Here is a 47,556-nt window from a genome sequence, read left to right on the forward strand (position 1 = left end):
CACTCGAAATGCTCCAGATCACACTCGACATCTTCCTCGCAAGAAAACGCCTCGCGAGTCCAACATGAACACTCCCCTCAAGGGGGGAGATCGGCTTGCGGCGCGGGCATCGCTCAATCTGCAACGGTAGCGAGAGGCTGGACGCGGCCACCATTTAATCTCCCCCTTGTGGGGGAGATGCCCGGCAGGGCAGAGGGGGGGTGAGCCACAGGCCTCAGACCTTACCTTTACCGCCGCAAACTGCCCAAAATCCCGCGCACCAGCGCCCTCCCGAGCGACGACGCCACGGTGCGGGCGACCGACTTCATCGCCGCCTCCGCCACCGTCTCGCGCTGGTAGCCGGTGCGGCCCTTCGGCTGCTTCGGGGCGGATTGTGCCGCCGGTTCCTCGTCGCCGAAGCCGGGCAATGTCCAGCGGCTGCCGCCGGCGGGTTTTTCCTCGGGCTGGGCGTCCGCCTGTTCCTGGGCTGCGGCCGAATCGGCGGCCTTCTTGGCGCGGGCCATCAGGATTTCGTAGGCCGACTCGCGGTCGAAATCCTCGTCATAGAGGCCGGCGACGGGGCTGACCTTCATGATGTCCTGCCGCTCGGCTTCCGTCACCGGGCCAAGGCGCGAGGCCGGCGGGCGGATGAGCGTGCGCTCGACCATCGAGGGCGCCCCCTTGCCTTCGAGCGTCGAGACCAGCGCCTCGCCGGTGCCGAGATTGGTGATGACTTCGGCGCAGTTGAAATCCGGATTGGGGCGGAAGGTATCGGCGGCCGTCTTCACCGCCTTCTGCTCGCGCGGCGTATAGGCGCGCAGCGCATGCTGCACGCGGTTGCCAAGCTGGGCGAGCACGGTTTCCGGCACATCGAGCGGGTTCTGCGTGACGAAATAGACGCCCACGCCCTTGGAACGGATCAGGCGCACGACCTGCTCGACACGCTCGGTCAGCACCTTCGGCGCATCGTTGAACAGCAGGTGCGCCTCGTCGAAGAAGAAGACGAGCTTCGGCTTGTCCGGATCGCCCACTTCCGGCAGCACCTCGAAGAGTTCCGACAGCATCCAGAGCAGGAAAGTGCCGTAGAGGCGCGGGTTCATCATCAGCTTGTCGGCGGCCAGCACCGAGATCGCGCCGCGCCCGTCATTGGTGGTGCGCATGATGTCGGAAATCTTCAACGCCGGCTCGCCGAAGAACTGTTCGGCGCCCTGCTGTTCGAGGATCAGCAATTCGCGCTGGATCGAGCCGACGGAGGCCTTGGAGATGAAGCCGAACTGGTTGGAGAGCGTCGAGGCATTCTCGCCCATATAGTTGAGAAGCGCCTGGAAATCCTTGAGATCGAGCAGCGGCAGGCCGCCCTGGTCGGCGATCTTGAAGGCGATGTTGATCACACCTTCCTGCGCATCCGTGGCGTTCATCAGGCGCGACAGCAGCAGCGGCCCCATCTCGGAGATGGTGGTGCGCACCCGGTGGCCCTTCTCGCCATAGAGATCCCAGAAGATCACCGGGAACTCCTGGAATTCGTAGGGCGTGAGGCCGATCTGGTCGGCGCGCTTCTGGAGAAAATCCTTCGGCTCGCCGATCGCGCCGATGCCGGAAAGGTCGCCCTTCACGTCGGCGCAGAACACCGGCACGCCGGCATTGGAAAAGCCTTCCGCGAGGATCTGCAAGGTCACCGTCTTGCCGGTGCCGGTCGCGCCCGTCACGAGGCCGTGGCGGTTGCCGAACTTCAGGTCGAGATATTCCGGCTTGTTGTTCGTATCGTCCGGCTTGCGGCTGGTGCCGATATAGAGCTTTCCGTCCTGAAGAATCGATTCCGTCACGTTGAAACTCCCTGAAGCCGTTCGACCCGGATGGGGGCGGATTACCGCGCCATCCCAAGTTTTCATTGAATCGTCTCAGGCAGGTTATAAGGATAGTCCGGCACGGGAACAACACGCTTTCAAAGGGCTCCCCGCCCTGCCGTTGAAGGCCCGCGCGCCCGGCTTGAGTTTGCCGGAGAATTCATTTACCTTGACGTCAACGTCAATTTCCCTCGGAGGGTTTTCCATGAACGAACTCGTCACCCGCGTTGCCGATGCCGTCGGCATCGATGCGGCTCTCGCTGAAAAGGCCATCGGCATGATGCTCGGCTTCCTGCAGCGCGAAGCGGCCGACGGCCCGGTCGCCCGCATGATCGAAAGCATTCCCGGCGCCTCCGAGCTGGTTGCGCAGTATAATGGCGAAGGCACGGGCGGCGGTGGCCTGCTCGGCGGCCTGATGAGCGCGATCGGCGGCGGCGGCGTCATGGGCCTCGGCCAGCAGCTGATGAGCGAAGGCCTCGGCATGGGCGAAATCACCGGCCTCGCCAAGGAAACCATGGCCGTCGCCCGCGAGCACGCCGGCGCCGACGTGGTCGACGAAGTCGTCGCCTCCGTGCCGGGCCTCAGCCAGTTCGTCTAAAAAGTTTCTAGAGCGAACGCCGCCGCGCGAACATCAGCGCGGCGGTGAACACCACGAGGATGAGGCCGACCGAGAGCGGTCCGGCCTTCGGGCCGCCGGCCTCCATGATCGCGCCGGTCATGCTCGATCCCGCACCGCTGCCGGTTGCATAGGCCAGCGCAAAGGCCGCACTTCCCGCCACCAGCATCGCGCCGTTGTAGCGCTCGCCGAGCATGGTGAGCGCGCAGGTATAGAGCGAGAAGGCCGCCGTTCCCATCAGCGCGAAGACCGACAGGATGGCGAGTTCCGATTCCATTGACGGCAGGATGAGATAGCTCCCCGCCGCCACGCTGACGGCGACCATGGCGACACGCTCGCGCGGCAGGCGATCGAGCAGCATGCCGATAAAGGGCTGGGCGATCGCCGTCGGCAGCGCCAGCACGGTCACGCTGATCGCGGCAAAGGCCTCCGTATGCCCCATCTTCACGAAATAGACCGGCATGGCGGAGATCGCCGCGATATCGGCAAAGCCGAAGACGAAGACCATGCCGACGAGCAGCGGTGCCGCCCTGAAGAAGCGGAAGACGTCGCCGGTCGATGATGGTTCCGGCACCGTGCGGGTGGAGAACATCAGCATGGCGGTGGCGAAGGCGACGATCGCCAGATAAACGGCCGTCAGCGCGAAGCCGAAGCCGCCCTCGCTGCCGAGCAGCGGAATGGCGAGCGGCCCCGCGGCAAAACCGGCGCACATGCCGGCACCATAGATGCCGGAGACGCGGCCGCGCAGCCGGTCCGGGCAGGCGGCGTTCAGCCACGCCTCGCCGAGCATGAAGATGAGGCTCGCGAAGAAGCCGAGCAGGAAACGCGCGACGAACCAGACGGCAAAGGAATCGAAGGCCGCGAAGGTGGCGAGGCAGAACGAGCAGCCGATGAGGCTTGCGACGATCAGCCGGTCGGCCCGCCAGCGCGCCGTCAGGCTGCCGAGCAGCAGAGTCGATGCGGCGAGGCCGCCGGCAAAGGCCAGCGCATTGACGCCGATCAGCGCCGGCGAGAATCCGCGCGCCTCCAGCGTCAGCGAGATCAGCGGATAGGTGAGCCCCTGCGCCACGGAAAAGGCGGTGACGCCGAGAATGACGGCGGCAATGGCCGGCCAGTCCGGCGCGAAGACGGTGGGGGACGAGGACGACATGGAGGGCTCCCTGCGCCGCATTTCGGCGCGCACCCTCCATATCGGATCGGACCCCTGATTGGGAAGGGGCCGCTCAGCCGATCACGCGCAGCAGCGCGCGCAGGATTTCGCCCATGCGGGCATGGGTGATGCCGTTGCGCACATCGGCCGCGCGGTGCACCACCACGAGATTGAGCACCTCGACGACGATGATATATTGCCCGCCGGCACCGCTGGCATAGGTGATCGGGACGTCGATGCTGAGGCTGTCACCCGGCGCATTCGCCTCCGCCGTCCACCAGAGATAGCCGTAGCCGCGCCCGCCGCCGAGGTCGCTCCACGCCGTGGTGCTGTCCCGGACCCATCGTTCGGGCACGATCCGGCGCTGTTCCCAGAGGCCGCGCTTGAGGAAGAGATGGCCGACGCGGGCGAGGTCGCGGCCGGACAAGCGCATCTTGTAGACCGGATGAAGCGATTCCGGGCCGGGAACATCGAAAATGTCCTCCACCGTAAAATCCTGCATCTCCAGCGGTTCCGCGACGAATTTTTGGAAGGCCTCGGCAAGCGTGCGGCCGGTCTCCTGCCGGTAGATCGTGCCGAGCACGTTGAAATCCCAGTTGTTGTAGTACCAGAACGTGCCGGGCGGGTGGCTGCCGCGCGCGGGTCTTCCCGGCTCCATGCCGTAGACACAGGGGTGGTAGATGCCGGAGCGGGATTTCAGCAGGTCGGCGATGCTCGCCTGTTTCTCTTCCCGCGTTAGCGGGGAGAGATCGTCGATGCCGAGGTCTTCGAGCGTTGCATCGAGGTCGATTTCACCGGCTTCGATGGCGATGCCGTAGAGCACGCCGATCAGCGACTTGCGCACCGAGGCGACGCTGGAGCGGTGAGCATGACGGCCGCGCTCGAAGACCACGCGGCCATCACGCACCGCCAGCAATGCGGTCGAGCCGCCTGCGGCGAGCAGGGTATCGAGATCGTCCAACAGGGCCTCCTCGCGGGGGGAGAATCGGAGGCCAAGTCTGGCATTTCCGGACATGAAAATCTCCCGCGGCCTGAACCGCGGGAGAGGGTTTGGGCAATCAGGCCGCCTGGTCCCAGGCGGGTGCAAGGCCATCCGGGCTGACGATGCGGCCGTCCGGGCGGGCGAGCCCGTGGATGCGCGCCATCTCGTCGGGCGTCAGCGCGAAGTCGAAGATCGCAAGGTTCTCGGCAAGCCGGCTTTCCGTCGCGGTCTTGGTCAGCGCCACGACATCCGGCTGCTGGATCAGCCAGCGCAGCACGACCTGGGCGGCCGATTTGCCATGCGCCGCACCGATCTCCTTCAGCGCCGCCTCCATCGGCACCTTGCCGTCGGCCATGGCGTAATAGGCGGTCAGCGCCATGTGGTGGGTCGCGGCGGTCTCCAGCACCTTCGTCTGGTCGAGATAGGGATGGTACTCGACCTGGTTGGTGGCGAGCGGTGCGGCGCTAAGGCGTACCGCATCTGCCATCAGCGCGCTGTTGAAGTTGCTGACGCCGATATGTTTCGCCAGGCCACGTTCGCGCACGGCATTCAGTTCGCCGATCTGGTCGGCGAGCGACACCGCGTCGTTCGGCCAGTGCAGCAGCAGGAGATCGACATGGTCGGTCCTGAGCTTGGCGAGGCTTTCCTCGACCGAAGCGGCGAACGTATCCTTGCCGTAGTTCGCCACCCAGACCTTGGTGGTGAGGAAGATTTCGGAGCGGGCGACGCCGGATGTCTGGATGGCCTCGCCGACGGCCGCCTCGTTTTCATAGATCTGCGCGGTATCGACATGGCGGAAGCCGGTGGCGAGCGCCTTCGGCAGGATGGAGAGGACTTCGGCTTCCGGCATGCGGAAGGTTCCGAAGCCGAGCTGGGGAATGTTTGCGCCATTGGCGTTGACGGTTTTCATGGAGATTTCCTTTCGAGTGGATGAAAAATTCAGGCCGGCTGGCAGGCGGCGTCCGGCTGGCTACGTTCGCGCCGGTCGAGCGCGCCGCTGGCGAGCGTCAGGCCGAGGGCGGCGGCGACCAGGATGGCGCCGACCCAGGGCGTGGCGCCGAGGCCGAGCGAGGAGGCGACGACGAGCCCGCCGATCCAGGCACCGGCGGCGATGCCGAGATTGAAGGCCGCGATGTTGAGCGCCGAGGCGACATCGACGGCGGCCGGGCGGTGACGCTTGGCGATATCGACCACATAGAGCTGGAGGCCCGGCACGGTGGCGAAGGACAGGAAGCCGAGGGCGGCGAGTGTGACCAGCGCCAGCACCGGCGAGGGCGCGGTGAAGGTGAGCGCCACCAGCACGGCGGCCTGGAGGGCGAAGAGCACAGCGAGCGCCTTCACGGGATCGCGGTCCGCCACCTTGCCGCCGACGATGTTGCCGAAGGCGATGGCTGCGCCATAGAGCACGAGCACGAGGCTGACCGTGTTGGCGCTGAAGCCGGTGATTTCCTGCAAGAGCGGCGAGAGGAAGGTGAAGGTGACGAAGGTGCCGCCATAACCGAGCGCCGTCATGGCGAAGACGATGAGCAGACGGCCGGAGCCGAGCACGCGCACCTGTTCCAGAAGGCCCGCCGGCTTTTCCCGGCGAAGGTTCGACGGCAGCAGGAGGGCTATGGCGGCAAAGGCGACGACGCCCAGCGCTGCGACGGCCCAGAAGGTGGCGCGCCAGCCAAAGGTCTGGCCGATGAAGGTGCCGAGCGGCACGCCGGTGACGATGGCGACCGTCAGGCCCATGAACATCATGGCGATGGCGGAGGCCCGGCGGTCCGGTGCGACGAGATCGGCGGCAATGGTGGCGCCGACGGAGAAGAACACGCCGTGCGCGAAGGCGGAGAGCACGCGGCCGGCCAGCAGCATGCCGTAGCTCGGCGCGAGCGCCGCCAGCACATTGCCGGCGATAAAGAGGGCCATGAGGCCGATGAGCAGCGGCTTGCGGCCGAGCTTGCCGGTGAGTGCCGTTAGGATAGGCGCGCCAAAAGTGACGCCGAGCGCGTAGACGGAGACGATGAGGCCGGCGAGCGGCAGGGTGATGTCGAGGTCGGTCGCGACCGTCGGCAGGAGGCCGACGATGACGAATTCGGTGGTGCCGATCGCGTAGGCCGCGACGGTCAGGGCAAAGAGGGCGAGTGGCATGGCGGTTCCCTGCGCGCGGTCTTGGGTCCGCGCGGCTTGGCTGGGTTGCGATGTTGGTTCGGGGAGGAATATGGGGCAAAGCCACTTGCTCGTTAATGAGGCATAGTGGATAAGCATATGTGAATTGGATTCAAAGGCGGGGCATGGACAATCGGGCCGGCGAAATGGAGGTTTTCGTGTTGGCGGCGGAGCTGAAGAGCTTTTCCGCCGCCGGGCGAAAGCTGCGCCTGTCGCCCTCGGCGATCAGCAAACTCGTCACCCGCATCGAGGACCGGCTCGGCGCGCGCCTCATCGTGCGCACGACGCGGCGGCTGGAGCTGACGCCGGAGGGCGAGGTCTATCTCGGTCGCGCACGCGCCATCCTCGCGGAGATCGCCGAGACGGAGCGCATCGTTGCGGAAGGTGCCCGCGTCGTGCCGCGCGGCGCGCTTCGCGTAAACGCCTCGGTCGGTTTCGGCGAGCGCTACATCCTGCCGCTGGTGCCGGATTTCCTGGCGCTCTATCCGGAAATCGAGCTCGACCTGACGCTGACCGACGGCGTCATCGACGTGATCGGCGAACGCACCGACGTCGCCATCCGCTCCGGCCCGTTACGCGATTCCTCCCTGAAGGCACGAAAACTGCTCGAAAGCGGCAAGGCAATCATCGCCGCGCCGGCATATCTCGAAAGGCACGGCACGCCGCAGCACCCCGCCGATCTCGCGTCCCACAATTGCCTGCGCTTCAACTTCCGCCGCAGCATGGACGACTGGCCTTTCCTGTCGGAGGACGGCCAGACCGTCGAGGCCTACGACATTACCGGCAACATGCTGGTCTCCAGCGGCGCCATCCAGCGCCAGCTCTGCCTCGACGGCGTCGGCCTCGCCCGCATCGGCCGTTTTCATATCGAACCGGATATCGTGTCCGGCCGCCTGGTGCCGGTGCTCGAAGCCTTCAACCCCGGCGACATCGAAGTCGTCCACGCCGTCTTCGCCGGCCACGAGCACCTCGCGGCCCGCATCAGGGCGTTCATCGATTTTCTGGTCGAAAAGATCTGAGGGGCGTTGCGGTTCGGACCCCCCTCTGCCCTGCCGGGCATCTCCCCCTCAAGGGGGGAGATTGGATGGGCGCGAGGGCATTGCCCCATCCGCAACGTTCGCGTTGGGCGGGGCGTTTCCGCGAGTCGATCTCCCCCCTTGAGGGGGAGATGCCCGGCAGGGCAGAGGGGGGGTATTTCTGGCGCAGACGCCGGTCGGCTACTTCTTCACCGCCACAATAAAAAGCCGCGGAAACCGTAACAGCCGCCGCCCGTCCGCCATCTGCGCATAGGCTTTGGCGATGCGGCCCTCGTAGTCGGCGAGGAAGCCATCGCGTTCCTCCGCGGGGATGCAGTCGAGATAGGGGCGCAGGCCCGTGCTTTTGACCCATTCGACGATCGCGCCCGCATCCGCCATCTGACGGTTGTAGGCGGTGTGCCAGACGTCGACGCGGGCCGCCTTCGGGCCGAGCGCATCCATATAGGCGGCGGGGGCGGGGAGCGGCTTTCGCCGTGGCGTGCCGCCGGAAAAATGGCTGCGCCAGGGGCCGGCGAAGGCGCTTTCCTCCATCAGCATATGCGACGGTTCGGAAAGATTGTCCGGCATCTGCACGGCGAGCACGCCGCCGGGGCGCAGGCCGTCCATCAGGGTCGTCAGGACCGCAACATGATCGGGCAACCACTGGAACACGGCATTGGCAAAGAGCAGGGCGGCCGGTTCGGGCGGCCGCCATTTCGCGAGGTCGCATTCAACGAAATCGACGCCCGGCAATCGCTCGCGCGCCGCCCGCAGCATGTCCGCCGCATTGTCGACGCCGCGCACGCCGCGGCCGGGAAAGCGCTCCACCAGCAGTTCCGTCGAATTGCCGGGGCCGCAGCCGAGGTCGTAGACCGTGCCGGCCACGAGATCGGCGGGCACCTGGGCCAGGAGGTCGCGGGCGGGCCGCGTGCGTTCGTCTTCGAATTTCAGGTATTGTGCCGCGGACCAGGCCATTCAGAGACTTTCGAGCGAGCGCAGGATCAGCGCCGGGCCAAGGTCGAAATACTCGTCCGGCATGTCGTTGCGGTTGATCCAGACGGTGCGGAAGCCGAATTTCGTGGCACCCGCAATGTCCCAGCGGTTGGACGACTGGAAGGAGACGGCATCCGGATAGAGCCGGTAATTCGTCGTCACGAGATCGTAGACGGCGGGCGCCGTCTTGTAGGTCTTCAGCGCGTCGACGGAAAAGATGTCGTCGATGACGGTGTCGAGCGCGGCGTTCTTCACCGCGGAGGCGAGCATGGCGGGGGAACCGTTGGAGAGGATGGCGATATGCGCGCCGCGGCTTTTGAGCGCCTTCAACACGGCCGGCACTTCCGGGTAGCAGTCGAGCTTCCAATAGGCATCGAGCAGCTTCTGGCGCAACGCCGGATCGACGCCGCCGATGCGCTTGAAGGTGAAGTCCAGCGCCTGTTCGGTGAGCTGCCAGAAATCGGCATAGGACCCCATCAGCGCCCGCGTCCAGGAATATTCGAGCTGCTTTGCGCGCCAGACCTCGGAAAAGCTCTGGTAGTTCGGCCCCACATCGCCCGCATGGCGGCGCACCGCCGCATGCACGTCGAACAACGTGCCATAGGCGTCGAAGACATAGGCGGCATGGGCCATTGGCGGCGATTCCTTATCAGCATTCTCACCAGCGATTGGGTGTCATCCGCTGGTGAATGTCAATTGTGTGGGGCGTGTGTGGTTCCCCCCCTCTGGCCTGCCGGCCATCTCCCCCTCAAGGGCGAGATCGGCGAGGGGCGAGCACATTGCTCAAGTATAACGTCTATGTCGGGCAAAACATTGCCCCATCCAATCTCCCCCCTTGAGGGGGAGATGCCCGGCAGGGCAGAGGGGGGTGAGCCCAACTCAAAACCGCGTAATCACGCTGATCCCCAGATCCGTCGCCTTGTCCATCGCCATCAGCGCCGGCACCGCCTCATCGAGGCTGATATGGCGGCCGATGAGTTTTTGCGGGGCGAGCTTGCCGCCGGCGATCATCGCCAGCATGGCATCGTAGCGCCAGGCCTGCATGCCGTGGCTGCCGTAGATCTCCAGCTCGTGGCCGATGACCTGCGCCATCGGGATCTGCGGCGTCGCATGGTCGGCGAGCATCAGGCCGACCTGCACGTGCCGCCCGCGCCGGCGCAGGTTCTTGATCGAGTTGAAGCAGGTGACGGGCGAGCCCAGCGCATCGACCGAGGCGTGCGCGCCACCGCCGGTGATCTCGCGCACCGCCTCCGCCACATCGGCGACGTCACGGGCATTGACGGTCGCGACGGCCCCCATCTGCCTGGCGAAGGCCAGTTTCTCGTCGGAAATGTCGATGGCGATCGGGTTGGCGCCGAGGGCGGCGGCGATCATGATCGCCGAGAGCCCCACGCCGCCGCAGCCATGCACTGCCACCCATTCGCCGCCCGTCACCCGCGCCTGGTCGACGATGGCGCGAAACGAGGTGGCGAAGCGGCAGCCGAGGCTTGCGGCCGTCGCATAGTCGATCGCGTCGGGCAGGTGCACGAGATTGTGGTCGGCATAGTCGATCGCGACATATTCGGCAAAGGAACCCCAATGGGTGAAGCCGGGCTGGAACTGTTCCTCGCAGATCTGCTGGTTGCCCGAGCGGCACTCGCCGCAATGGCCGCAGCCGGACACGAAGGGCACGGTGACCCGCTCGCCCACGCGAAAGCGGCTGACCGCGCTCCCCGTCGCCACGACTCGGCCGGCAAGCTCGTGGCCCGGCACATGCGGCAGGCGGATATCCGGATCGTGCCCCATCCAGCCATGCCAGTCGCTGCGGCAAAGCCCGGTCGCCTCCACCTGGATCACCACGCCGCCCGGTGTCGGCGTCGGATCCGGCAGGGTGCGGATCTCCGGTGTCGCCTCGAAGGCCTCGTAATACATCGCGCGCATGTCTGTTCTCCCTTTATGCTTGTATGGCATGCGCCCACCGGGCTCTCAACCAGCTGACCCATGACAAGCCCTGATACATCCATTCAACATCTTGAATGGACAAGTGCCGCGCGCTGTCGGAAGGCATTTGCGACTTGACCGGCCCGCCCGGTCGGGCCTTGATGGGCGAAAAGGAGTAGAAAAATGCCAGTCGATACCGCACCCCGCTCGACGACCTGGACCTTCGTGGATGGCGAATGGATTTCGGGCAACCCGCCGCTCATCGGCCCCACCTCGCATGCCATGTGGCTCGGCTCGACCGTCTTCGACGGCGCGCGCTGGTTCGACGGCATCGCGCCGGATCTCGATCTCCATTGCCAGCGCGTCAACCGCTCCGCCGAAGCGCTCGGCCTCAGGGCGGCTGTCGGCGCCGATGAGATCGAGGCGCTCGCCTGGGAGGGCGTGCAAAAATTCGACGGCAAGACGGCGATCTACATCAAGCCGATGTACTGGGCCGAGCACGGCTCCCCGACCAGCGTCGTGGCGCCGGACCCGGATTCGACACGCTTCGCGCTCTGCCTGTTCGAGGCCTCGATGGGCGACCCGAAGGCGGCGTCCTCGCTCACGCTCTCGCCCTTCCGCCGCCCGACGGTCGAATGCATGCCGACGGATGCCAAGGCCGGCTGCCTCTATCCCAACAATGCCCGCATGCTGGTGGAGGCCCGCAAGCGCGGCTTCGACAATGCGCTGGTGCGCGACATGCTGGGCAATGTCGCCGAGACCGCCTCGTCCAACATCTTCATGGTGAAGGACGGCGTCGTCTTCACGCCGGCCGCCAACCGCACCTTCCTCGCCGGCATCACACGCAGCCGCGTCATCGGCCTCCTGAAGGACGCAGGCTTCGAGGTGGTGGAAACCACGCTGACGCTCGCGGACTTCGAGACGGCCGACGAGATCTTCACCTCCGGCAACTATTCCAAGGTGGTGCCGGTAACGCGGCTCGACGACCGCAATCTCCAGCCCGGCCCGATCACCGCAAAGGCCCGCGACCTCTATTTCGACTGGGCCCATTCGAACGGCGACGCCTGAGACAAGAGAGCCGGCCGAAAGGCCGGCTTTTGCGCATGCACCCGTCTCGGATATATGCGAGCGCACTACCTCTCCTCCGTCATCCTCGGGCTTGACCCGAGGATCCATGCCACATGGACAGCGCGTGCCGTGGAGGTGGGTCCTCGGGTCAAGCCCGAGGATGACGGAGGAGAGGTGGCGTGGCGGATTTAGAGCACGGGCGCGTGGTAAAGCGTGGGGTTTTATTTATTCCTGGCCCGTCTCGTCCACGGTCTTGTTGTCGCCCGTCGCCGCGCGTTCTGCCGCGGCGGCCTCGCGCTCGCTTTCGCGCACCACATGCAGGAACTCGGCGGCGATGGCGGGTGTCACCTGCACCGTCTTCTTCTGCTTGTCGTAGACGCAGACATAGGTGACCTGGCTCTTCGATTCCGGGGAAAGGCCCTCGATCGCGGCGATGCCGAAGGATTCGGTGCCCGTCGGCTCGACGAAGACCGTCGGCGTGCCGAGCGCTTCCGGCAGGCTCGCCACGCAGCTCTTCTCCACGTCGGCGCGGAATTCCTCCCAGGCATCCGGGGACGAGGCGTGGGCGACGGACGCGGCGAGCGAGAGGACGAGGGCGGTAAGCGGAAGGACGCGCATGGGATGCTCCGGATTGGTGGACGTCGGACAAAATGTCCCGAATCGGTTTTCGTTCCGCTTCGTCATTGATCTGACACGGAAAACCGGAAGGATTTTGTCCGATGTCAGGAAAATTTGGAACTTGGGCGGTTGCCTCTGCCGATTGCCGCTCCTATGTTCCGCTCACGGATTTCATTGAAAAAAATTCCGTCGCCAAGAGGAGACACCACGATGGCTTTCGAACTTCCGCCGCTTCCCTATGATTACGATGCGCTTGCGCCCTTCATGTCGCGCGAAACGCTCGAATATCACCACGACAAGCACCACAAGGCCTATGTCGACAACGGCAACAAGCTGGCGGAGGAAGCGGGCCTCGCGGACCTCTCCCTCGAAGAGATCGTCAAGAAGTCCTACGGCACCAACCAGGGCCTCTTCAACAATGCCGGCCAGCACTACAACCACGTCCATTTCTGGAAGTGGCTGAAGAAGGGCGGCGGCGGCAAGAGCCTGCCGGGCGCGCTCCAGACCGCGATCGACAGCGATCTCGGCGGCTACGACAAGTTCAAGGCCGATTTCATCGCCGCCGGCACCACGCAGTTCGGCTCCGGCTGGGCCTGGCTCTCCGTCAAGGACGGCAAGCTCGCCATCTCCAAGACCCCGAACGGCGAAAACCCGCTCGTTCACGGCGCAGAGCCGATCCTCGGCGTCGACGTCTGGGAACACTCCTATTACATCGACTACCGCAACGCCCGCCCGAAATACCTCGAAGCCTTCGTCGACAGCCTGATCAACTGGGACTACGTCCTGGAGCGCTACGAAGCCGCGACGAAGTAAGCCGCTTCGGTTTTTTCGAATTTGTGGAAACCCCGGCTGGCAACGGCCGGGGTTTTTCATTGGTCGACAAACCGCCTCCATGATGGCATAAATGCCAACATGGATGCCGTGCTGCTCGAACGGTCGAAAACGGTGCTGCCGGATGGGGCGATCGTCGAGATCGTGCTCTGGCGGGTTACCGAACCTGTTGCGGGAAGCACCCATCTCTACAAGTACCGCCTGTTCTACGGGCGGGACGGCCGGCGTATCGTAGGCTTCGACAATGAACGCGGCAAGGGCGATCATTGCCATCTCGACGGAAAGGAGCGGCCCTACGCCTTCTCCACCGTCGCTGCGCTGCTCGAAGAGTTTCGGGCGGAGATTGCGAAAAGGAGACCTTGAATGAAGCGCGCCCAGATCCAGATCCGCAGCGATGCCGAAGCGCTGCTTTCGGAAAGCCTTGCGCGGGCGGCAGAAGCGGCCCGTACGGGCGTGCCGTCCGACCCGGTTGCGACCTTCACCTTCAGTTCGCCGGCGCAGCTTTTCTCCGTCATCAGCCCGAAGCGGTGGGCATTGATCGAGCATTTGCAGAAGATCGGCCCGAGCAGCATCCGGGCGCTAGCGCGCTCGCTGGAACGGGATGTGAAGCGGGTGCACGAGGATGTGGTCGCGCTCGCCGACTGGGGCATTATCGAACGCACCGATGACGGGAAGGTCGAAGTGCCCTTCGATGTCATCCACGCCGATTTCGATTTGCGCGCGGTCGCCTAGCGTCCGGCTTACCCCACACTCCGTTGGTTCTCCGCCCAGCCTGAAATCCACGCCTGCCTCAGCCTGTCGCCCTCGCCGGGGAAATGCGCGCCCGTTGCCTCGCAGGCTTCCACGCGGTCGGCGCGGAAGTTGCGGATGGCTTTGCGCAATTCGCACCAGGCGACGATGTTGGCCGTCTCGGAATAGTAGATGAGGGCGATGGGGCGGATCGTGCGCTCGGTGGCGCGGGCATATTCGTCGCGGTAGTCGATCACCAGCTTTTCCTCGTCGCGGATCGCGCGGCGCACGGTGGCGAGGTCGATGCCCTCCGGCTGGGGCCGCGTTGTGCCCCAGGCGTGCAGCGCGCGGGCCGAAAGCGTCTGGCGCAGCGGCGGCGGCACGGCCCCGGCGATCTTGTCGCCGACGCGGCGGGCGGCGGCGCGCAGCTCCGTATCGCCGGTACGCTCCAGCAATGCCAGCGCCAGCACCACCGCTTCCGTCTCCTCGATGGAGAACATCAGCGGCGGCAGGTCGAAGCCGGGGCGCAGGATATAGCCGATGCCGCGCTCGCCCTCGACCGGCACGCGCATCGCCTGAAGGGCTGCGATATCGCGGTAGATTGAGCGCACCGTCACCTCCAGCCGCTCGGCGATTTCGGCTCCGGTAACGGGCTTGCGGGCAAGCCGCAGGATCTGGATGATCTCGAAGAGCCGCGAGGCCTTGCGCATGGTCGTCTCCATTACAACTGACACATCCCTGTCAGTTGGCCTTCGGTATAGCACGCTTCAAGCGCTTGAAACAAAAGGAAGCATGGGTCTTCCGAGCGGTTTATGGTAACGGACAACTGACATGACCTACAGCGAAAACCTCTGGCTCTTCTTCCTGCTCGTCTCCGGCATCATCATCGTGCCGGGCATGGACATGGTCTTCGTGCTCGCAAGTTCGCTCTCCGGCGGGCGCAAGGCCGGCTTGTCGGCGACCTTCGGCATCATGGCGGGCGGGCTCGTGCACACGCTCTATGCGGCGCTCGGCGTCGGCATGCTGCTGCATTTCGCGCCGAACCTGTTCAATATCCTGCTCGTGCTGGGCGCCGCCTATGTCGCCTGGATCGGCTGGCAGCTCTTCCGCTCGTCGATCACCATCGATGCCGTCGACAGCCTCGACCGGCGAGGCATGCTGACGCGCTTCCGCCAGGGCGCGCTGACGAGCCTGATGAACCCGAAGGCCTATCTCTTCATGCTCGCCGTCTTCCCGCAGTTCCTGCGCCCGGAATTCGGCCCGCTGTGGCGGCAGGCGACGGTCATGCTGCTGATGATCTGGGTGACGCAGCTTGCGGTCTATGGCGGGCTGGCGCTCGCCGCCGCCCGCAGCCGCGATGCGCTGATCGGCAGCCCCGCGGCCACCCGCTTCATCGGCCGTGCGGCCGGCGTGCTGCTGGTGGCGATCGCGGCATTTACATTGTGGCGGGGCTGGGGCGCCTTGTGAGACGCGGCAGCACGCCGTCACGGCCGAGAAGGCCGAGCCAGGTGGCGAGGATGACGATGGGCGCGACCGGCCAGCCGAGGAGGCTCAACAGGGGCATGACCAGGGGCACGCAGGCGAGGCAGACCAGGGAGAAGCGCAAGGCGAGGGACGACGGCCTGCGGTCGATCCAGAGCACGGCGGATGCGACGAGCGCCACGAGATCGTAGCTCGCCAGATAGGGCATAACCATCGCCGTGGCAAAAACCGTGCTCGCCGAACGCGCTTCCGGCTGGTCGAGACGCAGAAGGCTGACGCTGAAGAGGACGAGCGCCAGCACCGCGAAGGGCAGGTGGACCGCAAACGCCGTCGGCGCGCCAAAATCCAGGCTGCGGATCGCGCCGAAGACGGTGGGCATCATATGGAGGAACAGGCCCGTCAGTTCCTTCATGACATGCACCTGGTAGGGCGTGACATAGTGAAAGAACCCCGCCCAGGCCTCGATGCCGAACAGGGCGACGGAGAGCAGGAAGAGGGCCAGCGCCGTCACGACGGCGCTGGCGATGGCTGGCCACCGGCGCTCCCACAGCAAGAGCAGGGGAAGCAGCACGCCGAGTTGCGGCTTCACCGTCAAAAGCCCGAAGCAGATGCCCGCCAGCACCGGCCGGCTGTCGCGAAGCGCAAGCCCGGCGATCAGCAGCGCGCCGAGCAGGAAGCCGTTCTGCACCACGAAGGCGTTTGTAAGCGCTACCGGCAGCAGAAGGAGAAGCTGCCATCCCTTCATCTGCCGGGCGGCGAGGTGCAGCGCGCCGCACAGCAGGAGAAATGTGGTGATGAGGAAGAGGACGAGGGCCGTCTTGTAGGCGAAAAGCCCGAGCGGCAGCATCAGCAGCAGGTAATGCGGCGGGTAACTCCAGGCGCGCCAGGGATAATCGGCGCCGAACAGCGACCGGAGATGCGCGAGATAGCTCTCATGCGGGCCGAAGACGTCGAGCGTGCGGCCTTCCAGCGCCAGCCGCGCCGCCATCCAGTAATTGGCGAAATCCTTGTCCGTCCAGTGCAATGTCAGCGTGCCGGGGTCGATTGCGAGCATCACGACGAAGACCGCGCCGACGATCGTGGCGAGAAGGGCGACGGAGAACAGGGGGGAGGCGGCTTTTCGCATGCGGGACAGAGACCCCTCGGGGCGACACTTGCGAAAAACCTGCCATGCCGAGGTTAAGGAACGCTTCATGTAGCACCGGCAGCCGGGCGCTTTCGCGACAGGTTCCATCAAAAAGATTTTACTGTCTGGAATCGTTCAAAATGCAATCATGCTCATGCATCGTTAAACCGGCGGCGCGGAAACAACCGGCCGCCAGCAATCGGGAGAACTTGATGAAGTTCAGGACATTGGCGGCCGCGGCCGTGCTTGCGGCCATCGGCGCCGGCGCGGTCATCGCGGCGGACGAACCGCAGGTCGTGCGCCAGGGCATGATGAAGAGTGTGGGCGGTGCCATGGGCGCGCTCGCCGGCATTGCCAAGGGCGAAAAGCCCTATGACGCGGAGATCGTCAAGGCATCGCTGACCACGATCAGCGAAGTCGGCAAGGCTTTCCCGGACCAGTTCCCGGCCGGCTCCGAGACGGGCCATGAAACCGAAGCGAGCCCGAAGATCTGGGAAGCGATGGACGACTTCAAGGCCAAGGCGGCGAAGCTCGGCGCGGATGCCGACACGGTGCTCGCCAGCATGCCCGCCGACCAGGCTGGCGTGGGTGCCGCCCTCGGCACGCTCGGCCCGAATTGCGGCGGCTGTCATGAGGTCTACCGCCTGAAGAACTAGGCGCGGTAGGCCGGCTCCACCCCAGAAAAACAAGCACTGTCCCGGCCTCCGTCCGGGGCGGTGTATTGACGTTTCGATCCGCAAGGACAGGATCGCGCAGGCGGCGAGAGGGAATGGCTCATGGCACTGAAAAAACTCCTCGGCGGGATCGTCGTGCTGGGCGCGCTCGGCGCGGGCGCCTTTGTCTTCCTCACGGCGCCCGAGCGGCTGCCGGCGGAGACCTGGGCTGCGGCGGGCGAACCGGATCTCGCGAACGGTGAGCGCATCTTCCATGCCGGCGGCTGTTCGAGCTGTCATGCGGCACCGGGGGCGGCGGACGACCAGAAGCTGGTGCTGGCCGGCGGACTGGCGCTGAAGAGCCCCTTCGGCACCTTCCACGCGCCGAACATTTCACCGGACGAGACGGCAGGCATCGGGGCGTGGACGCTCTCGGAATTCGGCGACGCCATGAAGCGCGGCACCGGCCGCGACGGCGAACATCTCTACCCGTCCTTCCCCTACGCCTCCTATGCGCGCATGACGGTAAAGGACATCAACGACCTCTACGGCTACCTCAAGACCCTGCCGAAGAGCACGAATGTCGCGCCCGGGCATGAGCTGCCGTTCCCGTTCAACATCCGCCTGGCGCTCGGCGGCTGGAAGTTCCTCTACCTGAACGAAGCGCCGCGCGTCGAACTGGCAAATGCCGATGAGACGGTCAAGCGCGGCCAGTATCTCGTCGAAGGCCCCGGCCATTGCGGCGAATGCCACACGCCGCGCGACATGCTCGGCGGTCTGAAGACCGACCAGTGGCTGGCCGGGGGGCCGAACCCGGAAGGCGAGGGGCGCGTGCCCAACATCACGCCGGCCGAGGGCGGCTTCGGCAGCTGGAGCGCCGGCGACATCGCCAACTACCTCGAAACCGGCTTCACCCCCGACTTCGACAGCGTCGGCGGCGCCATGGTTTCGGTGCAGAAGAACATGGCGCAACTCCCCAAGGAAGACCGCGACGCCATCGCGGCTTATTTGAAGGCTATCCCCGCGCGGTGAGGGCAGAGGGGGGAGCGGCGAGGTTCGTCGGATCAGGCCGGTGCCTTTTTATGTTCATCGCCGTACATGCCGAGATAGCCAAACAGTTCGTCCGAGCCGAGGCCGATGGCGTCGAGGATTTCGCGGGCAAAGCTGACGGGTGCGGCGCCCGAGGCGGTGATGACGCCGCGGTCGCGCATGGCCTGCGGCTGGTTGCGGTAGAGCGCTTCGCCGCGATAGGCGGGGCCGACCTGTTTCATCTGCCCGGCGAAATTGCCGGTATGGGCACGATCGTCGAGCAGGCCCAGGCGGGCGAGTTCCAGCGTGGCGTCGCAGATCCCGGCGACGGGCTTGCCGGCGGCCACGAAACGCCCGACCGGAGCCGAAAGGTCGGGCGCGGCATCCGATTGCCAGACCGTGCCGCCGCAGAGCACCAGAACGTCGAAACCGTCGGGCGAAACCGCTTCCACCGCCCCTGCCGACGTGATGGAGACGCCGCCGAGCGAGGTGACCCCGGCGCCGCCGGGCGTCAGCACCACGGTCTCCGCCCCGCAGTCGCCGCGCGCCGTCGCCATCAGCAGCCCGCATTCCCAGTCGGCGTAACCCTCCGTCAGCACGATTGCCAATCGCTTCGCCATGATGGCCTCCTCTTGTCGTGGCGCTTCAGCCCAGCGCCTGTACGTAGCGCATGCCGGTGACCGGGCCGGCGCGGAAATTCATCTGCTCGTAGAAGCGGTGCGCGCCGAAATTGCCGGTCGCGGCACTCACGGACAGGTAGCCGCAGCCGGCAATGCGGGCGTGCTCGCGGGCGCGGGAAACGAGGTGGCGGCCGATGCCGTGGCCGCGATTGTCCTTGCGCACGAAGATCTGGTGCAGCTCCATGCCGCGCAGGCCTTCGAGCGCGCGGTAGAGCGGCACGAGCAGCGCGTAGCCGATCAGCCGTCCGCCAGCTTCCGCCACAAGGGCCGTAACCCAGGGATTGTTGCCGAACAGGTCGCGGTCGAGATCGGCGGCGGAGATCCTGGCGGTGTCGCCGTGGCATTCGGCATGCAGCGCGATCATGTCGAGGATCTGCTGCAGGTCGCCCGGGCGCGCGGCGCGGATGGTCAGCATCGGCGGGCGTTCGAGGGCATTCGGTTCAAGCTTGATGACGGTATTGTGCATTTCGGGCTCCTTCGGTTTTCTGCCATCAGGTGCCTTAGAAACAACAAAGCCGCCTGACGGCGGCTTGTTGACATGATCAATCAGCCGCTCCTTATCGGAACAGCCAAAAATACGTTGCGGCGATGTGCGTGCTCTTGATCATGGACGCGATATTCTCCGTTTCGCGCCATTTGTCAATTGGTCCACTGCAAGAAACATGCGGGACAAAATGGGGATGAAAGCGGAGACTGGTCAGGCCTCCGCTTCCTCCGTGCCGGCGGCGGCTTGCCCGGCCGCCGTGCCTGCCTGCGGGTTCTCGTCGATGCCGAGCTGTTGCTTCATGGCGCGGCGGATCTCTTCCTCGATCGCGTCGCGCGCTTCCGGCGGAAGGGCCGCGAGGCTCTCCTCCGTCAGGCCCATCTCCTCCAGCATTTCCTTGCGCAGGCGCTCGGCCGGCGTCATCTTGGAAAGCTCCATGAATTCCGCGACGAGGCTGTCGCTGCCGTCCTCGGCCTTGTCGAGCTTGGCCTGTGTCAGCCACAGCGCATTGGCAAAGCCGGAAGAGATCGGCGCGGTGGGGCTGACGGTGGGGATATTGCGGGCCGAGGAACCGCCGCCACCCATGCCGCTGTAGAGGCTGTCGTCGCTGGTCTGGGTGCGTGGCTTGCCGAGCGTGTAGGCGGAAAGCATGCTGCCGTCGATCTTCATGCAAATGGTTCCCTGAAACAACTTTAGGAAACCCTAGCGGTTGCAGCTTTTGCGAGACTTACTGGTTTTGGAAGACTGGCCTGTTCCTACACTTCGCTCTCGACGCGGCCCGCGCCGAGGCGGACGACATGGTCGGCGGGCGCGATAACGCTTTTGCGGTGGGTGACGGCAAGGATGGTGACGTCGCCGGCAAGGCCCCGGATATGCTGCATGATTCCCGCCTCCGTCGCCTCGTCCAGCGCCGAGCTTGCCTCGTCGAGGAAGAGGAATTCCGGATCGGCATAGAGCGCGCGGGCAATGGCGATGCGCTGCCGCTCGCCGCCCGAAAGCTTCATGCCGCGCTCGCCGACCATCGTCGCAAACCCCTCCGGCAGGCCCTCGATGAAGGAAAGAATCGCCGCTTTTTCGGCGGCGCGCTTCAGCCGCGCCGCGTCCATTTCGCGGCCGAGCACGATGTTGACGGCGAGCGTGTCATTGAGCAGCACCGCCTCCTGCGGCACGATGCCGACCGCGCCATACCAGTTGCGCTGGGAAACGCTGTCGAGATCGCCGCCATCGACGGTGATGCGGCCGCTCGCGGGGCGGATCGATTTCAGCACGAGGCGCAGCAGCGTCGATTTGCCGGAGCCCGTCTCGCCGACGAGATAGGTAATGCGGCCGCGCTCGGCGGCAAAGCTGATATTCTCGACGCCGCGGCCGTTTTCATGGGCATAGGAGACATTCTCGAAGGCGAGCCGGCCCTCGCCGGAGGAGAAGCCGCCGGCGGCCGCCGCGTCCGGTTCCTCGGGGGACGCCCAGATGCGGGCGAGCGGTAGCAGGTTGGCGCGGGCGCGCACCACGTCGTCGATTGCATGGCCGATCATCTCGAAGGGCTGGTTGAGCTGCAAAAGCAGCGTGTTGAACAGCACGACGTCGCCGACGCTGAACTCACCCGCCCGGTAACGCGGCAGGAGCAGCAGGAAGGTGACGACGAACTGCACGGCGAGCCCCGCGCCCATCAGCGACGAATAGCCGATGCGCCGGCGGCAGAAGGTGATCCAGTTGTCGCGCTCCTCTCCGGCCTTTTCGGAAAAGCGCGCCTGCATCCAGCCATGGCTGCCGAAATGGCGCAGCGTCTCCATCGCCGTCATGGCATTGCCGACGAATTTCGCGTTCTCCTGGCCGGCCTTGATCGCCTCGTCGAGATATCTGCGCGTGCGGTGGTTGGCAACGGCGGTGAGCGTGATGAAGGCGCAGCCATAGGCAAGAACGATCAGCACGACGTCGAGATTGATCGTCGCGCCGAGCATGACGAGGGCGAGCGCGATCTGGGTGGCGCCGGGAATGAACACGATGAGGGCGAGCTGCACGAGCGTCATCATCGCGCCTTCGCCGCGCTGCCCGGCGCTTTCGATCTCGGCGGGATTGTGCTCGGTGAAGAAGGCGGCGCTCTTCTTCAGCAGCCGTTCGAAGAGGCTCGTGCTGGCGATGAAGCTGAGGTTCTGCGCGCTCATGAAGGAAAGGTACTGCACCATGTTCTGAAGCGCGGCGGATGCGCCGATCAGCACGGCATAGAGCACGAACCCCGCCGCCAGCACCTCTGCGAAACGGTCGGCCGTCAAGGTGTCGACGAGGCGGGAGAACAGATAGGGCGCGGCGACGGAGGAGATCGCCGAGAGGAAGACGATCGCGGCGACGAGCGCCAGCAGGCCGCGCGAGGAACGCCAGTAATTGACGAGAACATGTTTCACCGGCGCGGCGATCAGCCGCCAGTCGTCCTTCATGGGCAAACCTCCAGGGGAGCGTAGAAAGGCCGGCGCGGGGAGGCAACCCGCGCCGGCTGAAGCAGACCGACAGGCTGTTACGGCAGCGTATAGGCGATGACGTAGTCGCCGGGCTTGGTGCCGACGGAGCCGTGGCCGCCGGCGACGATCAGCACGTACTGCTTCTGCCCGACCGTGTAGGTCATCGGCGTGGCCTGGCCGCCGGCGGGAAGCCGGGCTTCCCAGAGCTGGTTGCCGCTCGTCACGTCATAGGCGCGCAGATAATCGTCGACCGCGGCACCGAGGAAGGCGAGGCCGCCCTTGGTGATGATCGGGCCGCCGATGCCGGGCACCCCGACCTTGAAGGGCAGCGGCAGCGGCGTCATGTCCATGACCGTGCCGTTCTTGTGCTTGTAGGCGATCTTGCCGGTGGCAAGGTCGGCACCCGCGACATAGCCCCATGGCGGCGCCTGGCAGGGAATGCCGAGCGGCCCGAGGAACGGCCCCATGACGACGCCGTAGGGCGCGCCGTCATTGCGGTTGAGGCCTTGTTCGGAGCCCTTCTCGTCCTGCCCCTTCGGCGGAATCTGGTCACGCGGCACGAGGCGGGAGGTGAAGGCGAGGTAGGTCGGCATGCCGAACATCACCTGCCGCTCCGGATCGACCGCGACGGAGCCCCAGTTGAACGTGCCGAAATTGCCGGGATAGACGATCGTGCCTTCCAGCGACGGCGGCGTATAGCGGCCCTCATATTTCATTGACAGGAAGTCGATGCGGCAGGCGAGCTGGTCGAACATGGTGATGCCCCACATGTTCTTCTCGGTCAGCGGCGGGGGCGAGAAGGTGAGGTCGGAGATCGGCTGGGTGGGCGCGGTGAAATCCTCCGGGATGGCGCCCGTGGGCGCCGGTATTTCCTTCACTCCGATGATCGGCTCGCCGGTGCGCCGGTCGAGCACGTAGATGTCACCCTGCTTGGTCGGGCCGACGAGGGCGGGGATGGTGGCGCCCTCGCGGGTGATGTCGATCAGCGCCGGCTGCGCCGGCACGTCCATGTCCCAGAGGTCGTGATGCACCGTCTGGCGCACCCAGCGCACGGCACCGCTCTTGATGTCGAGCGCGACGATCGAGGACGAATATTTCTCGACATGCTCGCTGCGGCCCATGCCGAGCTGGTCGGGCACGCGATTGCCGAGCGGGATATAGACGAGGCCGAGCGCCTCGTCATAGCTGAAGACCGACCAGGAATTCGGCGAGTTGACGGTATAGACCTGGCCTTCCGGCAGCGGCGTCGTGACGTCCGGATTGCCGGAATCCCAGTTCCAGACGAGCGCGCCGGAATTGACGTCGAAGGCGCGGATCACGCCTGATTGCGACTGGGTCGAGTAATTGTCGTTGACCGCGCCGCCGATTATGATCTTGCCGTCGGTGATCACCGGTGGCGAGGTGGAATAGTAGTAGCCGGCCGGGTTGAAGGGCATGCCCTGTTCGAGCTGCAGCACGCCGTTCTGGGCGAAGCTGGTGCAGACATCGCCGGTGGCCGCGTCGAGCGCGATCAGGCGGGCGTCCGAGGTGGGCAGGTAGACGCGGGTGGCGCAGGTCGTGCCGGCGGTGGCGGCGGGGTCGGCATAATAGGTCACGCCGCGGCAGGTCTGGTGCTGGCGGTCCGGGTTCATGCCGGAGTTGGAATCATATTTCCACTTCTCCTTGCCGGTCGCGGCATCGAGCGCGATCGCCCAATTGTGCGGCGTGCACATGTAGAGCGTGTCGCCCACCTTCAGCGGCGTCACCTGGTAGGTGGTCTCGCCGACGTCGTCGGGCAGTTTCACGTCGCCGGTCTGGTATTGCCAGGCGACCTTCAGCGTCGAAACATTATCCGTGTTGATCTGGTCGAGCGGCGAATAGCGCTGGCCATATTGCGTGCGGCCATACTGGTGCCATTCGCCGGCGGGCACGTTGCCGCCGAGTGCGGGCGTGGCGTTGGCGATATCGGTCGGCAGGTCGCCGGCCATGTCATGCGGGTCCTGCGTCAGCGAAAAGCCGGCGACGCCGATGGCGACGAGCACGGCGACCGCGAGCGGCAGGGCGGAGGCGGCATAGCTTGTGCCGGTGGGGCTGGCAAAGCCGAGCGGCCGGCGGATGGCGGGCAGCATCAGCCAGAGGCCAAGCAGCACGATGACGCCACCGCGCGGGCCGAGCTGCCACCAGTCGAAGCCGACTTCCCAGATGCCCCAGCCGAGCGAGCCGAGAATGATCAGCGCATAAAGCCACAGCGCCGCACTGGAGCGGCGCAAAAGCAGGATGGCAGTGACGATGAAGGCAATGCCGGTGACGAGGTAATAGGGGCTGCCGCCGAGCGACAGCAGCCACCCGCCTCCGCCCGTCAGCACCAATCCGATGATGGCGAAGAGGGCGGCGGTCAGCGTGAGCAACATGGCAGTCTCCGTTAGCGATGCCGGCCGGGGGAGGAGGGGGCCGACATGACGTCCGGCTCAAGGAGGGACGTGGGAGAAATTAGGGCGGAGCCGGGATGCTTCAATGCTGCCGCATTTCTAGTTTTTGCGCAATCTCTACTTGTAAAGCGCCTCACGTTCCGCAGAAGGTTGCCGTGATCTCCTCGCCGGGCCGTGGCGGCTCGGCATAGGCGGCGAAGGCCGGCTGGTCCTCGTAGGGCCTGGAAAGCAGGTCGTTCAGCGCCTCGAACAGCGAGAAATCGCCATAATCGATCGCCGCATTCAGCGCCTCCTCGACCTTGTGGTTGCGCGGAATGAAGGCCGGGTTGACCTTGCGCATCGCCGCCGCGCGGACCTGCGGCGCGGTGGCATCCTGCGACAACCGGTCGCGCCAGGCGGCGAGCCAAGGCGTCAGTGCATTCGGATCCTCAAGCAACCCACCGAGTGCGGCATCCGCTGTGCTATCTTCAGCGGCATCGGCCAACCGCCGGAAGGCGAGCGTATAATCGGCCTTCTGCTCGTAGAGGATGACGAGAAGGTCGCGGATCAGCGCCTGGTCGATCTCCTGCTCCTCGTCGCCGAGGCCGGTCTTGGCGCGGATCACCGCCTTCCAATGCTCCTGGAACCGTTCCATGAAGCGGGTGACGGCGGCGTTTGCCGCTTCCAGCGCCTTGTCCTCGTTCTCGTCGAGGATCGCCAGCATCGCCTCGGCAAGCCGCGCGATGTTCCATTGGCCGATCGCCGGCTGGTTGCCGAAGGCGTAGCGCCCGTGCTGGTCGATCGAGGAATAGACGGTGCGCGGGTCGTAGCGGTCCATGAAGGCGCAGGGGCCGAAGTCGATCGTCTCGCCCGAAATGGTCATGTTGTCGGTGTTCATCACGCCATGGATGAAGCCGACGCCGAGCCATCGGGCGATGAGCGCCGCCTGCCGGTCGGCCACCGCATCGAGCAGCGCGAGATAGGGTTTTTCCGCGCCCTTGAGGTCCGGATAGTGCCGGTCGATGACATGGTCGGCGAGCACGCGCACGTTCTCGGTCTCACCGCGCGCCGCAAAAAACTGGAAGGTGCCGACGCGGATATGGCTGGCGGCGACGCGGGTGAAGACGGCGCCCGGCAGCACCCGGTCGCGATAGACCGCCTGGCCGGTGGCGACGGCGGCGAGCGCCCGCGTCGTCGGAATGCCGAGCGCATGCATGGCCTCGCTGATGATATATTCGCGCAGCACCGGCCCAAGTGCGGCCCGCCCGTCGCCACGGCGCGAATAGGGCGTCTGGCCGGCGCCCTTCAACTGGATGTCGCGGCGCTTGCCGTTGCGGTCGATCACCTCGGCAAGCAGGATGGCGCGCCCATCGCCGAGCCGCGGCACGAACTGGCCGAACTGGTGGCCGGCATAGGCCATGGCGAGCGGCAGCCCGCCGGGCAGCGCCACATTGCCGGAGAAATAGCCCGCACCATGCCGCTCCAGCGCATCGGCGTCGAGGCCGAGTTCCTGGGCCAGCGCCCGGTTGAACTTGATCACCCGCGGCGCCTCTACCGGCGTCGGATCGACGGGCGCGAAAAAGATGTCCGGCAGGCGCGCATAGCTGTTGTCGAAGGCGAATGCCTCGCCGATGGGCTTCGGGTTGCTTGCCTCGTTCATCACGTCCTCGTCCGGCTTTTTTCTCGTCTTCTATAGGTAGCGACTGGCGACAGGAATGAAAGGGTCTGTCCGCTTGTCGCCCTTTGGGCGGGGTGCTACCGTCGCGGGTGGAATTTGGCCGTCCACCATTTCGGGGTTTTGACAGGATGCGTTACCTCGCCCTCGTTTTCCTCTTCCCGTCGCTCGCCTTCGCCCAAAGCTGCGACCCCTGGAGCGCCGGCATGTCGGAGGAGGAAGAGGGGCGCATTATGATGGCCTCCGTCTGCCAGGCTGCCGGCGGCGAGACCTATGATCTCTTCCTGAAATGCGGCGCGGACGGTGAGCTTTCCCTGCGCTTCCTCGTGCAGGCGGCGGATTTTCCGCCGGGCGACGGGCCGGAGTTTTTAAGCCCGCTGCGCCTTACCGTCGATGGCGAGGCCTTCGATCGGCCGGCGCACCACGAGGCGATGGACAATGCGATGGTCAGCGATTTCCCGATCAAGGGGCCGCTCGTCGAGCGCCTCAAGGCCGGCAAGACGCTCACCATCGCCTATCCCGAAACGAAACTGCCGCCGGTCGATTTCCCGCTCAAGGGATCGAAGGCGGCGATCGAGACGCTGGTGGCCGCCTGCACCGGCTCCTGACGGCACATCCCCGTTTTGTCCCGCCGGGGCCTTGCGGGCCAAGCGAAGATCGAATTTCATAACCCACTGAATAAGCAGGCGGTGTCGTCCGTCCCTTTCTTCAGCATGCAATGGGTGAGCGAATTTCCGGTTGCCGGCGTACCGGCCGCCTCGGTCATGTCCTCAGGGAGGGTATCGTGCAGCGGACTATCCATCGGTTGATCGGGGCGCTTGCCGCCTGTCTGTTTTTCCTCGCAGCGCCCGCGGCCTTCGCCGCCGAACGCTACGCGCTCATCATCGGCAATGCGGAATACGAGGATGCCGAACCGCTGGAAAACCCGCTGAACGACGTCGACCTCGTCGGCGAGGCGCTGGAGCGGGCGGATTTCTCGGTGACACGCGTCACCGATGCCGACCATCTCGGCATGCTCTCGGCGCTCAACAACTTCACGCGGGTGGCCGAAAAGGTCGAGAACCCGGTGCTCTTCGTCTATTTCTCCGGCTATGCGGTGCAGATCGACGGCGACAACTACCTGCTGCCGACCGACGCCTCGGGCCGCACGCTGACGGGCCTGCGCAACCGCTCGCTCGCCGTCTCCGAGGTCACCGCGACGCTGCGCAAGCTCGGCACCGGCCTCAAGGTCGTGCTGTTCGACGCCGCGCACGACAACCCCTTCGTGCTGCTGCGCGACATCCAGGACGGCCTTGCCGAGCCGAAGAATGCCGACGGCATCCACTATGCCTATGCGTCGGCGCCCGGCACGACCTACGACTACGAGGGCACGCCGATCAGCCCCTTCGCCTCCGCCTTCGTCGATGCGATCAGCATTCCCGGCATCGTGCTGGAGGATGCCTTCCGCAAGGTCGGCGAGATCGTCAAGGAGCGCAGCAAGGGCAAGCAGGAGACCTGGCAGAGCGACGCCGACTACGGCAAGTTCGCGCTGAGCGCCAAGGACGCCAAGGTCGATGAGGCGGAAATCGCCTTCTACGAATTCGCCTCGCTGGCCGACAACCGCGAGGCCTATGACCGCTATCTCAGCCGCTATCCGGAAGGCGTCTTCGCCTATATCGCCCAGCGCAAGATCGATCTTCTCGGCCGACGCTTCGAGGGTGACCACGAGGATACCGGCGAGATGCCCATTCTCTCGGTGTCCAACGACCGGCACGATCCCTGCGGCCGGCTCGAATTCGGCGGCAACCAGCGCGACCGCCGCCTCTCCGACGTCTACAAGGACGGCCAGCTCGTGCTGATCGATTTCAGCTTCTGGTATCCGCCGGAAAAGTGCGACTACCTCTCCTATTTCTCCACCGTCTATTCGCACGAGCGCCTGCGCAACATCATCACCTCGGCCAGCATTCCCGAGCGCCAGATCTATGTTGCGACCGAGGATGACCTGAGCCCCAGCGAGGAACGCGCGATCTACGACTATTTCGACGAGGACCGCCGCGGCTATTCGCAGTCGCTGATGTTCCGCGCGATCAACGAGGAGCGCCGCCACGGGCTCGGCATTGCGGTGAAGACGCCGGACGACAATGCCCGCGAATATGTCGATGAGGTGGAATGCGGCGACGGCTGCCTGCGCTTCCGCGGCCTCGTGCGCTTCCGCGACAACAGCGTGCGCTCGCTGGAGGATTACGAGTTCGAATTCGTCGACGTGCGCCGCCTCGGCTTCTACGACAAGTACCGCGACGCGCTGCGCGACTTCCCGCACGACGAACACGCGTCGAACGACAGCACAAGCCACGACACCAAGACGGACAGCTACGACAGCGCCTCGAGCCACGAGACGAAGACGGACGCCTATGGCGAAAGCGCCTCGTCGAGCCATGACGACGGCTATGGTTCGGATGCCGACCCGTACCGGTCGTCGCGCTCGGTCGGCGGCTGGGACATCGTCGCGGACTTTTCCGACGACCGCCGCTTCCTGAACTGCCGCGCCATCCGCCGCAGCGGCGACGACCGCTACGCCGCCTTCCGCTGGTACGACGACGGCCACGTCACCTTCGGCTTCCAGGACACGTCCTACGACTATGCCGACGACTACACGAAGGACGCCAAATACTGGATCGACGACGGCCAGGGCTACGATGTCAGCGGCAAATCCTACGGCCAACGCGAAATCGCCTACGACCTCGGCAAGGACCGCTCGGTCATCGACGCCCTGAAGCGCGGCAACCACATCCGGATCGGGGATGTGGAGACAAGCCTGAAGGGTTCGAGCGCGATGCTGAACGACTTGCAGGAATGCGTGGGGGCGTTCCGGTAGGCAGTCTCTCACCCTTGCGGCAGCCCAAATATGTGCTATTTTCGTAGCACATATTTGGAGATGTTGGCATGAGCAATACAGCGAAGATTCGCCGCCAGGGCGGCGCGACGGTCTTCAGCATTCCGCCTGCGCTGCTGAAGATGCTGGGCGCGGAAGTCGGTACGGAACTGACCCTGACCGTCGATAACGGATCGCTTGTCGCAACACCCGCGCAGCCGAAGAAGAGATACACGCTGGCGCAGCTTCTGGAAGGGGCTGACGAGATGGCCGACCTGAACAAGCAGGCCGCCGCATGGCAGGGCGGTCCGCGCGTCGGCAACGAAACATTCTGATGGTTCGAAGCAATATTCCGAAGCGCGGCGACGTGTTCATCGTCGATCTCAACCCGGTCGTGGGCAATGAGATGAAGGATGAACACCGCTGTGTCGTAATCACCCCGCGCGAGATCAATGCCGTCGGAATATGCCTTGTCGTGCCGATCACGACGGGAGGCGCCTTTGCCCGCCGCGCCGGGCTGGCCGTCAACATTTCAGGCCACAAGACGACGGGCGTCGCGCTCTGCAACCAGGTGCGGGGACTGGATATCGTCGAACGGGTGAAAAACAAGACCGCCCGCTTCATCGAAACGCTGGACAGCTACACGACGGATGAGATCGCTGCCCGCGTGGTCAGCATGATCGATCCCGCATAGTATGCAACGGGAGGGACTGGTCCCTCCCGCGACGCCAAACCCTACATCTTCCCCGCAACCTTGATCGCAAACGCATACTCGAACGCGATCTCCTCCAGTCGCTGGAAGCGACCCGACGCGCCGCCGTGGCCCGCGCCCATGTTGGTCTTGAGGAGGATGGGCTCGCTGCCGGTGGTCTTTTCGCGCAGCTTGGCGACCCATTTGGTGGGCTCCCAATAGGTGACGCGGGGGTCGGTGAGGCCGGAGAGCGCGAGTATAGCGGGGTAGGGTTTCGCCTCGACATTGTCGTAGGGCGAGTAGCTGGCCATCAGCTGGTAGAAATCCCTGCTGTCGATCGGGTTGCCCCATTCGGGCCATTCCGGCGGCGTCAGCGGCAGGGTGTCGTCGAGCATGGTGTTGAGCACGTCGACGAAGGGCACGGCGGCGATGATGCCGCCGAATTTTTCCGGCGCCATGTTGGCGATGGCCCCCATCAGCATGCCGCCGGCCGAGCCGCCCTCGGCGACGATCTTCGCGTAGGACGTGAACTTCTCTTGATTCAGATAGTCGGCAGCGGCGATGAAGTCCTTGAACGTATTGGTCTTCCTGTCCATCTTGCCGTTTTCGTACCAGGCGAAACCCTTGTCCTTGCCGCCGCGGATATGGGCGATGGCATAGACGAAGCCGCGGTCGACGAGCGACAGGCAATTGGTGTTGAAGGACGCCGGAATGGTGATGCCGTAGGCGCCGTAGCCGTAGAGCAGGCAGGGCGCGGAGCCGTCGAGCGGCGTGTCCTTGCGATAAAGCAGCGTCACCGGCACCTGCTCGCCGTCGAAAGCGGGGGCGAAGACGCGGCGGGTAATATAGTCGTCCGGATTGTGGCCGGAGGGCACTTCCTGGGTCTTCAGCAGCGTGCGCTCGCGCGTCGCCATATTGTAGTCGAAAAGCTGCGAGGGCGTCGTCATCGAGGAATAGGAGAAGCGGATGACGTCCGTGTCATATTCCGCAGCGCCCGAGAGGCCGAGCGAATAGGCTTCCTCCGCAAAGGCGATCGCGTGTTCCTCGCCGCTCTTGCGGTCGCGCACGACGATGCGCGGCAGGCCCTCGTGGCGCTCCAGCCAGATGAGATGGCGGGCATAGGCCATGTGGTTGAGGATCAGCGTGCCGGCGCGATGCGGCACGACCTCGCTCCAGTTCTCGCGGCCGGGCGCCGTCACCGGCGTCTGCATGATCTTGAAGTCCTTGGCGCCGTCGGCGTTGGTCAGGATGTAGAAGACGTCACCGCCCTCCGTCATTGCATATTCGAGCCCGGTCTGGCGCGGCGTCACGATGACGGGCGTCGCGAGCAGATCCTTGGTCGAGAGCAGGCGGTATTCGCTCGTCTCGTGATCATGGATGTCAATGTAGATGTAATCGTCGATCAGCGAGCCGCCGACCGACATGAAGAAGCCCGCATCCTTCTCCTCGTAGACCAGCCGGTCGTTCTCCTGGCGCTCGCCGAGGATGTGGTGGAAGATCTTCGAGGGACGGTGGTTCTCGTCGAGCGCGGTGTAGAAGAAGCTCTTGGCATCCGGCGCCCAGACGCCGTCGCCGCCGGTATTGTCGAGCGTGTCCGAGCGGTCCTCGCCGGTCGCAAGATCGCGCACGCGCAGCGTGAAATATTCCGAGCCCTTGTCGTCGTAACCCCAGATGCCGAGGGAGTGGTCGGTCGAATGGCTGATGCCCGCAAGCCGGAAATAGTCCTTGCCGGAGGCTTCCTTGTCACCGTCGAGCAGGAGCTTGCGGTCGCCGCCCTCGCGCGGTTCGCGGAAATAGCGCGGCTGCTCGCCGCCGGTGACATAGGACGTGCCATAGGCAAAGGGGCCGTCCTTCATCGGCACGGAACTGTCATCCTCCTTGATGCGGCCGCGCATCTCGGCAAACAGCACCTTCTGCAGCGCTTCCGTGTCGGCCATCGCCGCCGTCATATAAGCGTTTTCCGCCTCCAGATGGGTGCGGATCTCCGGCTGGAGGATCGTGGGATCCTTGAACATCGCCTGCCAGTTCTCGTCGCGGAACCAGGCATAATCGTCGGTGCGGGTGATGCCGTGACGGGTGTCGGAGAGCGGCTTCTTGGCGGCGACGGGGGCGGCGGGCAGGTTTTGGAAGACGGACACGGTTTCACTCCGGCAAATCGCTAGGCGGGATCAAACAGATAGTGAGCCCGGGCGCAGGCATCAAGCAAAGCTTTTGCGCGTCGGCGAGATACCCCCCTCTGCCCTGCCGGGCATCTCCCCCTCAAGGGGGGAGATTGGATGAGGCATCGTTTTGCCTATCTCAAGCGTTGCTGATCGAGCGATGTTTCAGCATCTTGCCGATCTCCCCCCTTGAGGGGGAGATGCCCGGCAGGGCAGAGGGGGGCAGCCGCGGCTTCAACCGGGCAGGTTGCGCTTGTTCGCCTTGCGCTTGGCGGGGCGCAGCTCGTCGGCGATGGTCATGCCGATGATCGACAGCGGCAGGGCCAGCATGGCGCCGGCGGCACCCCACATCCAGGTCCAGAAGATGATGGCTGTGAAGATGATGAAGGCGTTGACTTCCAGCCGCTTGCCCATCACCGCCGGCATGACGAGGTTTTCCATGGCGAGGTGCACGAGGAAGAAGGCGAGCGCCGGCATCAGGCCCATCATCAGCGTCTCGTGCGTCAGCACGCCGGCGGTGGCGAGTGCGATGGTCATCAGCGTCACGCCGAGGAAGGGCACGAAGGAGGACAGGAACGCGAAGAGCCCCCACAGCGCCGGCATGGCAAGCCCGCCGCCCCAGGTGATCAGCGCGGTGACCACGCCGAGCGCGCCATAGACCAGCGCGGCGGTCGCGAAATAATAGCCGAGCGCGCTGTCGATGGCGTTCATGATGCGAATGGTGGTGAGCCGCTGGCCGCGGCGCGGGAAGGCCATGATGATCATCTGCCTGAGCTTCAGTCGTGCCGAGAGGAAGAGCACGAGGGCGGCAAAGAAGATCATGCCTTGAAGGAGGGCGGGCGTAAGGCTTGAGGACAGGATGCCGAGAATGCTGCCGGTGTTCTCCAGCACCTTCTCCATCGTCATCCCGCCGCTCTGAAAGGTTTCGTGGCTGATGTTCAGCCAGCCAAGGCGGGAAAACAGCGGCGTGATGCGGTCATAAGCGCCGCGCACGAGATCCGGCGCATTGGCGGCAAGCTGGGTGATCGGGTCGGCGAGTAGACCCACCAGGAAGAACAGGCCGAGCCCGAACAGGCCGGCAAGCAGCAGCGCGGTCGGCAGCGGCGGGATGCCGAACTCGTTCAACTTCTCCGCGGCGACGCCGAAGATGAGACCAGTCACCACGGCAAGACACAGCGGAATGAGGATCGGCGCCATCAGATAGACGACGGCCATCGCCATGATCGCGAAGATGCCGATCGCCGCCCAGGCGGCGGCAATGTCGAGGCCGTAACGGCGCGGGGCGTCTTCCCGAAGGTTCTTTTCGAGATCGATGCTGCCCCGCAAGAGCCGCCGTTCAGCCGGTTTTCCTAGAATTTCGTGCATGGTGCGTTCCCCGATCCGCGCCTGAAACGCCCGGCCAAGGTGGAAGTTCCATAAGAGGTCGCTTGAAACCGCTGGTGGGTTGTCATGTGTCGTGAAATGGCCATATTGCCCGCCGACCCCGAATTGAAGCGTCGCAAATGACGAGACCAAGAGGAGGCAGACAGGTGAAACGGCAGGCAATCGGGCTTCAAATCGCCCTTTGCACCCTGGTTCTTGCGCCGATGGCGGCATCGCCGGCTTTGGCGATCGATGCCCGGCTGCGCAGTCAGCTCGAAAAGCTGACGCCGGAAGAGCGGCTGGAACAGCGCTGCGACATGGAGGCGATGGACCAGATCGGCGACGGGAAGGGCGGCTTTCGCCCGGACAAGGTGATCGCCTATGCGTTCGGCGACCCGAAGCTCGACGGCACCACCATCAAGACGCGCGGTGCGGTGTTCCGCAGCAAGGGCGAGTGGTATCGGCTGTCCTACAAATGCGAGGCGAGCGCCGACCGGCTGGAGGTCCACGCCTTCAAATACAAGGTGGGCAATGTGGTGCCGCACGAGGACTGGGCGGCGCATTATCTCTACGACTGAGGGTCGGCCTGCGCGAAATGCGCCATCTGGCCGTCATGGGCGCGCTTGAAGGCAGGGCGCGCGCAGATCCGCTCGACATAGGATGTGAGCGCCGGGAAATCGCCGGCCGCCTTGACCTTCGGCACGCGAAGCACGTCCGCCATCAGCAGATCGGCGACGGTAAACCGTCCGGCCGCGAGCCATTCGCGCTCCGCCAGCACGGCCTCCAGATGGGTCAGGCGCTGGAGCACCCAGCCTTCGAGCGGGTTGTCCGCGCCCTTGGACAGGCCGATGAACCACCAGGGCACCGTCACCATCTCGATGGAGTTGAGCGCGGCAATCGTCCATTCCAGTGTTTCCGCCTCGCCCTTGGGGTCGGTCGGCATCAGCGTCTCGCTTTTTCGCGCCAGATAGAGAAGACAGGCGCCGCTTTCGAAGACATTGATATCGCCGTCCTCCAGGAACGGCACCTGGCCGAACGGTTGGCAGGCAAAATGCTCCGCGCCGCGGTGGTGGAACGAGACGGAGCGGACGGCGTAGTCGAGGTCCGCTTCTTCGCAGGCCCAGCGCAGCCGGAGGTCGCGGACAAAACCGCGCGGACCGGATTTGCCGCCCGGCACCCAGTCATATGTCCAGATCGTCAATGGCTCGGTCATGCTGCCTCTCCCTGGCTTGCGCCCAAAATCGACGAAAACGGCGTTTCAAGCAAAACACCGTTTTCACCGATCTGGTTCCGGAAAGGCAAGGCTATGCTGTCGTTCAGGCCGAGAGTTTGAGGCCGATGCCCCAGGGATCGACCAGCGAGACCGTGTCGCCGGAGCGCATGGTGGCGATCGCCAGTTCGTCGAGCTTCTTCAGGGCACCGTCCAGTTTCGCCGGATCGTTGAAGCGGATCGTGTAGTCGGCAAGGCCGGTCATGCCCGCTTGGCGCTTCGGCTGGCCGCTCGAATTCCAGACATTCGCCGCGACATGATGGTGGTACTTGCCGGTGGCAAAGAAGCTCGCGCCCGGATAGGTCGTCATGATGTCGAGGCCGAGCACGTCGTGGAAGAAGGCGTTCGCTTCGGGGATGTTCGAGACCTGGAGGTGGATATGGCCGATCACCGTGCCGTTTTCCTGGCCCGTCCAGCCGTCCTTCGGCGCCTCGTCGTAAAGCGCCTGCAAATCGAGCCGGTGCGTCGCCATCTTTACCGTGCCGTCAGGCACATAGGTCCATTCGGCGCGGTCGCGGTCACGATAGATCTCGATGCCGTTGCCCTCGGGATCGTCGAGATAGATCGCCTCGCTGACGAGGTGGTCGGAGGCGCCGGTGAGCGGCACGTTGTTTTGCGCGGCATGCGCCAGCCAGCGGCCGAGCTCCTTGCGGTTCGGCACGAGGAAGGCGGTGTGGAAGAGGCCCGGCGCATTGCGCGGCGCGGGGGCGGCATTGCTGCCCGTCGTCAGCGTCAGGAGCGGCCGGCCGGCGACACCGAGCGTTTCGCCCGAGGCGGATGTTTCGAGAACCGTCAGGCCCATCGCCTGCTGGTAGAAGGCCGACACCATCGGCAGGTCGACGACCGTCAGGTGCGAATGGTCGACGAACGCCGGCATGTTTACGGCGTGGTTCGGCTGGGTGGTCGTTTCGGTCATGGTGGCGGTCTCCGCGCGAATGGGGCCGGCCTTGCTTGCGGCGATGCCCGCGGCGGCAGCGCCGAGGAATGTCCGTCTGTCGAGGTCCGTCATGGTCTGTTTCCCGTTTCGGTTTCCCCTGGAAACCGTTCTGTTGGAGCGGACTATGACGGAAGGACGCCGTTCACGAAAGCCGGCGGTTCGGCGATTTACTGTCAACGTGGTGTTGACGATGGCATTCGGGAACTTGATTCCGATCAATGCCGTTTCCCCGACGCGATGCCAATTTCGACACCTGTTGAAACCAAGGGAGACCGGTATCGTGATGGACCTGGCGCAGTACAAGGACATTCTTCTCACCCGCAAGCGCGAGCTCCAGGGCCGGCTCGACAGGATCGAGAAGGACCTCGACACGCTGAAGAGCGGTGACAGCGCCGACCGCGCCATCGAACGCGAGAACGACGAGGTGCTGGAGGAATTCGGCACGAACGGCCTCAGGGAAATCGGGGCGATCGATGCAGCGCTCGACCGTTTTGCCGCCGGAACGTTCGGCACCTGCGCCAAATGCGGCGCGCCGATTTCGCCCGCGCGCTTGGCGGCGGTGCCACATGCGGCGCTGTGCGAGGCCTGCATCGCCGAGCGGTGAAAAGGGCCTCCCCGTCACGCGGCAAAGTCACGCGGCAAATTTTTGTGATCCGCAGGCGCTTGCCCGTCCGTGCCAAACCCGCCACGATGGCGGAGGATGAATGCAGGACCAGCCGCAGTGGAAATCAAGGGCGTCAAGTGGAACTATGACCGGTACGAGGTGATCGCCGACGGCATCGTGCATGGTGTCGGCGTGGTCTTCGCGCTGATCGGCGTGACGGCCCTGATCTTCTATGCGACGGTCTGGGCCTCCAGCGGGCAGCTTGCCGCGGCCTGGGTCTATGGCGTGGGCCTCGTGCTCGCGCTCGCCACGTCCTTCGCCTATAATCTCTGGCCGGTCTCCAGGGTAAAATGGCACCTGCGCCGCTTCGACCATTCGGCGATCTTCGTGCTGATCGCCGCCACCTACACGCCCTTTCTCCAGCGGGGCATCGACGAGCCGTTCCTCGCCGGCATGCTGGTCTTCATGTGGGTGATGGCGGTGGCGGGTGTGGTGCTGAAATTCTTCTTCCCCGGCCGCTACGACCGGCTGGCGATCCTCATCTATCTCGGCATGGGCTGGAGCGGCGTTTTTGCCGCCGGTCCGCTCACGACGCACCTCTCGGCCGCCACGCTGATCCTGATCGTCGTCGGCGGCGTGCTCTATTCGGTGGGCGTCGTCTTCCACGTCTGGGAGAAGCTGCGCTTTCAGAACGCCATCTGGCACGGTTTTGTCGTGGCGGCTGCCGCCGTGCACTATTCGGCCGTCGTCACCAGCGTCGTCTCTGGCATCTGATCACTGCGCCGCGGGGGCCGCCCCTTGCGCATTCGTGCAACCTTCCGCCGGATGCAGCGATTTCACCAGCCGGCCGACGAGCGGAGAAATCTCCGCCTTCATCGACTGCGGATAGTCCAGCACGAAGGTGGCGACCGCGTCGTCGCACAGCGCAATGACCCGGTGGTAGAGGATGGAATCGACCAGCGTGCCGGAAAGGCTCGCCCAGCCGGCCGTCTGCCGGTCGTAGCTGAGATCCCAGCCCTCCTGCTGGTAGGTGGTGCGCCGGTCGGCGACCTCCTCCTCGAACGGGCCGGCCGTCAGGTAATGCGCCCAGACGCGCAGCTCCGCCTCGCCATTCCTGTAGGTCCGCCCGTCGCCATTGTCGGCCTCCTGGACAAGCGTGAAGCCCGGCGGGATTTCGACCGCAAAGCCGTAGCGCGCATTGACATAGGGCTCCCATTCCGCGGCAAGGGCGGAGGCGGGCAGGAGCAGAAGGAAAAGAAGGAGGAAGCGTTGCACGTTCGATTACTCGCTGTGGACGTGATAAGCATAACGGACAAAGGCGGGCGTTTCATCGCCGAGCCGGCAATCAGGCTGGACAGGTTTCCCGCTCCTCCTGTAAGCCATGCAGGCAAAGCCGGGGGGACTATGGACATTACTATACGCGACGCCGCGGAGGCTGACCTCCCCGGCATTCTGGATATCTACAACGATGCCGTCGCCAACACCACGGCGATCTGGAACGAGGCGGAAGTCGACCTCGCCAATCGCAAGGCGTGGTTTGCCGCGCGGCGCGAGCAGGGCTTCCCGATCCTCGTGGCCGTGCGCGGCCGGCAGGTCGTCGGCTACGCCTCCTACGGCGACTGGCGCGCCTTCGACGGCTTCCGCCACACGGTGGAACATTCCGTCTATGTGCGCGGCGACGCACGCGGCACGGGCACCGGAAAACGCCTGATGAAGGCGCTGGTCGACCGGGCGAGCTTCAACGGCATCCATGTCATGGTCGGCTGTATCGAGGCGGAGAACGCCGCCTCGATCAAACTGCACGAAAAGCTCGGTTTCCGCACCGTCGGGCGCTTCAGCGAGGTCGGCATCAAGTTCGGCCGCTGGCTGGACCTGACCTGCATGGAACTGAAAGTCCCCAAGCGTTGATCAGTCGGGATCGAAGCTAAGCGCGACCCCGTTCATGCAATAGCGCAGGCCCGTCGGCGGCGGACCGTCCGGGAAGACGTGGCCGAGATGGGCGTCACAATCCGTGCAGCGGATTTCCGTGCGCGTCATGCCATAGGAGTGGTCCGAATGGTCGGCGACCGCGCCCGGCTCGATCGGCTGGTAGAAGCTCGGCCAGCCGGTGCCGGAATTGTATTTCGTTTCCGACCGGTAGAGCGACCTGTTGCAACAGATGCAGCGATAGGTGCCCTTCTTCGACAGGTCGAAATCGGGGCTGGAAAAGGCCCGCTCCGTGCCGTGTTCGCGCGTGATGCGAAACTGTTCCGGCGTCAGGACCTGCCGCCACTCTTCCTTCGTCTTGTTGACCTTCAATGTCGTCGTGTCGCTCATGGCGTCCTCCTGTTGCCCCATAGATAGGACGCGAATTGCGGCAAGACAATTGGGGGCACCCCTTGAATCCATCAGGTCTTCCTCCTATCCTCCATTATAAAAGGAATGGAGGAAAATATGCCTTTGAATATCAAGGACGAGGAAGCGCATGCACTCGCCCGCAAGCTCGCCGAAGCGACGGGCGAAAGCCTGACCCAGGCGGTCAAGACGTCCCTTGAGGAAAGGCTGGCGCGTGTCCGCCATCTCAACGTGCCGCGGCTCGCCGACCAGCTCGACCGCATCGCGCTCGACTGCGCAAGCCTGCCATTGCTCGACCCGCGCACACCCGAGGAAATCCTGGGCTACGACGAAAGCGGCCTGCCGCAATGATCGTTCTGGATACCTCGGCGCTGGTCGCCATTCTGACCGACGAACCGGAACGGCGGGCCTTCAACGAGGCGATCGAGCGCGCATCCGCCCGCATCATGAGCGCCGCCACACTGCTCGAAGCGAAAATGGTGCTGTTCGCCCGCTATGGCGCCGGCGGTGCCAATGCACTCGACGCCTTCCTGCTGCGCGCCGGCGTGCGCATCGAGCCGGTGACGGCGCAACAGGCTGAGCTTGCCTTCGATGCCTTTCGGCGCTTCGGCCGCGGCACCGGCCATGCGGCGCACCTGAACTATGGTGATTGCTTTTCCTATGCGTTGGCGCGTGAAAACGCCGCGCCCTTGCTGTTCAAGGGTGGTGATTTCGGCCATACCGACGTAGAAACGGCGCTGTGACATATTTTGATAACGACGGGCGAAGCCCGCGCAGGAAGGACGGGGGATGACACCAGACACGATGGGCCTGACCTTCCTTGCCTTCTGTCTGCCGTTTCTCGGCGCGCTCGTCGCGCCGGCCCTGACAAGGGTGCTCGGCCACAAGGCCGCCTGGCCGCTGGCGCTCATCCCGCTCGCCATATTCTTCCATTTCCTAGGCTTCAATGTGGAGGTCGCGCGCGGAGAGGTGGTGACCGGCGGTTATGCCTGGGTGCCGGCCTACAATGTCAGCTTCTCCTGGCTGATCGACGGCCTGTCGCTCGCCTTCCTGCTGTTGATCTCCGGCATCGGCACGCTGATCGTGCTCTATTCCGGCGGTTATCTGAAGGGCCATAGACACCAGGGCCGGTTCTTCTCCTTCATCTTGATGTTCATGGGCTCGATGCTCGGCCTCGTCGCCTCCGACAGCTTCCTGATGCTCTTCATCTTCTGGGAGCTGACCTCGATCACCTCCTTCCTGCTGATCGGCTTCGATCATGCGCGCCAGGCCTCGCGCCGCGCCGCCTTGCAGGCGCTGATCGTGACGGGCGGCGGCGGGCTGTTCCTGCTGGCGGGGCTGCTGCTCATCTGGAACGTCACCGATGTGACGCAGCTCTCGCTGCTGATGTCCTTCGGCGCTGAGGTGCGGGCGAGCCCGTTCTACCTGTCGATCCTGTTCCTCATTCTTGGAGGCGCCTTCACGAAGTCGGCGCAGTTCCCGTTCCATTTCTGGCTGCCGAACGCCATGGAGGCGCCGACCCCGGTCTCCGCCTACCTGCATTCCGCCACCATGGTGAAGGCCGGCGTCTATCTCCTGATGCGGCTCAATCCCGTCATGGGCGATACCGCCGCCTGGGAGACGATCCTGCCGGCTTTCGGCGGGCTCACCCTGCTGGTCGGCGCCGTGCTCGCCATCCGCCAGACAGACCTCAAGCTGATGCTCGCCTATACGACGGTCGCCTCGCTCGGCCTGCTGGTCATGCTGACCGGTTTCGGCTCTGAGCATGCGGTGGCCGCTGCCGCGCTCTATCTGGTGGCGCATTCGCTGTTCAAGGGCGCTCTCTTCATGGTCGCCGGCCTGGTCGACCACGAGACCGGCACGCGCGACATCACCAAGCTCGGCGGTCTGCGACGCGCCATGCCCGTAACCTTCCTTGCGGCCGTGCTGGCAGCGCTCTCGATGGGCGGCCTGCCGCCGTTCTTCGGCTTCCTCGCCAAGGAGGAAGTCTATGCCACGCTCGCCGGCGGCAATATCCGGGCGATCGCCTACACGGCCGCCGCCATCATCGGCAACGGCCTGATGTTCGCCATCGCCTTCGCGGTGGCGCTGAAACCCTTCCTCGGGCCGCCCGTCGAGACGCCGAAACATGCCCATGAGGGACCGGTGCTGCTATGGATCGGCCCGATGCTGCTGGCGGTCAAAGGGCTGGTCATCGGCCTCTTCTCGGCCACCACCCATGTGCTGCTGACCTCGCCGCTTGCCTCCGCCATCGCCGGCAAGCCAGAGACGATCACCATTTCCGCCATGCCGCATTTCGGCGTGGCCTTCGTGCTGTCGCTCGCCACTATCGCGGTCGGTGTCCTGGTCTTCTTCTCGTTGGACAAGGTGCGAACGGCGGTGGACGGGCTGATCGAGGATATCGGCTGGGGGCCGGACAAAGGCTTCGACCAGGCGATGCGCGGCCTCGTGCGTCTGTCGTCCGCCGTCAGCCGCCTGACCCAGCCTGGGCTCATGGAAATCTACATGACGGCGACCTTTGTCGTCATCGCGCTCGCACTGCTCGTGCCGCCCTTCGTCTATGGCGAATGGCCGCGCCTGCCGGTCTGGCCGGCCAATGTGCCCTTCCATGAACTGGCCGTCATGGTGCTCGCGGTCGTCGGCATCGGCGCGGTGCTGGCGGCGGAAAACCGCCTGACGGCCATCGTTGCGCTCGGCATCCAAGGCTTTTGCGTCGCCGTGCTCTTCCTGCTCTTCGGCGCGCCGGACCTCGCCTTCACCCAGTTCATGATCGAGACACTGTCGGTCGTCATCCTCGCGCTGGTCATGACCCGGTTGAAGCTGACGCCGCGCGACCACCGGCCGCTGCGCGAAAAAATCCCGGATGCTGTGATCGCCATCGCCTGCGGCCTCGGCTTTTCGCTCTATCTCCTGAAGGTCACGCAGGGTCGTTTCGACACCGCGCTCACCGATTTCTTCAACCTCTATTCCAAGACGATTGCGCACGGTGCCAATGTGGTGAACGTCATCATCGTCGATTTCCGCGGCACGGATACGCTGGGTGAGATTGCGGTTGTGATGGTGACGGGGCTGGCGATCCTTTCGATCGTGCGCATTCGCAAAGGGAGGGCATGATGTTGGGAGAGTGTGGCCACCCCCCTCTGGCCTGCTGGCCATCTCCCCCTCAGGGGGGGAGATCGGCAAGCGGAACGGACATTGCTCCTATCCAAACGCTTGTGCTTGGCGGGACGGCGCTCCATCGATCTCCCCCCTTGAGGGGGAGATGGCCGGCAGGCCAGAGGGGGGTATACAGCCCTTCGGCGCCCACTGCGGAGCGATGCCCATGAACACCCTCATCTTCCGCACCGTCGCCCCCTTCCTCACCGCTCTCATGGTGCTCTTCTCGCTCTTCGTGCTGCTGCGCGGTCATAACGAGCCGGGCGGCGGCTTCATCGGTGGGCTGATCGCGGTGTCGGCCTTCGCGATCTACGGCATCGCCAACGGCGTTGCCGCCGTGCGCCAGGCGCTGTGGTTCCACCCGATGGCGATTGCGGCCTTCGGGCTGTTCATCGCCTGTGTCGCCGGCCTGCTGTCCTTCGTCTTCGCCGTGCCCTTCATGACCGGGCTGTGGGTCTATCCGACGATCCTCGGCGTCGAGATCCCGCTGTCCAGCGTCATGCTGTTCGATGCCGGTGTTTACCTCGTCGTGGTCGGCTCGATCACCTCGATCGCACTGGCGCTTGAAGCGGAGGATGATATCTGATGGAGCTCCTGTTCGTCATCCTGATCGGCCTGTTCTTCGCCGCCGCCGTTTACCTGATGCTGTCGAAATTCCTGGTGCGCGTGCTGCTCGGCGTCGTGCTGCTCGGCAATGCCGTCAACCTCTCGCTCTTCACCAATGGCCGTATCCTGCGCGACGTGCCGCCGATCATTCCGGCTGGCCACGACGTGCCGGCGACGCTCACCGCCAATCCGCTGCCGCAGGCGCTCATCCTGACGGCAATCGTCATTTCCTTCTCCTTCTTCGCTTTCCTGCTGGTGCTCGTCTACCGCGCCTATCAGGATCTCGGCACGGACAACGCCAACGAGATGCGTGTCGCCGAGCCGGAAAACGATCCCCTCCCGCCTGCCGGCTACTGACAGGAACCGCCCCGCCAATGGCCGTAAGCCCCGCCGATCTCTCCGCAGCCCTTGTCATGGCCCCGGTCGCGCCCGCCGACTGGCTGGTCGTGCTGCCGCCCGCCTGGTGCATCCTGGCCGGCGCCGTGCTCCTGATGCTGCGCAAATCCATTCGCCTGCAGGCGGCGATCGCCATTCCGGCCCTCGCCGTGCTGGTCCTTGTCGATGCGCTGCTGCTGGCGCATGTTTCCGAAAACGGCCCCGTGACCATGGTGATGGGCCGTTGGCTGCCGCCCTTCGGCATCGCGTTCACCGCAGATCTGACGGGCGTGCTCTTCGCGTTGGCTGGTGCCGTCGTGGCTCTGGCCGGCAGCGTGCACGCGCTCTCCGATATCGACGGCACGGGTCGGCGCTATGGCTTCTACCCGTTCCTGCTCCTGCTGATGGCGGGCGTCTCCGGCGCGTTCCTGACGGGCGACATCTTCAACCTCTACGTCTGGTTCGAGGTGCTGCTGATCTCGTCCTTCGGCCTCATCGTGCTCGGCTCGGAAGCCCGCCAGATCGACGGCGCGATCAAATACGCCTTCCTCAACCTCGTCGCGACCACGCTGTTCCTCATTGCCACCGGTTACCTCTACGGCATCTTCGGCACGCTCAACATGGCGGATATCGCCGTGAAAGCCGCCGCCGGCCGCGCCGACCTGCCGCTGATGACGCTTGCCACCCTTTATCTCGTCGCCTTCGGCATGAAAGCCGCCGCCTTCCCGGTGAATTTCTGGCTGCCGGCCTCCTACCACACGCCGCGCGTCGTGGTGTCGGCGCTGTTTGCCGGCCTTTTGACCAAGGTCGGCATCTATGCGCTGCTGCGCACGCTGATCATGCTGTTCCCCATCGAGCGCGAGGAGCTGAGCTTCGTCATCGCGCTTGCCGGTGTCGCGACCATGCTTGTCGGCGCGCTCGGGGCACTCGGCCAGAGCGATATCCGCCGGCTGCTGGGTTACGTCGTCATTTCCGGCATCGGCGTCATGCTGGTGGGACTTTCGCTCGGCAGCCCCGGCGGCGTCGGCGGCGCGATCTTCTACGCGCTGCATTCCATGGTGGTGATGACGGCGCTCTACATGGTGGCGGGCCTCGCCGGGCGCCTTGCCGGCACGTTCGATCTCAACCGGCTCGGCGGGCTCCATACCCGCTCCGCGCTGTTTTCCACGCTGTCGCTGGTGCTGTTCTTCGCCGTCTCCGGCCTGCCGCCGTTTTCCGGTTTCTGGCCGAAGGTCATGGTGGCGAAGGCGGCCATGGATATCGGTGCCTGGTGGCTGGTGGCCGCGGTCTTCCTCACCGGCTTCCTGACCACCATCGCGCTCGGCCGCGTCTTCGCGCTCGCCTATTGGCGCCCGGCGGGCGAGGCGCTGCCGGACGCGGCTATTCCGGCCAGCGCGCTGCTGCCGCTCGTGGCGCTCACGGCGCTGACGGTCGGCTTCGGCCTGTTCCCGAACGCGCTGCTCGCGACCATCCAGCACGCCGCGCAGGGCCTTGCCGATCCGCGCGCCTATATCGGTTCCGTCTTTCCGGGGGCGAACTAGATGCGGCCCGCTGTCATTATTGCCGTGTTCACCGCCTTCTGGCTCGCCGTTTCCGGCAGTTTCACGATCCCGAACCTGTTGCTCGGCATCGCCGCCAGCGCTCTCTCGCTGGTGCTCATACGCGGCCGCGCCCGCTCCGAAGGCCGGCGTCTCCGGCCCTTGAAAGTCCTGTCGCTGCTGGTGCTGTTCATCAAGGAATTGGCGCTGTCCGCCTGGAAGGTCGCCATCCTGGTGGCGAGCCCGAAGATGGCGCTGAAGCCCGGCATCTTCGCCTTTCCGCTGACGGTGGACCGGGATTTCGAGATCACGCTGCTCGCCAACCTCATCACGCTGACGCCGGGCACGCTGTCCGTCGATGTTTCAGAGGACCGGCGCGTGCTCTATGTACATGCGCTCGACTGCTCCGATCCGGTCGGCACGCGGCGCGATATTGCCAACGGCTTCGAGAAGAAGATCATGGAGGCCTTCCGCTGATGGGTGCTCAAACCGTCATCTCCGTCGCCTCGACGATCGCGCTCTTCCTGATGTGCGCCGCCTTCTTCCTGACCGCCTGGCGCATCATCAAGGGGCCGACGCTGCCGGATCGGATCATCGCGCTCGACATGCTGGTGGCGATCGCCATCGGCTTCATCGCCGTCATCGCCATCCGTACCGGCTTCAACCTTTATATCGACATCGCCATCGCGCTCGGCCTCGTCGGTTTTCTCGCCACCGTCGCCTTCGCGCGCTTCATCCTGAGCCAGGGCATGCAGCCGGGCGAGGCGGGCTCGCCGGATGGCGAGGTGCCGGGCAAGGGCTTGCGGCACAACAGGCCGGGCAAGGCGAGGAGGGCACGCTGATGCTGGATCTCGTTCTTGCCCTCGTCGTCGCCACCATGCTGGTCGCCGGCGGTATCTTCACCTTCCTGGCGGCCCTCGGCCTCGTGCGCCTGCCGGATGTCTACACGCGCATGCACGCCGCCTCGAAGGCGGGTACCGTCGGCTCGGGGCTCATGCTGCTTGCGGCCGGCATGCATTCGCTCGACGTGGCGATCTTCACGCGGGCGCTGGCGGGCTTCGTGTTCTTCGTGCTGACGGCGCCGGTCGCCGCCCATCTCGTCGCGAAAGCAGCGCATGGCGCAGGCTATCGCCTGACGCGCCATACGGTGATCGATGAAATGCGCGACGCACGCGAGCGGGCGGGAAAGAAGCGTTGACAAACGGTTGAAAGGACGACCCTTAAAATTTGTAGTATCTGCTAATTTTCTTGGGGATGATTTCTATATTAAAAGCTCTCGTTTTATTTCTGCAAAATAATACTGGACATTGAATTGAAGAATGATATCTCAGACCAAGTAAAGTATTCGGGTTGATTTAGCTTGCGCATGGTTTTCCTGTCTAGGTTGAGTTCGTGCGGTATTCATGCCGATTCGGTATATGCGCCGGCAAGAGCTTCTGCGTGATGGATGGCCGCCGTAGTAGAAAGTTATATTGACGGAAATGTCCCGTTTTCGGCGGGGTGAGCATTATTCTGCCATATGATCGCCCGACAAGCACGCTTTGCCGCAAATTTGATGTCCAGGCCGATGGATAGGGCCATCGACCTTCGTTTTGTCCGACAGGAGAAAGAAATGACCGAAACAACCCTTGGCGCCGGCTCCAATCTGCTCGTGGAACTGACTGCCGATATCGTCGCCGCCTATGTCGGCAACCATGTCGTGCCGGTTTCCGAGCTGCCGGGCCTGATCGCCGACGTGCATGCCGCGCTCAACAACACGACGCAGCCGGTTGCCGCCGTCGAAGCGCCTGTGGTCGCCGAAAAGCCGAAGCCGCCGGTGCCGGTGCGGAAGTCCGTGCAGAACGACTACATCATCTGCCTGGAAGACGGCCAGAAGTTCAAGTCGCTGAAGCGCCACCTGATGACCCACTACGGCATGACCCCGGAAGAATACCGCGAAAAGTGGGACCTGCCGGCCGATTACCCGATGGTCGCCCCTGCTTATGCCGAAGCGCGCTCGCGCCTCGCCAAGGAAATGGGCCTCGGCCAGCGCCGCAAGGGCAAATAAGCACCGCATTGCCGATGAGATTGCAAAGCCGGAGCCGCAAGGCCCCGGCTTTTTGTGTTTTGGAGCTTCCTTATCCCATTGTGGAGGAATAAATCCCTAGGTCGGGGATGTATGTCGCAAATTTATTAAGAAATTCAATGCGTGGTTGTGGTCTGAGGCTTCATTCATCCCCGTCCGTCCTCTAGGGTGTATGAATAAATTCCTATAAACAGGAGTGGCCAGTCATGCACCAGTTCATCGTTCCCCCGCGGCGTCCGTCTCCCGAGACGCAATCCTTCCCCGGTCCGGCACCGGAGAACAAGAGTACAGGCGCTGGTCAGGGGGTGCCGCGCGCCCGCAAGGCCATGCGTGAGCCGGCGGTTCCCGCCGTGCCGCCCGGCATCGCCTGCCGGATCGTGCGCCAACTGGTGCTGGAGATGACCGCCGTTGCCAGCGACCGACCGCTCTGGCGCCGCGACAGCCGGCGCTCCACCTGCCATGTGCGCCAGATCGCCATGTATGTCTGCCACGTCGTGCTCAGCCTCTCGCTCTCCGATATCGGCGCCGCCTATGGCCGCGACCGCACGACGGTCGGCCATGCCTGCAACGTGGTGGAGGATCGCCGCGACGACATGGCCTTCGACGCCTTCGTCTCGGCAATCGAGCGCGTCGTGCTCTCGGTCTTCGGTCCGGCGGGGATCGGTAGCCATGAGTGAGGGGGGACAGAAGGTCGCCGATGATCTCGCGAGGCTCCTCCGCTTCCTGCTGGGGGCGGGCGACGTAAGCGTTGCCGAAAGCGATGTGCTGGTGGCCAGCGACGGGCGCAGGCAGCCGCTGGCGCCGGCCGTGCTGGCGCAAGCGCTGCGGCTCGGCCTCGTCAGCCGTGCCGGCGATAAGCTTGCCGCAACGCCGGAGGCGCGCGCTCACCTGAAACGCCGGCTCTGCGATGCGGAGACACCCTTTGCCGGCCAGCACCGCGACATGGAGGCGGTGGTGGTGATGCGCGACGGGGCGCGGGAAAAGGCCTTTGCCAACCGGCTCGAATCGCCGCTCGCGGCGCTCGCACGGCTGAAGGAGAAGACGGGCGATGCCTACCTGCCGGAAAATGCCATTGCCGCCGGCGAGCGGCTGCACGCCGATTTCACCCGCGGCGGCCTCCAGCCGCGTTTGACCATGTCCTGGGAGCCCCGCGTCGCCAGCCGCCAGAAGGGCGAGGCGGGCGCCGGGCGCGAACTGACCGACACGGCGCTCGCCGCCCGCCTGCGCGTCGCGCGCGCCATCGAGGCGATCGGTCCGGAGCTTTCCGGCGTGGCGCTGGATGTCTGCTGCTTCATGAAGGGGCTGGAGATGGTGGAGCGCGAGCGGCAATGGCCGGCCCGCTCGGCCAAGCTGATGCTGCGGGCTTCGCTGATGGCGCTTGCGCGGCATTATGCGCCTGCGGCACCCGCTGCGCGGCGGGCGCATATGTGGGGGGCGGAGGGGTATCGGCCGGAGATTTCGGGGTGAGGGTATCTATTGGGGAATGAGACGTTCCAGCAATTCAATCTCCCCCTTGTGGGGGAGATGCCCGGCAGGGCAGAGGGGGGTATGCCTCCCTCTCAAACGCCCGACATGCGGCACCGCCACCCCCCCTCTGTCACCTTCGGCGACATCTCCCCCACAAGGGGGAGTGTTTACACGGAACGCTTTTGAGATTCTGCTATGGGGGTGATTTGCGTGGAGGCAGGTGATGGATTGCCCGGGCTGTGGTGGTGTCGATCTGATCAAGCGCGGCAGCAAGG

Annotated in this window: 52 protein-coding genes; 29 read left to right on the forward strand and 23 right to left on the reverse strand. The window is 64.9% G+C overall.

The genetic code is table 11. The features are described 5' to 3' along the window. Positions 1–227: 227 nt before the first annotated feature. Positions 228–1,790: a helicase HerA-like C-terminal domain-containing protein gene (locus tag AC1Q6Z_RS33935; RefSeq protein WP_492650621.1), complete on the reverse strand. Its 1,563-nt coding sequence runs from the start codon at positions 1,788–1,790 to the stop codon at positions 228–230. A 238-nt stretch (positions 1,791–2,028) separates the two neighbouring features. Between AC1Q6Z_RS33935 and AC1Q6Z_RS33940 the strand changes: the two genes are divergently transcribed. Continuing rightward, positions 2,029–2,421: a hypothetical protein gene (locus AC1Q6Z_RS33940; protein WP_256120779.1), complete on the forward strand. Its 393-nt coding sequence runs from the start codon at positions 2,029–2,031 to the stop codon at positions 2,419–2,421. A gap of 7 nt (positions 2,422–2,428) precedes the next feature. On the opposite strand, the gene AC1Q6Z_RS33945 is transcribed toward AC1Q6Z_RS33940, so the two are convergent. The 4 genes from AC1Q6Z_RS33945 to AC1Q6Z_RS33960 all read right to left on the reverse strand — a co-directional run bounded on the left by AC1Q6Z_RS33945 (position 2,429) and on the right by AC1Q6Z_RS33960 (position 6,704). Next, complete coding sequence (locus tag AC1Q6Z_RS33945; protein ID WP_492650587.1) at positions 2,429–3,589, reverse strand: MFS transporter; 1,161 nt, start codon at positions 3,587–3,589, stop codon at positions 2,429–2,431. A gap of 73 nt (positions 3,590–3,662) precedes the next feature. Beyond that, positions 3,663–4,550 carry a serine hydrolase domain-containing protein gene (locus AC1Q6Z_RS33950; RefSeq protein ID WP_492650588.1) on the reverse strand — a complete coding sequence of 296 codons (888 nt, stop codon included), beginning with the start codon at positions 4,548–4,550 and terminating at the stop codon, positions 3,663–3,665. Between the two features lie 97 nt (positions 4,551–4,647). After that, positions 4,648–5,481 carry an aldo/keto reductase gene (locus tag AC1Q6Z_RS33955; protein WP_492650589.1) on the reverse strand — a complete coding sequence of 278 codons (834 nt, stop codon included), beginning with the start codon at positions 5,479–5,481 and terminating at the stop codon, positions 4,648–4,650. Positions 5,482–5,510: 29 nt separating this feature from the next. Continuing rightward, positions 5,511–6,704, reverse strand: a complete 1,194-nt coding sequence (locus tag AC1Q6Z_RS33960; protein ID WP_492650590.1) for an MFS transporter — start codon at positions 6,702–6,704, stop codon at positions 5,511–5,513. Between the two features lie 143 nt (positions 6,705–6,847). Between AC1Q6Z_RS33960 and AC1Q6Z_RS33965 the strand changes: the two genes are divergently transcribed. Continuing rightward, entirely contained in the window at positions 6,848–7,741 is an 894-nt protein-coding gene (locus AC1Q6Z_RS33965; protein WP_439619117.1) for a LysR family transcriptional regulator, read from the forward strand. A 198-nt stretch (positions 7,742–7,939) separates the two neighbouring features. Here the strand turns inward: AC1Q6Z_RS33965 and tam are convergent, their stop codons facing one another. The 3 genes from tam to AC1Q6Z_RS33980 all read right to left on the reverse strand — a co-directional run bounded on the left by tam (position 7,940) and on the right by AC1Q6Z_RS33980 (position 10,651). Next, the gene (tam, locus tag AC1Q6Z_RS33970; RefSeq protein WP_492650591.1) at positions 7,940–8,713 is read right to left on the reverse strand and encodes a trans-aconitate 2-methyltransferase; all 774 of its coding nucleotides are present in this window, start codon (positions 8,711–8,713) and stop codon (positions 7,940–7,942) included. After that, positions 8,714–9,364, reverse strand: coding sequence for a haloacid dehalogenase type II (locus AC1Q6Z_RS33975; RefSeq protein ID WP_256120786.1), 651 nt, complete (start codon positions 9,362–9,364; stop codon positions 8,714–8,716). It abuts the gene before it with no gap. 246 nt (positions 9,365–9,610) lie between these two features. After that, positions 9,611–10,651 carry a zinc-dependent alcohol dehydrogenase family protein gene (locus AC1Q6Z_RS33980; RefSeq protein WP_492650592.1) on the reverse strand — a complete coding sequence of 347 codons (1,041 nt, stop codon included), beginning with the start codon at positions 10,649–10,651 and terminating at the stop codon, positions 9,611–9,613. A 183-nt stretch (positions 10,652–10,834) separates the two neighbouring features. On the opposite strand from AC1Q6Z_RS33980, the gene AC1Q6Z_RS33985 reads away from it, so the two are divergent. Then, on the forward strand, positions 10,835–11,719 hold the full coding sequence (locus AC1Q6Z_RS33985) for a branched-chain amino acid aminotransferase (RefSeq protein ID WP_492650593.1): 885 nt from the start codon (positions 10,835–10,837) through the stop codon (positions 11,717–11,719). A gap of 225 nt (positions 11,720–11,944) precedes the next feature. Here AC1Q6Z_RS33985 and AC1Q6Z_RS33990 read toward each other — a convergent pair whose 3' ends face one another. Next, positions 11,945–12,337: a hypothetical protein gene (locus AC1Q6Z_RS33990; RefSeq protein WP_492650594.1), complete on the reverse strand. Its 393-nt coding sequence runs from the start codon at positions 12,335–12,337 to the stop codon at positions 11,945–11,947. A 210-nt stretch (positions 12,338–12,547) separates the two neighbouring features. On the opposite strand from AC1Q6Z_RS33990, the gene AC1Q6Z_RS33995 reads away from it, so the two are divergent. The 3 genes from AC1Q6Z_RS33995 to AC1Q6Z_RS34005 all read left to right on the forward strand — a co-directional run bounded on the left by AC1Q6Z_RS33995 (position 12,548) and on the right by AC1Q6Z_RS34005 (position 13,900). Further along, positions 12,548–13,150 carry a superoxide dismutase gene (locus AC1Q6Z_RS33995; RefSeq protein WP_435269668.1) on the forward strand — a complete coding sequence of 201 codons (603 nt, stop codon included), beginning with the start codon at positions 12,548–12,550 and terminating at the stop codon, positions 13,148–13,150. A 99-nt stretch (positions 13,151–13,249) separates the two neighbouring features. Next, positions 13,250–13,531 carry a toxin-antitoxin system TumE family protein gene (locus AC1Q6Z_RS34000; protein WP_492650595.1) on the forward strand — a complete coding sequence of 94 codons (282 nt, stop codon included), beginning with the start codon at positions 13,250–13,252 and terminating at the stop codon, positions 13,529–13,531. Next, on the forward strand, positions 13,532–13,900 hold the full coding sequence (locus AC1Q6Z_RS34005; RefSeq protein ID WP_492650596.1) for an HVO_A0114 family putative DNA-binding protein: 369 nt from the start codon (positions 13,532–13,534) through the stop codon (positions 13,898–13,900). An 8-nt stretch (positions 13,901–13,908) separates the two neighbouring features. Here AC1Q6Z_RS34005 and AC1Q6Z_RS34010 read toward each other — a convergent pair whose 3' ends face one another. Next, positions 13,909–14,607 carry a helix-turn-helix transcriptional regulator gene (locus tag AC1Q6Z_RS34010; protein ID WP_492650597.1) on the reverse strand — a complete coding sequence of 233 codons (699 nt, stop codon included), beginning with the start codon at positions 14,605–14,607 and terminating at the stop codon, positions 13,909–13,911. A gap of 121 nt (positions 14,608–14,728) precedes the next feature. Here AC1Q6Z_RS34010 and AC1Q6Z_RS34015 point away from each other — a divergent pair, with 121 nt between their 5' ends. Then, complete coding sequence (locus AC1Q6Z_RS34015; protein ID WP_256120794.1) at positions 14,729–15,364, forward strand: LysE family translocator; 636 nt, start codon at positions 14,729–14,731, stop codon at positions 15,362–15,364. On the opposite strand, the gene AC1Q6Z_RS34020 is transcribed toward AC1Q6Z_RS34015, so the two are convergent. Further along, positions 15,333–16,505, reverse strand: coding sequence for a glycosyltransferase family 87 protein (locus AC1Q6Z_RS34020; RefSeq protein WP_492650598.1), 1,173 nt, complete (start codon positions 16,503–16,505; stop codon positions 15,333–15,335). The genes AC1Q6Z_RS34015 and AC1Q6Z_RS34020 overlap by 32 nt on opposite strands. A gap of 212 nt (positions 16,506–16,717) precedes the next feature. Here AC1Q6Z_RS34020 and AC1Q6Z_RS34025 point away from each other — a divergent pair, with 212 nt between their 5' ends. Then, the gene (locus tag AC1Q6Z_RS34025; RefSeq protein ID WP_492650599.1) at positions 16,718–17,161 is read left to right on the forward strand and encodes a c-type cytochrome; all 444 of its coding nucleotides are present in this window, start codon (positions 16,718–16,720) and stop codon (positions 17,159–17,161) included. A 120-nt stretch (positions 17,162–17,281) separates the two neighbouring features. After that, positions 17,282–18,190, forward strand: coding sequence for a c-type cytochrome (locus tag AC1Q6Z_RS34030; protein WP_492650600.1), 909 nt, complete (start codon positions 17,282–17,284; stop codon positions 18,188–18,190). Between the two features lie 32 nt (positions 18,191–18,222). Here AC1Q6Z_RS34030 and AC1Q6Z_RS34035 read toward each other — a convergent pair whose 3' ends face one another. The 6 genes from AC1Q6Z_RS34035 to AC1Q6Z_RS34060 form a co-directional block, all read right to left on the reverse strand. Then, positions 18,223–18,807, reverse strand: coding sequence for a DJ-1/PfpI family protein (locus AC1Q6Z_RS34035; protein WP_492650601.1), 585 nt, complete (start codon positions 18,805–18,807; stop codon positions 18,223–18,225). 25 nt (positions 18,808–18,832) lie between these two features. Continuing rightward, positions 18,833–19,333 carry a GNAT family N-acetyltransferase gene (locus tag AC1Q6Z_RS34040; protein WP_256120799.1) on the reverse strand — a complete coding sequence of 167 codons (501 nt, stop codon included), beginning with the start codon at positions 19,331–19,333 and terminating at the stop codon, positions 18,833–18,835. A gap of 231 nt (positions 19,334–19,564) precedes the next feature. Continuing rightward, positions 19,565–20,020, reverse strand: a complete 456-nt coding sequence (locus tag AC1Q6Z_RS34045) for a hypothetical protein (RefSeq protein WP_492650602.1) — start codon at positions 20,018–20,020, stop codon at positions 19,565–19,567. An 86-nt stretch (positions 20,021–20,106) separates the two neighbouring features. Further along, positions 20,107–21,783, reverse strand: a complete 1,677-nt coding sequence (locus tag AC1Q6Z_RS34050) for an ABC transporter ATP-binding protein (RefSeq protein ID WP_492650603.1) — start codon at positions 21,781–21,783, stop codon at positions 20,107–20,109. A gap of 77 nt (positions 21,784–21,860) precedes the next feature. Beyond that, the gene (locus AC1Q6Z_RS34055) at positions 21,861–24,194 is read right to left on the reverse strand and encodes a glucose/quinate/shikimate family membrane-bound PQQ-dependent dehydrogenase (RefSeq protein WP_492650604.1); all 2,334 of its coding nucleotides are present in this window, start codon (positions 24,192–24,194) and stop codon (positions 21,861–21,863) included. Between the two features lie 151 nt (positions 24,195–24,345). After that, complete coding sequence (locus AC1Q6Z_RS34060) at positions 24,346–25,851, reverse strand: protein adenylyltransferase SelO (protein ID WP_492650605.1); 1,506 nt, start codon at positions 25,849–25,851, stop codon at positions 24,346–24,348. 146 nt (positions 25,852–25,997) lie between these two features. Here AC1Q6Z_RS34060 and AC1Q6Z_RS34065 point away from each other — a divergent pair, with 146 nt between their 5' ends. The 4 genes from AC1Q6Z_RS34065 to mazF all read left to right on the forward strand — a co-directional run bounded on the left by AC1Q6Z_RS34065 (position 25,998) and on the right by mazF (position 29,411). Then, positions 25,998–26,474 carry a hypothetical protein gene (locus AC1Q6Z_RS34065; protein ID WP_492650606.1) on the forward strand — a complete coding sequence of 159 codons (477 nt, stop codon included), beginning with the start codon at positions 25,998–26,000 and terminating at the stop codon, positions 26,472–26,474. A gap of 176 nt (positions 26,475–26,650) precedes the next feature. Next, positions 26,651–28,720 carry a caspase family protein gene (locus tag AC1Q6Z_RS34070; RefSeq protein ID WP_492650607.1) on the forward strand — a complete coding sequence of 690 codons (2,070 nt, stop codon included), beginning with the start codon at positions 26,651–26,653 and terminating at the stop codon, positions 28,718–28,720. A 68-nt stretch (positions 28,721–28,788) separates the two neighbouring features. Beyond that, positions 28,789–29,052: a type II toxin-antitoxin system antitoxin MazE gene (mazE, locus tag AC1Q6Z_RS34075; RefSeq protein WP_439631519.1), complete on the forward strand. Its 264-nt coding sequence runs from the start codon at positions 28,789–28,791 to the stop codon at positions 29,050–29,052. Next, positions 29,052–29,411: a type II toxin-antitoxin system toxin MazF gene (gene mazF / locus AC1Q6Z_RS34080; protein WP_435265049.1), complete on the forward strand. Its 360-nt coding sequence runs from the start codon at positions 29,052–29,054 to the stop codon at positions 29,409–29,411. The genes mazE and mazF overlap by 1 nt, the downstream gene beginning before the upstream one ends. A gap of 41 nt (positions 29,412–29,452) precedes the next feature. On the opposite strand, the gene AC1Q6Z_RS34085 is transcribed toward mazF, so the two are convergent. Then, a complete protein-coding gene (locus tag AC1Q6Z_RS34085) occupies positions 29,453–31,546 on the reverse strand; it encodes a S9 family peptidase (RefSeq protein ID WP_492650608.1) in 2,094 nt (697 codons plus the stop codon). Positions 31,547–31,801: 255 nt separating this feature from the next. After that, the gene (locus AC1Q6Z_RS34090) at positions 31,802–32,932 is read right to left on the reverse strand and encodes an AI-2E family transporter (RefSeq protein ID WP_256120807.1); all 1,131 of its coding nucleotides are present in this window, start codon (positions 32,930–32,932) and stop codon (positions 31,802–31,804) included. Positions 32,933–33,153: 221 nt separating this feature from the next. Between AC1Q6Z_RS34090 and AC1Q6Z_RS34095 the strand changes: the two genes are divergently transcribed. Beyond that, positions 33,154–33,507 carry a DUF930 domain-containing protein gene (locus AC1Q6Z_RS34095; RefSeq protein WP_435265507.1) on the forward strand — a complete coding sequence of 118 codons (354 nt, stop codon included), beginning with the start codon at positions 33,154–33,156 and terminating at the stop codon, positions 33,505–33,507. On the opposite strand, the gene AC1Q6Z_RS34100 is transcribed toward AC1Q6Z_RS34095, so the two are convergent. Both AC1Q6Z_RS34100 and AC1Q6Z_RS34105 read right to left on the reverse strand, forming a co-directional pair. After that, positions 33,498–34,142, reverse strand: a complete 645-nt coding sequence (locus AC1Q6Z_RS34100; RefSeq protein WP_492650609.1) for a glutathione S-transferase family protein — start codon at positions 34,140–34,142, stop codon at positions 33,498–33,500. The two genes, AC1Q6Z_RS34095 and AC1Q6Z_RS34100, sit on opposite strands and share 10 nt — an antisense overlap. A gap of 103 nt (positions 34,143–34,245) precedes the next feature. Then, positions 34,246–35,115: a VOC family protein gene (locus tag AC1Q6Z_RS34105; RefSeq protein ID WP_492650622.1), complete on the reverse strand. Its 870-nt coding sequence runs from the start codon at positions 35,113–35,115 to the stop codon at positions 34,246–34,248. Between the two features lie 304 nt (positions 35,116–35,419). Between AC1Q6Z_RS34105 and AC1Q6Z_RS34110 the strand changes: the two genes are divergently transcribed. Both AC1Q6Z_RS34110 and trhA read left to right on the forward strand, forming a co-directional pair. Then, positions 35,420–35,740: a TraR/DksA family transcriptional regulator gene (locus AC1Q6Z_RS34110; RefSeq protein ID WP_256120912.1), complete on the forward strand. Its 321-nt coding sequence runs from the start codon at positions 35,420–35,422 to the stop codon at positions 35,738–35,740. A gap of 96 nt (positions 35,741–35,836) precedes the next feature. After that, positions 35,837–36,514: a PAQR family membrane homeostasis protein TrhA gene (gene trhA / locus AC1Q6Z_RS34115; RefSeq protein WP_492650610.1), complete on the forward strand. Its 678-nt coding sequence runs from the start codon at positions 35,837–35,839 to the stop codon at positions 36,512–36,514. On the opposite strand, the gene AC1Q6Z_RS34120 is transcribed toward trhA, so the two are convergent. Next, the gene (locus AC1Q6Z_RS34120) at positions 36,515–37,015 is read right to left on the reverse strand and encodes a hypothetical protein (RefSeq protein ID WP_492650611.1); all 501 of its coding nucleotides are present in this window, start codon (positions 37,013–37,015) and stop codon (positions 36,515–36,517) included. Positions 37,016–37,144: 129 nt separating this feature from the next. Between AC1Q6Z_RS34120 and AC1Q6Z_RS34125 the strand changes: the two genes are divergently transcribed. Then, positions 37,145–37,648 (forward strand): GNAT family N-acetyltransferase, encoded by a 504-nt coding sequence (locus AC1Q6Z_RS34125; protein ID WP_256120811.1) that lies wholly within the window; start codon positions 37,145–37,147, stop codon positions 37,646–37,648. On the opposite strand, the gene msrB is transcribed toward AC1Q6Z_RS34125, so the two are convergent. Then, positions 37,649–38,056 carry a peptide-methionine (R)-S-oxide reductase MsrB gene (msrB, locus tag AC1Q6Z_RS34130; RefSeq protein ID WP_492650612.1) on the reverse strand — a complete coding sequence of 136 codons (408 nt, stop codon included), beginning with the start codon at positions 38,054–38,056 and terminating at the stop codon, positions 37,649–37,651. A gap of 117 nt (positions 38,057–38,173) precedes the next feature. On the opposite strand from msrB, the gene AC1Q6Z_RS34135 reads away from it, so the two are divergent. The 12 genes from AC1Q6Z_RS34135 to AC1Q6Z_RS34190 all read left to right on the forward strand — a co-directional run bounded on the left by AC1Q6Z_RS34135 (position 38,174) and on the right by AC1Q6Z_RS34190 (position 47,281). Then, the gene (locus AC1Q6Z_RS34135) at positions 38,174–38,425 is read left to right on the forward strand and encodes a type II toxin-antitoxin system VapB family antitoxin (protein ID WP_492650613.1); all 252 of its coding nucleotides are present in this window, start codon (positions 38,174–38,176) and stop codon (positions 38,423–38,425) included. Then, positions 38,422–38,817, forward strand: coding sequence for a type II toxin-antitoxin system VapC family toxin (locus AC1Q6Z_RS34140; RefSeq protein WP_492650614.1), 396 nt, complete (start codon positions 38,422–38,424; stop codon positions 38,815–38,817). Before AC1Q6Z_RS34135 ends, AC1Q6Z_RS34140 begins: the two co-directional genes overlap by 4 nt. Before the next feature lie 46 nt (positions 38,818–38,863). Further along, positions 38,864–41,188 (forward strand): putative monovalent cation/H+ antiporter subunit A, encoded by a 2,325-nt coding sequence (locus tag AC1Q6Z_RS34145; RefSeq protein ID WP_492650615.1) that lies wholly within the window; start codon positions 38,864–38,866, stop codon positions 41,186–41,188. A 208-nt stretch (positions 41,189–41,396) separates the two neighbouring features. Beyond that, positions 41,397–41,816: a Na(+)/H(+) antiporter subunit B gene (locus AC1Q6Z_RS34150; RefSeq protein ID WP_439618418.1), complete on the forward strand. Its 420-nt coding sequence runs from the start codon at positions 41,397–41,399 to the stop codon at positions 41,814–41,816. After that, positions 41,816–42,193 carry a Na+/H+ antiporter subunit C gene (locus AC1Q6Z_RS34155; protein WP_256120816.1) on the forward strand — a complete coding sequence of 126 codons (378 nt, stop codon included), beginning with the start codon at positions 41,816–41,818 and terminating at the stop codon, positions 42,191–42,193. The genes AC1Q6Z_RS34150 and AC1Q6Z_RS34155 overlap by 1 nt, the downstream gene beginning before the upstream one ends. Before the next feature lie 17 nt (positions 42,194–42,210). Next, the gene (locus AC1Q6Z_RS34160; RefSeq protein ID WP_492650616.1) at positions 42,211–43,752 is read left to right on the forward strand and encodes a Na+/H+ antiporter subunit D; all 1,542 of its coding nucleotides are present in this window, start codon (positions 42,211–42,213) and stop codon (positions 43,750–43,752) included. Next, on the forward strand, positions 43,753–44,226 hold the full coding sequence (locus AC1Q6Z_RS34165; protein WP_256120818.1) for a Na+/H+ antiporter subunit E: 474 nt from the start codon (positions 43,753–43,755) through the stop codon (positions 44,224–44,226). Then, positions 44,226–44,591 carry a cation:proton antiporter gene (locus AC1Q6Z_RS34170; protein WP_492650617.1) on the forward strand — a complete coding sequence of 122 codons (366 nt, stop codon included), beginning with the start codon at positions 44,226–44,228 and terminating at the stop codon, positions 44,589–44,591. Before AC1Q6Z_RS34165 ends, AC1Q6Z_RS34170 begins: the two co-directional genes overlap by 1 nt. Further along, on the forward strand, positions 44,591–44,947 hold the full coding sequence (gene mnhG / locus AC1Q6Z_RS34175; RefSeq protein WP_492650618.1) for a monovalent cation/H(+) antiporter subunit G: 357 nt from the start codon (positions 44,591–44,593) through the stop codon (positions 44,945–44,947). The genes AC1Q6Z_RS34170 and mnhG overlap by 1 nt, the downstream gene beginning before the upstream one ends. A 414-nt stretch (positions 44,948–45,361) precedes the next feature. Beyond that, entirely contained in the window at positions 45,362–45,796 is a 435-nt protein-coding gene (locus AC1Q6Z_RS34180; RefSeq protein WP_256120821.1) for a Ros/MucR family transcriptional regulator, read from the forward strand. Positions 45,797–46,020: 224 nt separating this feature from the next. Further along, positions 46,021–46,491, forward strand: coding sequence for a helix-turn-helix domain-containing protein (locus tag AC1Q6Z_RS34185; RefSeq protein WP_492650619.1), 471 nt, complete (start codon positions 46,021–46,023; stop codon positions 46,489–46,491). After that, complete coding sequence (locus AC1Q6Z_RS34190; RefSeq protein ID WP_492650620.1) at positions 46,484–47,281, forward strand: DUF6456 domain-containing protein; 798 nt, start codon at positions 46,484–46,486, stop codon at positions 47,279–47,281. Before AC1Q6Z_RS34185 ends, AC1Q6Z_RS34190 begins: the two co-directional genes overlap by 8 nt. Positions 47,282–47,556: the final 275 nt, after the last annotated feature.

This window comes from Shinella sp. GW835-FHT14H05 (genome assembly GCF_058793575.1).

Excerpts from the sequence above, each read along its gene's own strand:
- AC1Q6Z_RS33940 (WP_256120779.1), top strand. The coding sequence starts at position 2,029 with ATGAACGAACTCGTCACCCGCGTTGCCGATGCCGTCGGCATCGATGCG.
- AC1Q6Z_RS33945 (WP_492650587.1), bottom strand. The coding sequence starts at position 3,589 with ATGTCGTCCTCGTCCCCCACCGTCTTCGCGCCGGACTGGCCGGCCATT.
- AC1Q6Z_RS33955 (WP_492650589.1), bottom strand. The coding sequence starts at position 5,481 with ATGAAAACCGTCAACGCCAATGGCGCAAACATTCCCCAGCTCGGCTTC.
- AC1Q6Z_RS33960 (WP_492650590.1), bottom strand. The coding sequence starts at position 6,704 with ATGCCACTCGCCCTCTTTGCCCTGACCGTCGCGGCCTACGCGATCGGC.
- AC1Q6Z_RS33965 (WP_439619117.1), top strand. The coding sequence starts at position 6,848 with ATGGACAATCGGGCCGGCGAAATGGAGGTTTTCGTGTTGGCGGCGGAG.
- tam (WP_492650591.1), bottom strand. The coding sequence starts at position 8,713 with ATGGCCTGGTCCGCGGCACAATACCTGAAATTCGAAGACGAACGCACG.
- AC1Q6Z_RS33975 (WP_256120786.1), bottom strand. The coding sequence starts at position 9,364 with ATGGCCCATGCCGCCTATGTCTTCGACGCCTATGGCACGTTGTTCGAC.
- AC1Q6Z_RS33980 (WP_492650592.1), bottom strand. The coding sequence starts at position 10,651 with ATGCGCGCGATGTATTACGAGGCCTTCGAGGCGACACCGGAGATCCGC.
- AC1Q6Z_RS33985 (WP_492650593.1), top strand. The coding sequence starts at position 10,835 with ATGCCAGTCGATACCGCACCCCGCTCGACGACCTGGACCTTCGTGGAT.
- AC1Q6Z_RS33990 (WP_492650594.1), bottom strand. The coding sequence starts at position 12,337 with ATGCGCGTCCTTCCGCTTACCGCCCTCGTCCTCTCGCTCGCCGCGTCC.
- AC1Q6Z_RS33995 (WP_435269668.1), top strand. The coding sequence starts at position 12,548 with ATGGCTTTCGAACTTCCGCCGCTTCCCTATGATTACGATGCGCTTGCG.
- AC1Q6Z_RS34000 (WP_492650595.1), top strand. The coding sequence starts at position 13,250 with ATGGATGCCGTGCTGCTCGAACGGTCGAAAACGGTGCTGCCGGATGGG.
- AC1Q6Z_RS34005 (WP_492650596.1), top strand. The coding sequence starts at position 13,532 with ATGAAGCGCGCCCAGATCCAGATCCGCAGCGATGCCGAAGCGCTGCTT.
- AC1Q6Z_RS34010 (WP_492650597.1), bottom strand. The coding sequence starts at position 14,607 with ATGCGCAAGGCCTCGCGGCTCTTCGAGATCATCCAGATCCTGCGGCTT.
- AC1Q6Z_RS34015 (WP_256120794.1), top strand. The coding sequence starts at position 14,729 with ATGACCTACAGCGAAAACCTCTGGCTCTTCTTCCTGCTCGTCTCCGGC.
- AC1Q6Z_RS34020 (WP_492650598.1), bottom strand. The coding sequence starts at position 16,505 with ATGCGAAAAGCCGCCTCCCCCCTGTTCTCCGTCGCCCTTCTCGCCACG.
- AC1Q6Z_RS34025 (WP_492650599.1), top strand. The coding sequence starts at position 16,718 with ATGAAGTTCAGGACATTGGCGGCCGCGGCCGTGCTTGCGGCCATCGGC.
- AC1Q6Z_RS34030 (WP_492650600.1), top strand. The coding sequence starts at position 17,282 with ATGGCACTGAAAAAACTCCTCGGCGGGATCGTCGTGCTGGGCGCGCTC.
- AC1Q6Z_RS34035 (WP_492650601.1), bottom strand. The coding sequence starts at position 18,807 with ATGGCGAAGCGATTGGCAATCGTGCTGACGGAGGGTTACGCCGACTGG.
- AC1Q6Z_RS34040 (WP_256120799.1), bottom strand. The coding sequence starts at position 19,333 with ATGCACAATACCGTCATCAAGCTTGAACCGAATGCCCTCGAACGCCCG.
- AC1Q6Z_RS34045 (WP_492650602.1), bottom strand. The coding sequence starts at position 20,020 with ATGAAGATCGACGGCAGCATGCTTTCCGCCTACACGCTCGGCAAGCCA.
- AC1Q6Z_RS34050 (WP_492650603.1), bottom strand. The coding sequence starts at position 21,783 with ATGAAGGACGACTGGCGGCTGATCGCCGCGCCGGTGAAACATGTTCTC.
- AC1Q6Z_RS34055 (WP_492650604.1), bottom strand. The coding sequence starts at position 24,194 with ATGTTGCTCACGCTGACCGCCGCCCTCTTCGCCATCATCGGATTGGTG.
- AC1Q6Z_RS34060 (WP_492650605.1), bottom strand. The coding sequence starts at position 25,851 with ATGAACGAGGCAAGCAACCCGAAGCCCATCGGCGAGGCATTCGCCTTC.
- AC1Q6Z_RS34065 (WP_492650606.1), top strand. The coding sequence starts at position 25,998 with ATGCGTTACCTCGCCCTCGTTTTCCTCTTCCCGTCGCTCGCCTTCGCC.
- mazE (WP_439631519.1), top strand. The coding sequence starts at position 28,789 with ATGAGCAATACAGCGAAGATTCGCCGCCAGGGCGGCGCGACGGTCTTC.
- mazF (WP_435265049.1), top strand. The coding sequence starts at position 29,052 with ATGGTTCGAAGCAATATTCCGAAGCGCGGCGACGTGTTCATCGTCGAT.
- AC1Q6Z_RS34090 (WP_256120807.1), bottom strand. The coding sequence starts at position 32,932 with ATGCACGAAATTCTAGGAAAACCGGCTGAACGGCGGCTCTTGCGGGGC.
- AC1Q6Z_RS34095 (WP_435265507.1), top strand. The coding sequence starts at position 33,154 with ATGGCGGCATCGCCGGCTTTGGCGATCGATGCCCGGCTGCGCAGTCAG.
- AC1Q6Z_RS34100 (WP_492650609.1), bottom strand. The coding sequence starts at position 34,142 with ATGACCGAGCCATTGACGATCTGGACATATGACTGGGTGCCGGGCGGC.
- AC1Q6Z_RS34105 (WP_492650622.1), bottom strand. The coding sequence starts at position 35,115 with ATGACCGAAACGACCACCCAGCCGAACCACGCCGTAAACATGCCGGCG.
- AC1Q6Z_RS34110 (WP_256120912.1), top strand. The coding sequence starts at position 35,420 with ATGGACCTGGCGCAGTACAAGGACATTCTTCTCACCCGCAAGCGCGAG.
- trhA (WP_492650610.1), top strand. The coding sequence starts at position 35,837 with ATGAATGCAGGACCAGCCGCAGTGGAAATCAAGGGCGTCAAGTGGAAC.
- AC1Q6Z_RS34125 (WP_256120811.1), top strand. The coding sequence starts at position 37,145 with ATGGACATTACTATACGCGACGCCGCGGAGGCTGACCTCCCCGGCATT.
- msrB (WP_492650612.1), bottom strand. The coding sequence starts at position 38,056 with ATGAGCGACACGACGACATTGAAGGTCAACAAGACGAAGGAAGAGTGG.
- AC1Q6Z_RS34135 (WP_492650613.1), top strand. The coding sequence starts at position 38,174 with ATGCCTTTGAATATCAAGGACGAGGAAGCGCATGCACTCGCCCGCAAG.
- AC1Q6Z_RS34140 (WP_492650614.1), top strand. The coding sequence starts at position 38,422 with ATGATCGTTCTGGATACCTCGGCGCTGGTCGCCATTCTGACCGACGAA.
- AC1Q6Z_RS34145 (WP_492650615.1), top strand. The coding sequence starts at position 38,864 with ATGACACCAGACACGATGGGCCTGACCTTCCTTGCCTTCTGTCTGCCG.
- AC1Q6Z_RS34150 (WP_439618418.1), top strand. The coding sequence starts at position 41,397 with ATGAACACCCTCATCTTCCGCACCGTCGCCCCCTTCCTCACCGCTCTC.
- AC1Q6Z_RS34155 (WP_256120816.1), top strand. The coding sequence starts at position 41,816 with ATGGAGCTCCTGTTCGTCATCCTGATCGGCCTGTTCTTCGCCGCCGCC.
- AC1Q6Z_RS34160 (WP_492650616.1), top strand. The coding sequence starts at position 42,211 with ATGGCCGTAAGCCCCGCCGATCTCTCCGCAGCCCTTGTCATGGCCCCG.
- AC1Q6Z_RS34165 (WP_256120818.1), top strand. The coding sequence starts at position 43,753 with ATGCGGCCCGCTGTCATTATTGCCGTGTTCACCGCCTTCTGGCTCGCC.
- AC1Q6Z_RS34170 (WP_492650617.1), top strand. The coding sequence starts at position 44,226 with ATGGGTGCTCAAACCGTCATCTCCGTCGCCTCGACGATCGCGCTCTTC.
- mnhG (WP_492650618.1), top strand. The coding sequence starts at position 44,591 with ATGCTGGATCTCGTTCTTGCCCTCGTCGTCGCCACCATGCTGGTCGCC.
- AC1Q6Z_RS34180 (WP_256120821.1), top strand. The coding sequence starts at position 45,362 with ATGACCGAAACAACCCTTGGCGCCGGCTCCAATCTGCTCGTGGAACTG.
- AC1Q6Z_RS34185 (WP_492650619.1), top strand. The coding sequence starts at position 46,021 with ATGCACCAGTTCATCGTTCCCCCGCGGCGTCCGTCTCCCGAGACGCAA.
- AC1Q6Z_RS34190 (WP_492650620.1), top strand. The coding sequence starts at position 46,484 with ATGAGTGAGGGGGGACAGAAGGTCGCCGATGATCTCGCGAGGCTCCTC.